Source organism: Streptomyces viridochromogenes, from assembly GCF_001270495.1.
Classification (GTDB): domain Bacteria; phylum Actinomycetota; class Actinomycetes; order Streptomycetales; family Streptomycetaceae; genus Streptomyces; species Streptomyces viridochromogenes_A.
On the sequence record NZ_LGUR01000162.1, the window covers coordinates 1 to 57,671 of the forward strand.

A 57,671-nucleotide genomic window follows, 5' to 3' on the forward strand; every position below is an offset into this window, starting at 1 on the left:
GGCGTCCGGCGTGATCTTGTTGTCCGTACGGACGACGGAGACGTCACCCTTGCCGCTCTCCGCGTCGACCTTCCAGCCCTGCCCGGAGATCCAGTTGAGCAGCGCCACGTCCTGGGTGTTGCCGAGCTGCGGCGTGGCGATCTTCTTGCCCTTGACGTCCTTCAGGGACTTGATCTTCTCGGGGTTGACGACCAGCTTCACGCCACCCGAGGCCGACCCGGAGATGATCCGCAGGTTCTTGCCGTCCGCCTTGGTGTAGCCGTTGATGGCGGGGGAGGGGCCGATCCAGCCGATGTCGATGGACTCGGAGTTCAGCGCCTCGATCTCCGACGGACCCGCGTTGAACGTCGACGCCTTGATCGTGGTCCCGCCGAGCTCCTTCTGGAGCAGGCCCTCCTGGACGCCCACCAGGGCGGTGGCGTGCGTGAGGTTGGGGAAGTAGCCGATCTTCACTTCGTCGACGGAGAGCTTCTTGGCGTCCGCCGCGACCTCGGCCTGCTTGCCGTCGTCGGTGGACTCGGCGCCGTAGCCGCAGGCGGTCAGCAGCAGGGGGAGCGCCGCTATGACGGCGAGGGTGCGCAGGGCGGAGAGCGGTCTTGCGGCAGACACGGAGGTGTCCTCTCAGGGATGAGTGATCAGGAACGTACGGTGCGAGGCTCGCGGCCTCTGGATGCGCACCGGCACACCGCTCGCCCGCCGTCCCGACGGGGACGGCAGGGAGTACTGGGCTGGCAGGTGTGTGCGTGCGTGTGCGGTGCGGGCGGGTACCGCGGTGGCTCAGACAGGCCGACAGATGGCGCTGGACGTACGTCCGAAGTCGATGTGGCGACGCGAGGTCAGCAGAGGCAGCAACTGGTCTGTGTGGTTACGCGTGCTCATGGCGACCCCACCCCCACAGATTCCTAGTTTTCCTACCTGGTTGATGGGGATCGTGGCAGAAGCGGGCGCCGACCCCAAGGGGTTGTTCACATGATGGACGCGACTATCTCGCCTTTTGAGAATTGCGAACTCAAGGCGGACAGAAGCGCACGCGCGACCGCATCGTTCTGGCGGAAAGCGGGCGCATTGGTGCGAGGGCGGGCGAACGCGGCGACGGCCCGGCTGTTGGTGGGCGCGCCGAGGGCGATACGGCGGGGATGCGTGCCGTCCAGGGAGGGGTCCACGACGTGGCCGTCCGTGGGGGAGACGGCGAGCAGACCGGAGCGGTGGGTGTGGGTGGGGTCGCTGATGATCTCCTCGGTGAGGGCGCCGGCCCGGTGCAGATCGCGCAGGAGGGGGTCCTCGGTGCGGTCGAGGGAGGGGCCGGGCAGATACGCCTCGATCAGGGCGGTGGCGTGGACGGTGTGGCCGGGGACGGTGGGGCTGGTCGCCGTGAAGGTGCCGGTACCTTCGTCGGTGCCGATCCGGATGTCCGCGCCGAGGAAGCGGACGAACCCGGCCCGGGACAGGGCCAGCAGCTGGCGCAGCCGGAAGCCGGGCGGCCCGGACGCCAGGAAGCTGAAGAAGCCCTGCCACCAGCCGTCGAGCTGCTCGGCGACGGACCGTGCGGTCAGCCGTCCGGCGGCCACCAGACGGGGCAGCTGTCCGTAGAGGGAGAGCAGGGCGAGGAACGCCCCGAGGTCGGCGCTGAACTCCGGGTCCTCGCGGCGCGTGACGTCCCGGTCGATGTGGTCGCGCAGATGGTCCTGGAAGGCGTCCGGGGTGGGGAAGGCGAGGCCGTCCAAGGGGCGGTCCAGGGCCTCGAAGTCCAGCCGGTCCGCCGGGTCCGGTACGGCCGTGGCGACGAGGGCGGTCATCTCGTCGCCGTACCAGTCCAGGCGGTCGTACTGCGCGACGAAGTCCGGCCAGGGGAGGGCGGTGCGCTCGGGGTGGGCGTGGAAGAGCTCGTGATAGTGGCCGAAGCCGATCTCCTTGGCCATCAACGGCCATACCTCGCGCCGCAGATCCAGCGGACGCTCCTCGGCGAGCAGCGCCTCGACCGCACCGGGGCCGAAGTACCGCGGCAACGGCGGTCGCGGGCCCCGGAGCTGGTAGCGGGTCTTGGAGTGGTACGGCACTCCCCGCCGTGACCCGACGTGCAGGACGGGCTCGCGGCCGGACGGGAGGTAGGTGAGGGTGCCGTCCGGCTCGGTGCGAAAGGCGCCGCCGCGGCCCTCGGTGAGCAGGGACATCAGATCGATGAAGGCGAGCCCGAAACCGCGCAGGAGGACGTGTTCGCCGGGCCGCAGCGCGGACAGGTCGGCGTCGGCGGAGAACTCCGGCGGGAGGTGGAAGCGTCCGTGGCGGCGGGCGAAGGCGGCGTGGTCGCGGTGCGTGGTGGCGGGGGTGGAGCCGATGTGGCCCTGGGCGAGGACCACCAGGTCGGCGGTGAGCGGGGTCGCGCGGTCGGCCAGGTGCACGTGCTGCGGACCGTCCGGGGGGCCGGTGACGGCGGTCGCGGTGGTGCGGTGCCATTCGACCGTGACCGTGGGCGGCAGCTCGGCCAGCGCCCTGCGGAACACCCAGTCCAGGTAGGCGCTCTGGGCGCGGCGGGTGGCGAAGTCGCTCCCGGCCAGCGAGCGCAGCTCGGCGAGCACCTCCGGGTCGGCCGGTTCGGCGTACGGGGCGTGGCGCGGGCCCGTGCCGGAGAACTGGGCGGCCCACTCGGCGAGCGAGGGGCCCGGCCGTACCGGACCCTCGATGGTGGACGACTCGTCGGTGAACATCGTGACGTCCTCGGCCATGCTGTTCATCCGCAGCAGACCGGACTGCTCGTGCCGCCACACCCGTCCAGGCCCCGGCGGGTGCGGATCCACCAGGTGGATGCGCAACTCCCGCTTCCCGTCCCACAGTTCGGGCGCGTTGGCCGCGATCCGCTCCAGCAGCCCCGTGGCCCGCGGTCCCGCGCCGACGACGGCCAGGACGGCCGGGGCGGAGCTGCCGCTCACCGGTCACCGCCGATCGCCGGGCGGGCGTCGGCGGCCGTCGCCGCGCTCAGCCGGAGGCGTACGGCGGTCAGGTGCCCGCGCAGCCGCTGGAGCGGAGTGGGCGGCAGCGTGCGGGAGTCGCCGCGGGCGTAGTACCGCTCGACGTAGAACTGGCCCGCGCTGAGCACCGTCGTCACCGCGATGTACCACAGCGTGGCGACCATCAGCAGCGGGATGACCTGGTAGGTCTGGTTGTAGACCAGCTGCACCGAGTACAGCAGGTCGTGCACGGCCAGCACGCTGACGATGCTGGTGCCCTTCAGGGTGCCGATCAGCATGTTCCCGGCGGTCGGCACGATGGAGCGCATCGCCTGCGGGAAGACGATCCGGCGCAGGGCGCGGCGTCTGCTCAGACCGAGTGCCTGGGCGGCCTCGGTCTGTCCGGCGTCCACGGAGAGGATGCCGCCGCGCACGACCTCGGCGGCGTAGGCGGTCTCGTGCAGGGTCAGGCCGATGACGGCGGTGAGGGTCGGGCCGAACAGGTTGACCGTCTTGACGGTGACGAACTCCGGGCCGAACGGGATCCCGAGGCCGAGCGTCGGGTACAGCGCGCCGATGTTGAACCAGAACAGCAGCTGCACCAGCAGCGGCGTGGACCGGAAGATCCACACATAGCCCCAACTCAGCGTGCGCAGCACGGGGTTGGCGGAGAGCCGCATCACCGCGAGCACGGTGCCGAGCAGAAAGCCGAGCACCATCACCACCGCGGTCAGCCACAGGGAGAGCAGCAGTCCGTCGAGCACGGCGGAGGTGGTGAAGTACCGGCCCACCACGTCCCATTGGAAGGCTTCGTTGCGGACCACCGAGTTGAGCACCATCGCGAAGAACAGCAGGGCGACGGCGGCGGTCAGCCACCGTCCGGCGTGCCGGCGGGGCACGATCCGTGGCGGGTCGACGCCGACCAGCGGGGGACTCTTCGTTGCGGGATCGGACGTGAGATCGGGCGAGGTGACCATGGGGAGGCTCTCCGGGGAGGGAACGCGGGCGTGGGTGACCCCGGTGGCACTCGGTGCGGCCGGGGTTCGGCGTCGTCACGCTCGCCGCGTCCCTCAACGCGGCCGGAGGGGCTGCCGCACAACGCGGAGCCGATCCGACGTCGATCGTATGTGCCCATGCCGTTGATGTGTCAACAGCGTGCCGGCAGCTGGCTGTCCGGGCGTTCCGGCATCCGGGAGCTGCTTGACGGGGAGCACGATGTCCTGCTCAATTGGTCGCATGACTGCCCAGCAGCGCTTGGTCACGCGCGATCACATCGACTTCGGTCGGGTGTGGTCCGCGGCGTGTTGCGCCTGACTCGGCAGCGGGCCCTCTGACCGGCCCTTCCCTCCCTCGGTGACCCCGTCGCGGGCCGAGCTCCCTCTTCGCGCGCTGCCGCACCACCGCGTTCCGTCCTCACCGACGCCCGGCGTCGTCACGCCCGTACCGAAACCGTCAGCTGTCGACTGACGGCTCGTCACCCATGCCTGCGCGCAAGGCGGTTCCGTCATGCGTTGCTGCCCGCGCGCGGCATTCCCGAAAGGTCATGCCCATGCCCGTGGAGTTCCTCGGCATCGCCGCCACCAACGACGGCTCCGAAACCACGCCGCGCTCCGGCGCCGCGTTCGACAAGGAGTACACACTCCGGCTCGCCCGGGCGCACGAGGACCACGGCTGGGACCGGGTGCTGTTCGCCTACGGCGACCTGCTGGGCGACGCCGTCGACTTCGGCCGGCACGTGATCCCGATCGTCCGTGAGGAGGTCGCAAAGCGCGACGCCGAGCGGGCGGCGCGCGGCACCCGGGAGCAGGCCCTCGCGGCGGTGAACGTATGACCTCCGCACCGGAGTTGACGGCCATTCAGGTACCCGTCTCCGACCCCAGGGTCGAGCCCCTGCTGCGCGAACTCGGCGACGAGTACTCCACGCGCTACGGCAAGGACGCGCACGCGGAGATCTCCCGCTACCCGGACGAGGAGTTCACCGAGCCGTACGGCGGTCTGCTCCTGCTGCTGCTGGACCGCGGCGAGTCCGTCGCGGGCGGCGCCTTCCGCCGGTACGACGCGACCACGGCCGAGCTGAAAAGGATCTGGACCCACTCCGCGCACCGCAGACGCGGCCTCGCCCGGCGCGTCATCGCCGAACTGGAGCGCGCGGCGGGCGCCCGCGGCTACCGGCGGATCTATCTGACCACCGGGCCCCGCCAGCCCGAGGCCCGCGGCCTGTATCTGGCCACCGGCTACACACCGCTCTTCGACACCGCGGCCGACCCGGAAACCATCGGCCCACTGCCGTTCGAGAAGCACCTCACGGTCCGGGACCGCGCCGTCCGGGAACGCACGGGAAAGGCCCCCGACCAGTGAACATCCGCACGCTCGGAACCCGCCTGCGCGGCGCCGCCGCCCTGGCCCTGCTGCCCCTGCTCGCGCTGACCGCCTGCGGCTCCGGCTCCGGTGACACCGGCGGCGCGGCGGCGGTGGGTGCCCAGGCATCTCCCGCGCCGACCGACGACCCGGTCGCCGCCGTACACGAGGTGGACTCCGTCGCCGCCCTGCTGCCCGCCGACGTACGCAAGGCGGGCACGCTGCGGGTCGGCAGTTCGATCGGGTTCCCGCCCGGCGCGTACTACCCGAACGGCACCGACAAGGCACCCGTCGGCCAGGACATCGACCTCGCCGACGCCGTGGCCAAGGTGCTCGGCGTGAAACTGGAACGCCAGGACGCCTCCTTCGAGACGATCCTGCCCGCCCTCGGCAGCGGCAAGTACGACTTCGGCACCGGCAACTTCGGCGTCACCAGCGAGCGCCTGAAGACCATCGACTTCGTCACCTACATCAACGACGGCCAGGGCTTCGCGGTGAAGAAGGGCAACACCGCCCTCAAAGCGAAGGTCACCGACCTCACCGAGTTGTGCGGGCTGACCATCGGCGCCGGCGCCGGCACCACCTTCGAGGCGACCCTCACCGCACAGAAGGGCGTCTGCGCCGAGGCGGGCAAGAAGCCGTACGACGTGAAGGTCTACTCGGAGAACGCGGCGACGCTCACCGCGCTCCAGCAGGGCCGGATCGACGTGATCATGTCGACCATCAACGGCCTGCGCTACCAGGCGTCCCAGCCCGCGTCAGGGACCACCTTCCTCGGCGAGTTCCACCGACTCGACGTCGGTTTCGCCTTCAAGAAGGGCTCCCCGCTCACCAAGGCATTCCAGGCCGCCGTCGACGAGCTGATCAAGGACGGCACCTACGCCCGGATCCTCGCCAAGTGGGGCACCGCCGCCTCCGCGATCGACGCGTCGCGGATCAACCCGGCCGAGCGCAGGTGACCCATGAGCAGCGACACCAGGTCCATGAGCGGCGACACCCTCCAGGAACCGGCCACGAAGCCTGCCGACGACCCCGCCGAGCTGAAGGTCGTCCCCACCCGCCACTACGCCCGCTGGGCCGCGGGCGTCGCCGTGATCGTGCTGGTCGCCCAGTTCGCCCACGGCCTGGCCACCAACCCCGTCTGGGAATGGAACGTCTTCCGGGACTACGTCTTCTCCGAGACGATCGTCCAGGCAGTGTGGGTGACCCTCCAGCTCACCGCCTACGCCACCGTCCTCGGCTTCCTCCTCGGCACCGTGCTGGCCTTCATGCGCATGTCGCGCAGCCCGGTGCTCTCGACCGTCGCCTGGGCCTATGTCTGGATCTTCCGGTCGATCCCGATGATCGTGCAGCTGGTGTTCTGGTTCAACCTCAGCGCCCTGTACAAGGAGTTGGGTGTCGGCATCCCCTTCGGCCCGGTGTTCTGGTCCGTCGACAGCAACAGCCTCATCGGCACCATCGGTGCCGCCATCATCGGACTGACGCTGCATCAGGCCGCCTACGCCGCCGAGATCGTGCGCGGCGGCGTCCTCTCCGTGGACCACGGGCAGTTGGAGGCGGCCGCGGCGCTGGGCATCCCCCGGCTGCGGCAGATCCGCCGGATCGTGCTGCCGCAGGCCATGCGCGCCATCCTGCCCACGGCCGGCAACGAGATCATCGGCCTGCTCAAGGGCACCTCCGTGGTCTACGTGATGTCCATCGGCGAGCTGTTCTACCAGGTACAGGTGATCTACGGCCGCAACGGCCGGGTGATCCCGCTGCTGCTGGTCGCCACCGCCTGGTACGTCGTCCTCACGTCCCTCCTCTCGGTCGCCCAGTACTACGTGGAGCGCCGCTACGCGCGCGGCGCCGACCGCACCCCGCCGCCCACCCCGCTCCAGCGCGTCCGGCAGCGGTTCGTGACGAAGGAGAACTCATGAGTGCCGTCATGGTCGACGTCCACGGCGTCCACAAGAGCTTCGGTCCGCTGGAGGTGCTGCGCGGTGTCGACCTGAGCGTCCGCGCCGGCGAGGTCACCGTGATCCTCGGCCCGTCCGGCTCCGGGAAGTCCACGCTGCTGCGCACCATCAACCACCTGGAGAAGGTCAACCGCGGCTGGGTCAGCATCGACGGCGAGCTCATCGGCTACCGCCGCTCGGGGAACAAGCTGCACGAGCTGAAGGAGAAGGACGTTCTCAAGCAGCGGACCAACATCGGGTTCGTCTTCCAGAACTTCAACCTCTTCCCGCATCTGACCGTGCTGGAAAACCTCGTCGAGGCTCCTGTCTCCGCCCTGCGCCGCCCCCGCAAGGAGGCGGAGGACACCGCCCGCCGGCTTCTCGAACTGGTCGGCCTCGCCGACAAGGCCGACGCCTACCCGCGCCAGCTCTCCGGCGGCCAGCAGCAGCGCGTGGCCATCGCCCGCGCGCTCGCCCTCGAACCGAAGGTGCTGCTCTTCGACGAGCCCACCTCGGCCCTCGACCCGGAACTCGTCGGCGAAGTCCTCGACGTCATCAAGGACCTGGCCAGTACGGGCACCACCATGATCGTCGTGACCCACGAGATCGGCTTCGCCCGCGAGGTCGCCGACACCGTGGTGTTCATGGACGGCGGAGTCGTCGTGGAGCAGGGCCCGCCCGCGGCAGTCCTGGACCACCCGCGCCAGGAACGAACCCGCGCCTTCCTCTCCAAGGTCCTCTGACCCGCCCTCACCACCTCTGCTCCCAAGCCCCTGTTCCGCACGCAAGGAGGACGACCGTGTCCACCAGCCTCGCCCGCCGCCGTCCCGCCGCAGCCGCGCTCGGACTCGCATCCGCCCTCGTCCTCGCCGCCTGCGCCAACCCCACCGACGGCGGCACCACCGAGGTCGCGGCCACGTCGGGCGGCACGACGAAGATCAACATCAGCCCCGACCAGGACCGCGTCACCACCGACAAGGTCGACTCCATAGCCGCCGAGGTGCCGGAGGCGATCCGCAGGAGAGGCACCCTGGAACTCGTCGCCTCCTCCGGCTCCGCCGCGCCGCTGACCTTCTACGCCACCGACAACAAGACCGTCATCGGCGTCGAACCCGACCTCGCCTACCTGGTCGCGGACGTCCTCGGGCTCAAGCCGGACATCAACACGGTGTCCTGGGAGAACATCTTCGTCGGCCTCGACAGCGGCAAGTACGACGCCGGCCTCAGCAACATCACCGTCACCGAGGAGCGCAAGGAGAAGTACGACTTCGCCACCTACCGCGAGGACAACCTGGGCTTCGAGGCCAAGAAGGGCAGCGGCCTGAAGGTCACCGGGCCGAAGGACGTGGCGGGCAGGACCGTGGCCGTGGGCAGCGGCACCAACCAGGAGAAGCTGCTGATCGAGTGGAGCAAGGAGAACGAGAAGGCCGGCCGCAAGCCGGTGGACATCAAGTACTACCAGAACGACAGCGACACCTACCTCGCTCTCCAGTCCGGCCGTATCGACCTCTACCTCGGCCCCAACCCGACCGCCGCCTACCACGCGGCCACCACCGGCAAGACCGAGGTCGTCGGCACCTACTCCGGCGCCGGCGCCACCCTCCAGGGCCTCATCGCGGCCACCACCAAGAAGGACAGCGGCCTGGTCAAGCCGCTGGCCGACGCCCTCGACCACGTCATCGACAACGGGACGTACGCGAAGGTACTCAAGCGCTGGGGCCTGTCCGGCGAGGCCGTGACCGAGTCGGAGATCAACCCGCCCGGCCTGCCCAGGACCAACAAGTAGCGGCGCCCCCTCAAGGGGCCTCGTAAGCACGGGCGTTGCGCACGAACAGCTCGTGCAGATCGCGGACCGCCCGGGGGACCGAGCCGGAGTGCCGGCGCTGGAGCACCAGCAGCACATCGGTCTCGTCCCCCGCGAGCGGCCGTACGGTGATCGCGCCCCGCCGTTCCAGAGGGTCACCGAGGACACTGAAGTCGGGCAGCACCGTCGCCCCCAGGCCCTCGGCGACCATCAGCTTGCCCATCTCGGCGCCGTCGGTGGAGTACGAGAACGACGGCGTACGGCCGTCGAGCAGCCGGTGCAGGAAGCGGTGCATGACATAGCCGGACCGCATCACCACCAGCGGCTCGGCCAGGAGGCTCTCCGCGTCCACCGCCTCCAGCGCCGCCAGCGGACTGTCCGGACGCACACACACCACCGGCCGGCCGCGCAGCAGCTCGGTGGTCTCGAAGCCGGGCGGCAGGTCGTCGCCCCCGAGGTAGTTCACCAGCCCCAGGTCGAACGCCCCCTCCAGCAGCCCGCGCTGGATCTCGGCCTGCTGCGCCCCGGCCAACTCGACCTGGGTGAGCGGGTGCGAGGCCCGGAACTCCCGCACCGTCGGGATGACCAGCGGGACAGTGGCCGTGTTGACCGTGCCGAGCCGGACCATGCGGCTGATGCGGTGCTGGTCCCCGGCCGCCCCGCGCAGCCGGTCGACCGCGTCCAGCACACTCATGATGTGCGGCAGCAGCTCCCGCCCCTCGTCGCTGATCTTCGCCCCGGACCGCTTGCGCTCCAGCAGGTCCACGCCGAGTTCCCGCTCCAGATTGCGCACCGTCTCGCTGAGCGCCGGCTGGGACAGATGGAGTTCCTCGGCGGCGCGCCGCAGCGACCCCAGGCGTGTGACGGCGGCGATGTATTCCAGCTGTTCGATACGCACGACAGGTGCGTGCCGCCGGCCGCGCGCCGCGTTCAAGGGAAATCCTGTCACAACCTCGTGAATACCGACTCTCAGCATGTGGAATCACGTCCGGGCATTCTTGACCGGCCGGACTCCCCGCTGCTTTGATCGATGGCATGAAGCGACCGGATCTCACGCAGCGACGCCACGTCGACCTCGCGCGTGTCTCCAGCTCCTGCTGTCGCTGTCGGGTCTGAGCGCACGAGCTCGGCCTCCGAGGGAAACCCTCGCACTCACGCCGCTCTCTCTTCGCGCATTTCACCGCCGGCCGAATTCCGTCGTGATTTCGGCCCGTGGTTTCGGCTCGTGATTTCCGCTTTCCCAGGGACGGCGTTCCCGCACGCCTGAATCCCGGTCACCGAACACGTTTCCCTGTCACGCACGCGCCCCGTTTCGCGTGCGCAGTCATGCCAGGAGTTCCCATGCCCGTACCGCCCGGATCCGACCCCGTCCGCTTCGCCTACTGGGTGCCGAACGTCAGCGGCGGCCTGGTCACCAGCACCATCGAGCAGCGCACCGACTGGGGCTACGACTACAACCGCGAACTGGCCGTCCTCGCCGAGAGCAACGGCTTCGACTACGCCCTCAGCCAGGTCCGCTACATGGCCAGCTACGGCGCCGAGTTCCAGCACGAGTCGACCAGCTTCAGCCTCGCCCTGCTCCTCGCCACCCAGCGGCTCAAGGTCATCGCCGCCGTCCATCCGGGCCTGTGGCACCCCGGCGTCCTCGCCAAGCTCGGCGCCACCGCCGACCACCTCTCGAACGGCCGCTTCGCCGTCAACGTCGTCAGCGGCTGGTTCAAAGGAGAGTTCACCGCCCTCGGCGAGCCGTGGCTGGAGCACGACGAGCGCTACCGCCGCTCGGAGGAGTTCATCACCGCCCTGCGCAAGATCTGGACCGAGGACCACACCGAACTCGCCGGTGACTTCTACCGGTTGCGTGACTTCTCCCTCAAGCCCAAGCCGCTCAACACCGTCGAGCGCCCGCACCCGGAGATCTTCCAGGGCGGCAACTCCACCGCCGCCCGCGCCATGGCCGGCCGGGTCTCCGACTGGTACTTCAGCAACGGCAAGGACTTCGACGGCGTCACCGAGCAGATCAACGACGTCCGCGCCGCCGCCGCCCAAGTGGGCCGTACGGCACCGAAGTTCGGCCTCAACGGCTTCCTCATCGCCCGCGACACCGAGGCCGAGGCCCGCGACACACTGCGCGAGATCGTCTCCAAGGCCAACACCGAGGCCGTCCACGGCTTCCGCGACGCCGTCCAGCAGGCCGGTCCGTCCACCGCCGACGGCAAGGGCATGTGGCAGGACTCCGGCTTCGAGGACCTCGTCCAGTACAACGACGGCTTCCGCACGGGCCTGATCGGCACGCCCGAGCAGATCGCCGAGCGGATCGTCGCCTACAAGCGGCTCGGCGTCGACCTCTTCCTCCTCGGCTTCCTGCACTACCTGGAGGAGGTCGAGTACTTCGGCAAGCGGGTGCTGCCCCTCGTACGCGAACTGGAGGCCCAGGAGGCCGAGTCGGAGCCCGTCGCCGCCGCCCACGCCTGACCGCCACCCACACCCACAGCTGACAAGGGGATCCCCATGAGCACCGCCGCACCGGCCGACTTCAAGACCGCCCCCGCCCCGAAGGACGCCGAGGGCTGGCTCGCCCGCGCCGCCGAGGTCGCCGCCGTCCTCGCCACCGACGCCGCCGCCCGCGACAAGGCGGCCGCCACCCCGTACGCCGAGGTCCAACTGCTGAAGGACTCCGGCCTCGTCACCCTCCTCGGCCCCGTCGAGCACGGCGGCGCGGGCCAGGACTGGCCCACCGCCTACCGCGTGGTCCGCGAGGTCGCCAAGGCCGACGGCTCCATCGGCCAGCTGCTCGGCTACCACTACCTGTGGAACTGGGCCGCCCGACTGGTCGGCACCCGCGAACAGTGGGAGCAGGTCGAGGCCGAGGCCGCCCGCAACCGGTGGTTCTTCGGCGGCGCGGTCAACCCGCGGGACGAGGACGTGGTGGTGAGGGACGAGGGCGACACCCTCACCTTCACCGGCCGCAAGACCTTCTCCACCGGCAGCAAGGTCTCCGACGTCACCGTGCTCGAAGGCGTCCTGGAGGGCACCGACGACCACGTCTTCGCCATCGTCCCGTCCGACAGCGAGGGCCTGACCTTCCACGACGACTGGGACAACATCGGCCAGCGCCTGACCGAGAGCGGCGGCGTCACCCTCGACGCCGTACGCGTGCCCTGGTCGGCCGCGGCGGGATACGTGGACAAGCAGTTCCGGCCGCGCATCTACAACACCCTCAATGTGCCGACCATCCAGCTCGTCTTCGTCAACTTCTACCTCGGCATCGCCGCCGGCGGCCTGGAGACCGCCGCCACCTACACCCGGACCAAGTCCCGTGCCTGGCTGCACGGCGGTCACGAGCACGCCGTCGACGAGCCGTACGTCATCGACACCTATGGCGACCTCACCGCCAAGCTGTGGGCCGCCGAGGCACTCGCCGACGCCGTGGCCGCCGAGGGCCAGAAGCTGCACGACGACCCGGACGCGGTCACCGAGCAGGCCCGCGGCGAGTTCGAGGTGCGGGTGGCCGCGGTGAAGGCCCGCGCCACCGACGTGGCCCTGGAGGTCACCAACCGGATCTTCGAGGTGACCGGCGCCCGCGCCACCGCCTCCACCGAGGGCCTCGACCGCTTCTGGCGCAACGTCCGCACCCACACCCTCCACGACCCGGTCGCCTACAAGCGCCGCGAGGTCGGCCGCCACGTCCTCACCGGCGAACTGCCGCAGCCCACCTGGTACTCCTGAAAGGTCGGTCCTCCCATGGCCACCATCCTCTCCGTCTCCGGCAGCCCCTCCGCCGGCTCCCGCACCGCGCGGCTGCTGCGCCACCTGGACGACCGGCTCGCGGCCCAGGGCCACGAGGTGATCCCGCTCGACGTCCGCACCCTCCCGCCCGAGGCCCTGCTGCACGCCGACTTCCGGCACCCGGCGATCGTCGAGGCCACCGCCCTGGTCGAGCGCGCGGACGGCATCGTCATCGGCACCCCCGTCTACAAGGCCGCCTACTCCGGCCTGCTGAAGTCGCTGCTCGACCTGCTCCCGCAGTACGCCCTCGCGGGCAAGACCGTCCTCCCGCTGGCCACCGGCGGCACCACCGCCCACGTCCTGGCCATCGACTACGCCCTGCGCCCCGTCCTCAACTCCATGGGTCCCGCCCACATCACCCCGGGCTGGTTCACCCTCGACAAGGACATCGCCGTGGGCGACGACGGCACCCTGACCGTCGCGCCCGGCACCGCCGAGGCCCTGGCCCAGGTCACCGACCAGTTCTCGCTCGCCCTCGGTGGCCGCCCGACCCTGCTGGCGGCCACCGGATGACCGCCGCGCACGTCCTCGCCGGCGACGCCGAGGCCCTCGGCGTCGCCGCCGAACTGGCCGCGGACTTCCGCAAGGACGCCGCCGAGCGGGACGCCCGGCGCCGGCTGCCGCACGCGGAGCTGGAGCGGCTGTCCGCCTCCGGGCTCCTCGGGGTGACGGTGCCCGCGCGGTTCGGCGGCGCGGACGTCCGCACGGAGACACTCGCCGAGATCTTCCGGCTGCTGGCCTCGGCCGACGCCAGCCTCGCCCAGATCCCGCAGAGCCACTTCGTGTACGTCAACGTGCTGCGCCGGCAGGGGACGCGGGAGCAGCAGGAGTTCTTCTTCGGTGAGGTCCTGGCGGGGAAGCGGTTCGGCAACGCCCAGTCGGAGGCGGGCACGAGCCATGTGCAGGACATCCGGACGCGGCTCAGGCGGCGCCCGGACGGGTCGTACGCTCTCGACGGCGTCAAGCACTACTCCACCGGCGCCCTGTTCGCCGACTGGATCCCCGTCCTCGCCCGCGCCGACGACGACAACCTGCACGTGGCGTACGTACCGCGGGACGCGCCCGGTCTCACGGTCGTGGACGACTGGGACGGCATGGGGCAGCGCACCACCGCCAGCGGAACCGTCCGCCTGGAGTCGGTACCCGTGCCCGCCGACCGGGTGGTGCCGCACCACCTCACCTTCCAGGGGCCCCAACTCCACGGCGCCGTCGCCCAGTTGCTGCACGCCGCCATCGACGCGGGGATCGCCTCCGGCGCCCTGGCCGAGGCGGTGGAGTTCGTCCGCACCAAGAGCCGTCCCTGGTTCGAGAGCGTCGACGACGGACACGCAGCCGCCGCCGAGGACCCCCTGCTGATCCAGCGGTTCGGCGAACTGGCGATCCGGGTCCGGGCCGCCGACGCGCTGCTCGCCACCGCGGCGCGCTCCGTGGACGCGGCCCGCGCCGAGCTGACCGACGACTCGGCCGCCGAGTCCTCGATCGCGGTGGCCGCCGCCAAGGTGACCGCGGCGGAGGCGGCCGTGGAGGTCGGCAGTGCCCTCTTCGAGGTGGCCGGCACCCGGTCGGCGCTCGACTCCCTGGGCCTGCACCGCCACTGGCGCGACGCCCGCACCCACACCCTGCACGACCCGACGCGCTGGAAGGTCCAGCACATCGGCCGCCACGTGCTGAACGGCACCAGGCCGCCCCGGCACGGACTGCTGTGAAGCCCCGTCCGACGCCCCCCGTTTCTGATCGGAGACCGACGTGTCCCTCACGTTCCACTGGTTCCTGCCCACCAACGGCGACAGCCGCCACGTCGTCGGCGGCGGACACGGCACCCCCGCCACCGTGTCCGGCCGTGACCGGCCACCGACGGTCGCCTACCTCAGCCAGATCGCCCGCGCGGCCGAGGATCTGGGGTTCGTCGGCGCGCTCACCCCGACCGGCGCCTGGTGCGAGGACGCCTGGCTGACGACCGCGATGGTCAGCCAGAACACCGAGCGGCTGAAGTTCCTGGTCGCCTTCCGGCCCGGCTTCGTCTCGCCCACCCTCGCCGCGCAGATGGCGTCCACCTTCCAGCGCCAGAGCGGCGGACGGCTCCTGCTGAACGTGGTGACGGGCGGGGAGAGCCACGAGCAGCGCGCCTACGGCGACTTCCTCGACAAGGACGACCGGTATCGCCGTACCGGTGAATTCCTGCAGATCGTACGGGGGTTGTGGGAGGGCAAGACCGTCGACCTGGTCGGCGAGCACCTCCAGGTCGAGGACGCGAAGCTGGCCCGCGTGCCCGACCCGGTCCCGGAGGTGTACTTCGGCGGCTCGTCACCCATCGCCGGGGAGATCGCCGCCCGGCACGTCGACGTCTATCTCACATGGGGCGAGCCGCCGGCCGCCGTCGCCGAGAAGATCGCCTGGATCCGGGCGCTGGCGGAGAAGGAGGGCCGGAGCGTCCGTTTCGGCATCCGTCTGCACGTCATCACCCGGGACACGAGTGAGGAGGCTTGGGCGGAGGCCCGGCGGCTGCTGGCCGGCTTCGACACGGAGACCGTACGGGCCGTGCAGGCCGGGCTCGCGCGCAGCGAGTCCGAGGGGCAGCAGCGCATGCTCGCCCTGCACGGCGGCAGCAGCGACGAGCTGGAGATCCACCCGAACCTGTGGGCCGGCATCGGCCTCGTCCGCGGTGGCGCGGGCACGGCGCTGGTCGGCAGTCACGAAGAGGTCGCCGAGCGGATCGCCGAGTACCACCGGCTGGGCATCGACGAGTTCGTGCTGTCGGGCTACCCGCACCTGGAGGAGGCGTACTGGTTCGGTGAGGGCGTGCTGCCGCGGCTGGAGGCGCAAGGGCTGTGGAACCACCCGTTCCGCAGCGCGGCGGCCGCACGGTCCGAGGCTCAGGTGCCCTTCGTGGAGCGGGAATCGGCCAAGGCGACGCATATTCCCTAGATTTCCTATCGATTTACTAGGGAAGTGTTGACCCCTCTCGGTCGGGCGAGTGAGGATGACGCTGACCGGGTCGGCCGGGCAGCCCGGGACAGCGTTTCTCTTCTGCCGTGAAGGAAGTCCGCCATGACAAGCGCACCACCGGCCGACGAGGCGGCCGAAGCCGGAGCCCGGCCGGTCGACTGGCCGCACACGGCCCGTGAGCTGGCCGACGACCTCGCCACCGACGCGGTCGAGCGCGAGCAGGCGGGCAAGCCGCCTCTCGACGAGGTCGCGCGGCTGCGCGAGTCGGGGCTGCTCACCCTCCTCGTACCGGCCGCACTCGGCGGAGGGGGCGCGGACTGGCGCACCGCCTACACGGTCGTGCGAACAGTCGCCGCGGCCGACGGGGCCATCGGCCATCTGCTCGGCAGCCACTACTTCCTGTCCCACAGCGTCCGGTTCTTCGCCGGCCCCGACCGCGCCGCACGCGTCGAGCGGGCGTCCGCGGCGGGGGAGTGGTACTGGGGAGGCGGCATCGCCTCGCAGGAACCGCCGCTCATGCTGACCCCCACGACGGACGGCTTCCTGCTGGACGGCCACCAGAGGTACGGCTCCGGAGTCGGGGTCGCCGACCGGCTGGTGGTCCGCGCCGCCGTGCCCGGCACCGGCGAGCCCCTCGCCGTCCTCGTCGACACCGCCCACCCGGGCCTGGTGAGCGGCAACGGCGGCGACACCTTCGGCCAGCGGCTGGCGGCCGCCGGCGGCGTGGGGTTCGACTCCGTGCCGGTCGCGGCCGACGACGTGCTCGGCTCGCTGTCCGCGGACGACGGTGCCCTGGCACCCTTCACCGGGCTCGCCGTGCCGACCGCCAGGCTGGTCTCCGCCCACTGCTGTCTCGGCGCGGCCGAGGGGCTGCTCGGCGAGGTCCGCGAGCACGGCCGGGCGGCGCAGTCCGCCTGGCAGCCGTTCTCGCCCCAGCCCTGGCCGGGCAGCCCGCCGCAGGATCCGTACGTTCTGACGGCGTACGGCGAACTCGCCGTGGCCGCGCGCGCCGCGTCCGCGCTCGCCGACCAGGCGGTGGCGGCCCTGACGCGCGGCCTCGGACGGGGCGAGGACCTGGACGACGAGGAGTGCGCGGAGATCGCCGTCCTCGCGAGCGCGGCCGAGGCGGCCGCCTCCCGGGCCGCGCAGGAGATCAGCACGCATGCCCTGGACGCCGTAGGCGTGCCCGCGGCCTTCGCGCGACACGGCCTGGACCGCTTCTGGCGCGACACCCGCACGCACACCCTGCGCGAGCCGGTCGCCCACCGACTGCGCGAGGTCGGGGACTACTTCCTCAACGGCGCGCACCCCCCGTTCAGCCTCCCCGCCTGACCGAGGGGCGGGCGGGCGCGGAACGGGCACGGCGGTGATGGATAATCTCAGCATGCGGATTTCGGCGAGGGCGGACTATGCGGTGCGAGCGGCTTTGGAGCTGGCCGCGGCAGGGGAGGACACCTCGCTCAAGGCCGAAGCGATCGCCGAGGCGCAGGGCATTCCGCACAAGTTCCTGGAGGGCATCCTCGGCGACCTGCGCCGGGGCGGCCTCGTGGTCAGTCAGCGCGGCGGCAAGGGCGGTTACCGACTCGCCCGCCCGGCCGACTCGATCCCCATCGCGGACGTGATCCGGGTGGCGGACGGCCCCCTGGTCTCGGTGCGCGGCGTACGCCCGCCCGACCTCTCCTACATCGGTCCCGCTCAGTCCCTGCTGCCCCTGTGGATCGCCGTACGCGCCAACGTCCGCAAGATCCTCGGCGAGGTCACCCTGGCCCATGTCGCGGCGGCCAAACTGCCCGACGACGTCCTGAGCCTCGCGGACGACCCCGAGGCGTGGACCAATCCCTGACCGGCGTCTCGCTGCTCGTCGTCCTCTTGACGTGGCTCGCATGTGGCCCGACACTCCACTCAGGGAATCCTAGTGAATTGGTAGGGAACCATGGGTCGCATCGCGCTGGACCTCGGCAGTGACGTGGTCCGCGTCGCCGTCCGGCCGCTGCCCCTGCTGACGTCCCGCCGCCACATCGACCTCGTGCGTGTGTGCAGTGCGGCAAGTTACCCGCACGGCGTGGGCGGCAGGTCCGCCCGCGCCTGAATCTCCCCCTCACCCCCCCGCTCACCTGCCGCATCCCGGCCGCGCCGAAGCCGCCGCGCGCCCTCGCCGTCGTATGCCCATGACCGAGCACCCCCAGGGAGACGCATGTCCGCCCCAGCCCCGTCCGCCGTGCCGTCCTTCCGGAGCAGGATCGGCTGTGACCCGCGCAGCGGCTACTACGCCGCGCCCCGCCGCTACCGACTCCACCTGTCGCTCTCGTGCCCCCACTGTCTGCGGATCGCCGTCACGCACAGCCTGCTCGGCCTCGGCGACATCCTCCCGGTGACGCTGCTGCCCGCGGTCCCGGACGCCCCGGACGGTGGGCATCCGGAGCTGCGCCCGCTGTACGAGGCCAGTTCGCACCAGCACCCCGGACCGGCGGTCGCGCCGGTGCTCAGTGACGCCTGGACCGGAACGATCGTCAGCACGCACGCCCCCGACATCCTGCGGGACCTGGCCCGCCGGTTCGGCGGCCGCGGCCCGGATCTCTTCCCGCGCGGCGCCGAGGCTGCCGTCGAAGGCATCGGCCGACTCTGCGAGCGGGACATCACCGAGGCCGCGCAACGCGCCGGCCGGCCGGACGGCGACCCTGCGGCACGTGAGAGCGCCCTCGCCACCCTGACGCACGCGCTGGACGCCCTGGAGCTGCGGCTGGCCGCCCAGGAGTACGTGCTGGGCGCCGAACCGACCCTCGCGGACGTCGAGTTGTGGGTGGCGCTGGTGCAACTGGACACCGTGCACCGCCATCACCTGGACGCCGCCGCGGTCACCCGCGTCACCGACCATCCGCAGGTGTGGGCCTACGCACGACGCCTCGCGGCGCACCCCGCCTTCGGCGCCCACCTCGACCTGGACGGCATCGCCCGCAGGCACCACGCCCACTGCCGGGGCGAGGAGGCGGCGGGCGCCGCGGTACAGATCGTGGACTGGGCGGCGTACGCACGCGACGTCAGTCGGCCGGCCTCTCCCACACCGACACGTGCTTGCCGCTCTCGCTCGTGAACGGCTCGCGTGTCCAGTCCTCCCAGCGGTCACGCAGCCGTAGGCCGGCGAGCCGGGCCATCAGGTCCAGTTCGGCCGGCCAGACGTACCGGAACGGGATGGACCAGTGCTCGGCGCGTCCGTCGGTGATGGTGACGTAGTTGGAGCTCATCGCCTGGGTGGCGATGTCGTAGGTGTCGAACGCCCAGCGTGTGTCGCTGATGTGGAACGGTACGGCGCTCTGCCCGGGCGGCAGCCGACGCAGGTCGGGCACGCCCACCTCGACGACGAAGCAGCCGCCCGGCCGCAGATGGGATGCGGCGTTGCGGAAACAGTCCACCTGGGCGTCCTGGGTCGTCAGATTGCCGATCGTGTTGAAGACGAGGTAGGCGACCGCGAACTCGCCCGCCACCCGCGTCGTCGCGAAGTCCCCGACCGTCACCTCGACGGCGTCGCCGCCGGGCTTGGCGCGCAGTCGGTCCACCATGGCCCGGGACATGTCGATCCCGTGCACCGGGACCCCGCACGCGGCCAGCGGCAACGCGATCCGGCCGGTCCCGACACCGAGTTCGAGCGCCGGGCCGTCGCCGGCGAGTTCGGCCAGTACGTCCACCGCGGGACCCACCACATCGGCACGGAACATGTCCGCCGCCGACTCGTCGTAGCCGGCCGCGATGCTCTCTCCGAAGTAGCCGTCGTCATCGATCACGCCACGACGGTACTGCCGGCCGCCATACCTGAGCACGCCGTTTTCACGGCAGTGCCGGCGATCGGGGTGCTGGCACCACCGTGACCGGGGGGCTGGGACGACTGCCTTCGCCGGCTGCGCCGCCTAGCTTCGTGCCTGAGGGAATCGAGGAGTTCCAAGGCCGTCCTAGGAGACGTCATGAGTGCATTGAGCAGGAGGAACGTGTTGCGCGGGGGCCTGGCCGCCACGACGGCGGGGGTCGTGGTGCCCGGGCTGGGCACGGGCGTGGTCGCGGCGGCGGACGCGACGTCCTGCCCGCCGGCGCCCGGCCCGGCCATGGTCGGGCGCGGCGATCCGCGGTACCGGTCCCTGGCGTCCCGGGGCTACAACCGCCGGTTCGTGGGCGAGCCGGAGCACGTCTGGGTGGTCGGCACCACCGCGCACGTCGTACGGGCCGTGCAGCAGGCGGTGGACAGCGGCCGGCGGATCACGGTCCGCAGCGGCGGCCACGGCTTCGAGAACTTCGCCGCCGACCCGGCCGTGGAGGTGGTCGTCGACATGTCCGCCATGACGGGCGTCTCGTACGACCCGGGCCGCCGCGCCTTCGCCGTCGAGGCCGGTGCCCTGCTGGGCGACGTGTACCGGAGGCTGTACCTCGGCTGGGGCGTGACGGTCCCGGCCGGCTGGTGTGCCGACGTCGGCGTCGGCGGCCATGTCCTGGGCGGAGGCTATGGTCCGCTGTCCCGCCTGATGGGCCTGTCCGTGGACCATCTGTACGCCGTCGAAGTCGTCGTCGTGGACCGGGCGGGGAAGGCCCGCAGTGTGGTTGCCACACGTGAACTCGCCGATCCCAACCGGGACTTGTGGTGGGCCCACACAGGCGGCGGAGGCGGCAGCTTCGGCATCGTCACCCGCTACTGGTTCCGGACGCCCGGCGCCGACGGCGACGACCCGTCCGGCCTGCTGCCCGCCCCGCCGTCCGGAGTGCTGAGCTTCTCGGTCTCCTGGGACTGGCAGCAGCTCGACAGGACGTCCTTCGCCCGGCTGGTCCGCAACCACGGGGCGTGGGCCGAACGGCACAGCGCCCCCGACTCCCCGTACCTCGCCCTCTACAGCGAACTCGCGCTCACCCGCCGCCCGTCCGGGACGGTCCTCATGATCGGCCAGGTGGCGGCGGACTCCGGCGCCGAACGGATGCTGGACGAGCACATCGCCGCGATCAACCGGGGTGTGCCGGTCCAGCCGGTCCGCAGCGTGCGGAACCAGTCCTGGCTGGCCGCGGCCCTGGCCGGCTCACCGGGCGACCCCGGGCCCGTCTACCGGCTGAAGGTCAAGTCGGGCTATCTGCGCCGACGTTTCACCGACCGGCAGATCGACGCCCTGCACCACCACCTGACCCGGCCCGACTACGACCACCCCGGCGGCAGCCTCAGCCTCTACACCCACGGCGGCAAGGTCAACACCGTGGCGGCGGACGCGACCGCGACCCCCCACCGCGACGCGAGCATCAAGATGTTCTACGTCAACGGATGGGAGGACCCCCGGGACGACGCCCGGCACATCGGCTGGCTGCGTGAGCTGTACGAGGACCTGTACGCCGACACCGGCGGCGCCCCCGCTGCCGCCGACGGCGCCTTCATCAACTACCCGGACACGGATCTCGCCGACCCCGCCCGGAACACCGGCGCGCCCTGGCAGACCCTGTACTTCGGCGACAACTACCGCAGGCTCCAACGCATCAAGGCGAAGTGGGACCCTCGCCACGTCTTCCACCACGCCCTTTCGGTACGAGCGGCCTGAACCGCGGCAGGGCGTCACACCGGCCCGGCCTTCCGCGGCCGGATCGGCCACGACGCACGGAGCGGGCACGACGCTGGCTGGACGGGCGTGTGTACCTGATCCAGGATCAGATCACTGCGGTGGACGTCGAGTTGCGGGTCACCCTGGTCCAACTCGACACCGTCCACCGGCACCACCTGGAAGCCGCCGGAGCGGGCCGTCCGGATCCTGGACCGGGCGGGAACACTCGCGGAGGTCAGGGTGTTGTGGCTCAGTACGAGATGTGTGAGGCGCCGCAGCGCGCGAGGCGATGAAGGAGGGGGCGGACGTGACGCACGTGTTCCACGACGCCCACCTGTACTCCCGGCCCCACATCGACCTCCAGCGCGTGGCCGGCGCGCTCTGTCGCTCCTGACTCTCCCGCTCCCTCTCCCTCGGCTTCGGTCGTGCTCGCCCCACCGCCGCGCCCACCCCTGAACGAGGGCCGGCGATCTCGTACGGACTTCCAGGAAGGCACAGACGCGTGTCATCAACTCCCGCTTCCTCCCTGCACCTCGCCGTCGCCCTGGACGGCACCGGCTGGCATCCCGCCTCCTGGCGCGAGCCGGTGTCCCGGCCCCGGGATCTGTTCACCGCCGCGTACTGGGCCGACCTGGTCACCGAGGCCGAACGCGGACTGCTCGACTTCGTGACCATCGAGGACGGCCTCGGCCCGCAGTCCTCCCACTTCCTGGACCCGGACGAGCGCACCGACCAGATACGCGGCCGCCTCGACGCCGTCCTCATCGCCTCCCGTGTCGCCCCGTTGACCCGCCACATAGGTCTGGTGCCGACGGTGGTGTCCACCCACACGGAGCCGTTCCACATATCCAAGGCGATCGCCACCCTCGACTACGTCAGCCAGGGGCGCGCCGGCCTGCGGATCCAGATCACCGCCCGCCCGAACGAGGCCGCGCACTTCGGGCGCCGCACCATCCCGCGCATCGACGCCTACGACAGCCCGGCCGCCCACGAGGTGGTGACCGACCTCTTCGACGAGGCCGCCGACCACGTGGAGGTGGTGCGCCGCCTCTGGGACAGCTGGGAGGACGACGCCGAGATCCGGGACGCCGCCACCGGCCGCTTCATCGACCGCGACAAGCTGCACTACATCGACTTCGAGGGCAGGCACTTCAGCGTCAAGGGCCCCTCCATCACGCCCCGTCCGCCGCAGGGTCAGCCGATCGTCAGCGCCCTCGCCCACGACACCGTTCCGTACCGGCTCGTGGCCCGCGCAGCCGACATCGGCTACGTCACCCCGCATGACGTCGACGAGGCACGTGCCGTCGTCGCCCGGATCCGCGCCGAGCAGAACGCGGCCGGGAGGGCCGCCGAGCCCCTGCACGTCTTCGGTGATCTGCTGGTCTTCCTCGACGAAGACCCAGCCGCCGCGACGGCACGCCGGGAACGGCTCGACGCGCTCGCGGGACAGCCGTACCCCAGTGACGCCCTGGTCTTCACCGGCACACCCGCCCAACTCGCCGATCTTCTCCAGGAGTTGCACAGCGGCGGACTGACCGGCTTCCGGCTGCGCCCCGCCGTCGTCGGCCACGATCTCCCGGCGATCACCCGACAGCTGGTCCCCGAACTCCAGCGCCGCGGCGCCTTCCGCCGGGCCTACGAGGCCGACACCCTGCGCGGACTGCTCGGTCTGGCCCGCCCCGCCAACCGCTACGCCGCAACCGCAACCGCAACCGCCAGCGCCTGAGCCGGAAGGACCGCACCGACATGAGCAAGCCGCTGAAGCAGATCCATCTGGCCGCGCACTTCCCGGGCGTCAACAACACCACCGTGTGGAGCGACCCGAAGGCCGGCAGCCACATCGAGTTCAGCTCCTTCGTCCACTTCGCCCGGACCGCCGAACGCGCCAAGTTCGACTTCCTGTTCCTCGCCGAAGGACTGAGGCTCCGCGAACAGGGCGGGCAGATCTACGACCTCGACGTCGTCGGCCGCCCCGACACCTTCACCGTCCTCGCCGCGCTCGCCGCCGTCACCGAGCACCTCGGCCTGACCGGCACCATCAACTCCACCTTCAACGAGCCCTACGAGGTCGCCCGCCAGTTCGCCAGCCTGGACCACCTCTCCGGCGGCCGCTCCGCCTGGAACGTCGTCACCTCCTGGGACGCCTTCACCGGCGAGAACTTCCGCCGCGGCGGCTTCCTGCCGCAGGAGGAGCGCTACTCCCGCGCCAAGGAGTTCCTGGCCACGGCGAACGAACTCTTCGACTCCTGGCACGGCGACGAGATCCTCGCCGACCAGGAGACCGGCACGTTCCTGCGGGACGCCAAGGCCGGTGCCTTCGTGCACAGCGGGCAGCACTTCGACATCCACGGCCGGTTCAACGTCCCGCGCTCACCCCAGGGCCGTCCCGTCGTCTTCCAGGCCGGCGACTCCGACGAGGGCCGTGAGTTCGCCGCCGCGTCCGCCGACGCGATCTTCAGCCGGTACGCGGCCCTGGAGCCGGGGCAGTCCTTCTACCGGGACGTCAAGAACCGCCTCGCCACATACGGCCGCCGACCCGACCAGTTGCTCATCCTGCCCGCCGCGAGCTTCGTCCTCGGCGACACCGACGCCGAGGCGGAGGAACTGGCCAAGGAAGTGCGCCGCGCGCAGGTCAGCGGTGCCACCGCCATCAAGCACCTGGAGTTCGTCTGGAACCGGGACCTGTCCGCGTACGACCCCGAGGGCCCGCTGCCCGACGTCGACCCGGTGGTGAGCGAGGAGCACATCTCCCGTGGCCGAGCCCAGGTGCGCATGTACCGCGACCCGCTGGCCACCGCCCGCGAGTGGCGCGAGCTCGCGGCCGCCAACAAGTGGTCCATCCGCGACCTCGTGATCGAGACCGGCAACCGCCAGAACTTCATCGGCTCCCCGGCGACCGTCGCGAGGACCATCAACGACTTCGTGCAGGCCGACGCGAGCGACGGCTTCATCCTCGTCCCGCACATCACCCCCGGCGGCCTCGACGTCTTCGCCGACAAGGTCGTCCCGCTGCTCCAGGAACAGGGCGTCTTCCGCACCGAGTACGAGGGCTCGACCCTCCGCGACCACCTGGGCCTGGCGCACCCCGACCAGATCGGCGACGACCGGCGGGCGGCGTCGTGACGGTGGCCGGGACTGACGTCTCCCTCCCCCGAAGGAGACGTCAGTCCCGGCCGCTTCCCCCCGGCGCCGGACAGTGGACTGTCGCATCCGTGCGCGTCAGCGGATCCGTGCCGTCACCAGCACATGACCGCCGTCTCCCCCGAACCCCAGTTGGCGTAAAGACGCACACGGACGAAATAGCGGCGGCCCTTGACGAGGCGGGCCTTGACGGTGGCGTTGTGCGGGGTGCCGCCGTCGTCCTGGGCGGTGACGTAGCGGGGCTCGCCGTCCCGCTCCTCGAAGACCACGACGACCGCGTCGCTGTCACCGAAGGTGCCCACCGTGTACTCGCGGGTCTCCGGCGGCTCGACGACGAAGTCGGCCTGCTCCGCCGGCCCGAGCCGCAGCGGTACCGAACGGAACGGCACCAGCTCCCGCGGCCCCGGCGACCCGGCCGGCGGATACCAGCGGCGGACGAACTCCTTGTCGGCCTTGGACAGCACGCCGGGCGGGTTGAGGCCCGCGCGGAACTGCTCCGGCTCCAGGATCAGCCCGGCCGAGAAGGGATACTCCATGATCGAGTGCGGATCCCAGACGGAGCCGTTGACCTCGTCCGGGTCGAGCTTGCGCAGGATGTTGAAGAACGTCCTGTCCCGGCTCCAGTAGTTCGGCGGGCCCGCCAGATCGGTGTACACGGCCTCGTCGTCCCAGTGGATGCCGGCGAACGGGCTCTGGTGCTCGTGCAGCATGCCGAGCGCGTGCCCGATCTCGTGCAGGGCCGTGCCGCGCTCCCCGGGCGCGGTCAGGTCCCAGCCGAAGTTCATGGTGCGTTCGTTCAGACCGACCTGGAGCGCGTCCTTGCCCACGGTCGACCAGGAGCCGTCACCGAGCTGGAACCCGATGCGCAGCTCCGCCTCCGACCGGTCGCCCACCTCCACGCACGACAGCCCGATACCGAGGCCCTGCCACTCCTGGAAGCACTCGCGCACGACGTCGCGCTGCTCCTTGCCGCCGACCCACGGGACGTGCTGGGTCCGGCCGGTTTCCGGATCGGGGATCACGGATCCGTCGGAGTCCCGGTCGAAGAAGTAGTAGTGCAGCACGGTGCCGTTGACCCACATCCGGCTTCCGCCGATGAGCGCACTGAGCCGCTCTGCGGCCAGTCCCGGTGCGAAGACGGGGACCGACTGCCGCGCGAGGGAGCAGTAGCGTGCGGTCATGCGACCAGGCTGCCGTCGGCACGCCGCGGGCGCCTGAGTCGAGGGCTACTCAAGTACCCGTGTATCAGGAGTGAGTCATCGCGCTCCTATTGCCGTGACGACTTTCGAACGGGGCGCGAAGACCCTGGACACCCCCTGGCCGTTCATCGGCCGGGAGGACGAACTCGAACTGGTCCGCGGGTCCTTGAGCGCCGCTCGGAACGGCATCGTGATCACGGGCCCCGCGGGCTGCGGCAAGACCCGGCTCGTCACCGAGGCCGTCCGCGGCAGCGACCGCGTCCGGGTGGCCGGCACGCCGGAGACCCGCCGGATCCGCTTCGCCGCGTTCGCGCACCTCGTGCCCGAGTCGGCCTCCCTGCACGGCGCCTTCCAGCACCTGTCCGGCGTACGGCTGCTCCTGGTCGACGACGCGCATCTCCTCGACGACGCCTCCGCCGCCCTCGTCCACCAACTGGCCGTGCACGGACGCACCCGGCTCCTGGTCGTCACGACCGACGGCGCCCCGGTCCCGGGCGCGATCTCCCGGCTGTGGACCGGCGAACTCCTGCCCCGCCTCACCCTGGAGCCGCTGCCCCGCGAGGAGACCGGCCGGCTGCTGGCGGGCGGAAGGGACGGCGACGGCCCGGAGCCGCTCACCGTGAACCGGCTGCACCGCCTGTGCCGGGGAGACCTGCGGCTGCTGCGCGACCTGGTCGTCGGGGCGCGCGAGCGCGGGCTGCTCAGCCGCGTCCCGGACTCGGACGCGTGGGCGTGGCGCGGCCCGGTGCCGGTCACCCCGGCGGTACGCGAGCGCACCGCACACGTCCTCGGCCGCACCTGCCCCGACGAGCGCGAGAGCCTCGAACGCCTCGCGTTCGCCGAGCCCTTGCCGCTGGACCTGGCCGCGTTCCCCCTCCGTGCCCTGGAACAGCTGGAGGCCGACTCCCTGGTCCACGTCGACGACCGGGGCGCCGTCCGCCTCGCCCACCCCCTGCACGGCCCGGTGCTGCGGGCCGCGGCCGGCCGGCTGCGGGCGAGGCGGCTGTCGCGTACGCCGGACCAGTGCGGCCCCGCCCTCGACGCCGAGCGGGCCGAGCTGATCCGCCGCATCGAGGAGGCGGACGTACGGGACATGCCCACGCCCGTGGGGGAGTGGCTGGTCGCGGAGGGCGCGCCGGTACCGGCCGGGTACGCGGCCGTACGCGCCCGGTTCGCGCGCCTGCGCGGGGAGCTGCGGGAGGCGGCGGCATGGGCGCGCGAGGGACTGCGGGACAGCGGCGACGATCCGTCCTGCCGTCTCGAACTCGCTCTCGCCGCAGCGCAGTCGGGCGATGCTCCGGCCGCGCACAAGATCTCGGGTGGCCGCTCCCACGGGGGTGGGGCGGTCACCCGGCCGACAGCGGTCCGCGGCGCCGCCGACGGGGCGGTGGAGGCGATCACCGGCGACGCGTACGACGCCGTCCGCCTCGGTGCCCCCGAGCGTGCCGCGGGCCGCCTGACCGGTGTCTTCGCCGCCCATGCCGCCGCGCTCGACCGCGGCGACGGCCCCGCCCTGGACCGGGTGGCCGAAGAGCTGGAGGAGCGCGGCTTCCTGCTGTTCGCGGCCGAGGCGCACGCCCAGGCCGTACGCGCCCACCGCGACCCGAGGGCCGCGCGCACCGCACGCACGCGTGCCGTCGCCCTGGCCCGGCGCTGCCAGGGCGCCCGCACTCCGGCGCTCTCCGGCCTCGTCCTGGGCGAACTGACCGCCCGGCAGCGGCAGATCGTCAACCTGGCCGCCGCCGGACTGAGCAACCGCCAGATCGCCGAGAAGCTCACCCTGTCCGTCCGTACCGTCGGCAACCACCTCTACAGCGCCTATGCCCGCCTCGGCGCCGGTGACCGGGGCGCACTGCCGTGGCTGGTGGAGCTGCCGGACGCGCGGTCGGCGTGAGCCGCGCGGAACGACCGGTGCGGTCCGTGGCCGACGCCGCGCCGCCGGGATTCAGGAGCAGCAGCCTGAGCCGCCGGTGGGGGGTTGTGCGCCGTGGAGGTCGTCATCGTGGCCGGCGGCGATGCGTGCCCATTGCGCGGTCGGCCGCCCGGACTCGCGGAACTGCTCGCCGCGCGCCGCGTACGGCTGCGGCCATCCGGGCGGCGAGTCCTCCCAGGTCTCCTGCCGTCCGTGGACCGTCATGTCGAGGATGCCGTAGGACGCAGCCATGGGTTCGACACCGCGGCCGGTGGTCCAGTACGTCTCGAAGACGCGGTCCCCGTCACGGAGGTAGCACGCCTTCATGCCGAAGTGCCGCCCGGCGACGAGCCGTTCGTGCGACTCGGCGGGAACGGAGTACCAGGGCATGTCCCAGCCCATGAAGCGTCGGTACCGGTCGGACTCCTCGTAGGGGCCCTGGCAGAAGACGGCGAAGGTCACGTCACGCTGGTGCAGATAGGCCAGTTCGCGGACCTGGCCGGTGAAGAAGGTGCAGCCCTCGCACTGGTCGGCGGCGGTATGGCCGTCGTGCCACATGTGATACGACACGAACAGCTGGGTGCGGCCCTCGAAAACGTCGATCAGGGGGACGTGCCCCTTGCCTCCGACGAGCGGAGCGGACGGGTCCGCCTCGGTCATGGGCAACCGTCGCCGGGCGGCGGCGATCGCGTCGCCTTCTCGGGTGTGCGCCTTCTCGCGGGCGCGCAGGGTGTCGATGGCAGCCAGCCACTCCTCGCGGGAGACGACCGGTGGCTTGTTCACATCAGTCATGCGGGTACTGACCCGACAGCCCGCACGAACTCATCGGCCGAGCACGGCCGGACCTCCGGTCGCCGAGCGCCCCTACGCCGCACCGAACGCCGAGAACGCCCACCCCGTCGCCTGGTGCAGCGCGTCGCCCGGCAGGACCGCCCGGGCGTCGCGCAGTGCCTCCGCCAGCGAGAGTCCTTCGCTGAGCCCCTTGTGCAGGGCGAGCATCAGCGGCACCACCGCGGCGTCGTTGACCGGCGCGGTGCACGCCACCACACCCGCCGTGCCCAGCGGCAGCAGCGCGGTGACCAGGCCGAGCAGTTCGTCGGCGCCCACCGACGCGAACCGGGCCGTGTCGCAGCAGGAGAGGATGATCCGGTACGGGCTGCGGTCCAGGCGCTCGAAGTCGTGCACGACGATCGGCCCGTCGGCCATCCGCAGCGACGAGAACAGCGGGCTGTCCGCGCGGAACGTACCGTGGGCGGCGATATGGGCCAGCGCGGCGCCGTCGAGCTCCTCCAATACGCGCGGCACGCGCGCGTCGGCGTGCTCCAGGACGACGGCACCGCCGTACCGGCCGGCCAGATGCGGCACCTCCGCACCGCCGGTCGCCAGACCCGGCCCGCGCACCAGCACCTGGCGGCCACCCGGCGGCGGCTCGGTCTCCCGGGCGCGCAGCCAGCTGCTCGCCGACGGCGACACGCTGAGCACCCGCTCGCGCAGCGACGGCAGCAGCGCCCACGGCACGCGGTGCAGCCGGGACGGCGGTACGACGACCACGGGCCCGTCGCCCAGATGCGCCGCCGCCGGACCGAGCAGCAGCTCCTCCAGACGCCGCCCCGCCGCTTCGACGACCGGCAGCCGTCCTTCCGCCCCGGGGTGGGCCAGCCGCCGCAGCCCTGCCTGGACATGCTCGGCCTCGGTCTCCGCGTCGGCCAGCAGCCCGCCCTCGTACCGGCGCACCCGCCCCTGCCCGCACAGCAGCACCTGCACCCGCCCGTCCAGCACGGCGAGTTCCACCAGACGTACGTCGTCCTCGCCGAGCCGTTCCAGCAGCCGGCCCGGGTCGAAGCGGAAGCCGTCGCCGGGTGTGTCGCCGCGCAGGTGCAGGGTGCGGGCGCGTATCTCCCGTTCCAGGCGCCGCTGTTCGCGCTCCAGCGCCGGAACCGGACGGGCCTCGCCGCGGGCCTCCTCGGCGCGCGCCGCGATCTCCCGGAACGCCGTCAGGACACTCTGGAGCTCCGGATCGGCCGGTGGCCGGGTCGGCGGCGTGGACAGCGCGGTGGCCCGCCAGCGCTCGCTCCACACCAACAGCCGGCGCGGACCGCCGGAGTCGAGGCTCGCCTGCTGGGCCAGCGCGGCGAGCTCGGCGCCCTGCGCGGTGGCGCGGGCCCTGAGCTCCGAGGCGCCCAGCGTCATCCGGTGCGCGTCGAGCACGTCCAGGCCGCGCCGGCAGGCCTCCACCACGCCGCGCCCCGACCCGGCGGCCCGGGCCCGCAGCGCCTGCGCCGCCCAGCCCGTCATCCGCGCCAGCGGCGGACCGCTGTGCCGGCTGCGGGCGGCGACGCCCAGATGCCGCTCGGCGTCGGCCCGCCAGCCCAGACCGAGCGCGATCCGGCCCGCGAGCAGCGAGGCCTCCGGCGCGGCCGGCGCGCCGAAGGACGCCAGCCGCTCGGCGACCGCCGCCGTGTCGGCCACCAGCCGCCCCGAACTGCGCCCGGCGGCGACCCGCGCCTCGATCAGCACCAGCCGGGCATGCGTCTCCCACCAGCTGCGCCGCTGCCCGGCGAACAGCCGTACGGCCATGTCGGCGCGCGCGATCGCGGTGTGCGCCTCGCCCGCCAGCCGGGCGGCACGCGCGGCGGCCAGCAGCAGCTCGGCCTTGCGGGTGGACTGGCCGCCGATGCCGTCGAGCACGCCGATCGCCGCGTCGGCCTCGCCCAGCGCCTCCGGGGCCAACCCGGCGGCCATCAGCACCTCGCAGCGGCGGATGTTCAGCATGAACGTCGGGGTGCCGAGCTTGGCGTACCGCTCCTCGGCCTCGTCGAGCAGCCGCAGCGCGGCCGGGATGTCGCCCGACCGGAACGCCGCGAGCCCCCGGCTCTCCACCGCGTCGGCCTTGTCGTGCTCCTGGCCCGTCGTGTCCCACAGTGCCTCGGCCGCGGTGAAGTCGGCGTCCGCCCGGTCCACCGCGCCGAGCGCCAGATGCACGGTGGCGCGCAGGGTCAGCGCCCGAGCGGTCCAGATGACGTCGTCCACCTGCCGCAGCACGGGGATCGCCCGGCGCACGTCCTCCAGCGCCTCCCGGTGCTGGCCGAGGACCCAGCGGGCGTAGGCCCGGCGGTACAGCACGCGCGCGCGAGTATGTCCGCTGCCCCGCTCGATCCCGCGCTCCAGCGCGGCCAACCCCTGCTGGGTGCGGCCCGCGTGCACCAACGCGACGCCGAGCGCGGCCAGGACGTCCGCCTCCCGGTCGGCCGACTCCGCGCGCGCCGCGAGATCCCGGGCACGCCGCAGGTGGTGGAGGGCGATGCGCATATCGCCCCAGTCCCGCTGCCAGATGCCGATCACCTGGTGGGCGACGGAGGCGTGCAACGGCGACGGATCGGCGTCGAGCACCCCTTCCGCCCTCGCCAGCGCGTCGTTCGGGGCGGCGAACACCATCGGCAGCAGTTCGAGAACCGAGTCGCTTCCCGCTGTCACTCCAGGGATGGTAGTTGCCCCGGAACCATGCCACACCCGTTTGGCGCTGTATCAATCAGCGACCGCCCGGCTCTGACTGACGAACGTCGCCTCAGGGGGAGGACCCGCCATGGCACCACAGCGATTCCACGAGCAGTTCGAGCAGATCCAGCGTTCCATGCCCGACGTCCCCCTCGCGATGGGACCGGACGACTCCGCCGAGTTCATCTACGAGAAGGGGTACGTGCTGGTCCGCGACGGCGAGGACGCCCGCGTCGTCGAGGACACCGTGCGCGCGCACTTCACCGCCGACCCCGACCTGGTCCAGGACAACGTGCGCCGCGCGAGCCCGCGGACCAACCGCTCGGGCATCACCCGTATCCGGGTCGGCGACCCCGGCGCGGGAGACCGCAGCGGCGACCCCACCGTGGCGCACGCCCTGCGCGCCCTGCGGGAGACCGAGGGCCGGGCCGGACGACGGCTCGTCAGCCGCAACCACCTCGTGGGGATCACGGGAGACGTCAACTCCTGTCCCGGTGACGAACCCGCGCCCGCCCCGCTCGCCGACGGCACCAACCCCACGGCGGCCGAGGGCGTCCACGACCCGGACACCGCCGTCGGCGTCCTCGTCATCGACACCGGCCTCATGCACGACTACCGATCCTTCCCGCTGCTGGCCCACACCGAGGGCGACGCCCAGGTCCAGGAGTGCGACGGCCAGGGCATCCTCCAGCAGTACGTCGGCCACGGCACCTTCATCGCCGGGCTCGTCGCCGCCGTGGCGCCCAACACGGACATCACGGTCCGCAACACGCTCCACGACGCGGGCGCCATCCTGGAGTCCGAGTTCGGCGAGAAGCTCTTCGAGGCCGTCGACGCGGGCGGCTGGCCCGACATCCTCAGCCTCTCCGCCGGCACCTCCAACGGCCGCACCGACGGTCTGCTCGGCGTCGAGGCGTTCATGCTGGAACTGCGCGAGCAGCGCACCCTGCTCGTCGCGGCGGCCGGCAACAACGGCAGCGCCACCCCCTTCTGGCCCGCCGCCTACGCCGACCTGCCCGACTACCAGGACGTCGTGCTGTCGGTCGGAGCGCTGCGCGGCGACGGCGAGTTCGGCGCCTGCTTCAGCAACCACGGCGGCTGGGTGAAGGTGTACGCCCCCGGTGAGCGCCTCACCAGCGCCCTCACCGGCTTCGACACCCCCGTGCCGTACGTGTACCAGCACTCCACCTACGACGCCTGCCGGTTCGGCTTCGGCTACTCCTGCACCTGCCAGGCCCCGCGCCACACCGGCGTGTTGAGCGAGCAGGGCGTCGGCGGCGCGGGGCCCGACCAGGTGATGTTCGAGGGGTACGCGCACTGGAGCGGCACCTCGTTCGCCACGCCCCTCGTCGCCGGCATGATCGCCGCCCACATGAGCGCGCAGGCGGAGCGCGACCCCCGGGTCGCCCGGTACAAGATGCTCGCGGCGAACTCCGGGTTCGCGGAGGTGCGAGGGGCGCATGTGCCGGCCCTTCGCCCCCCGACCTGGCGCCCTGTCTCCGTCACACCCCCGGCTCCTCGGTCATGAGGGTCGGAACCGCCCCCTCCGCGGCGTACGATGACTTGCCGTACACGAGGGGTGGGGCTGTGGACCGTGCGGATGTCGGTGCGTTGGTCCAGTCCGCCGTCGACGGTGACGCGGCGGCCTGGAAGGCGCTCGTAGAGGGGCTGAGCCCGCTGCTGTGGTCCGTCGTGCGCGCACACCGGCTCTCCGACGCCGACGCCCACGAGGTGTACCAGACCGTCTGGTTCCGCTTCGCCCAGCATCTCGGGCGGATCCACCGCACGGCACGAATGCCTGAAGGTGCTCAAGAGCTCAAGGCGGCTGACCGTGACGAGCGATCCGCAGCTGCTCGACCGGGTCAGCGAGGAGCGTACGCCCGAGCAGTACGTCCTGGACTCCGAGGAGGCCGCCGCCGAGTCCGAGCGGATCCGCTGGATGTGGCAGGAGTTCGAGGAACTCGGCGACCGCTGCCGCCAGTTGCTGCGCGTGCTGATGGCCTCGCCGCCGCCCAGCTACCACGAGGTGTCCGCCGCACTGGGCATCGCCGTGGGCAGCATCGGGCCGCTGCGCCAGCGCTGTCTGCGCCGACTGCGCGCCCGACTCGACGCACGGGGAGCACTGTGAACAACGACATGCACGACGAAGTGACGGGCCGGGAGCCCTTCGATGACGACGGGGTCGACGTGGAACTGCTGGAGGAGGAACTGCGCCAGGCAGCCGCCATCCTGGACCCCGTACCGGCCCAGCTGCGGCAGACCGCCGTCGACGCCTTCGCACTGCACGATCTCGACGCCCGGATCGCCGAGTTGACCTTCGACTCGGTCGTGGACGCCATTCCGGTCAGGGGGGTGACGGACGCGCCGCGGATGCTGACCTTCCGCGCGGGCGATGTGACCGTCGACGTGGAAGTGACCGCGCAGGGTCTGATGGGGCAGGTGCTGCCGCCGCACAAGGCGTGGATCGAGGTGCTGGGCGGCCCGCAGTCGGCCGTGCCGGTCGTCGCCGACGACATGGGCCGCTTCACCAGCGACGCACCGCCGAGCGGCCCCTTCGCCCTGCGGCTGCGGACCGGCGGCGAGGTCGTGGTCACGGAGTGGCTGCGCGCCTGAGACCTCGGGTCAGGAGGAGACGGCGTCGACCAGCGCCGCCAACGCCCGCACGAGCCGGGTGAGTCCGGAACCGACCGGACCACCCGGCTCCGCCATGTACGTGTCCCGGCGGATCTCGACCATCAGGGCGCTGACACGCGGATCGCCCCCGTAGAACTCCAGCGGGACGTACGTACCGCTGAACGGGCTGTCGAGCGCCGTCTCCCCGCACGGCGCGAACGCCTCCCGGGCCGCGGCGAGCAGCGCGGGCGGCGTGTGGAAGGAATCGGTGCCCAGGCAGACGGCCGGTCGCGGGCCGCCGCCGTGCAGTTCGTAGGGAAGCGGAGCGGTCGGGTAGGAGTGGACGTCGATGATCACGGCCCGGCCGGTGACGGCGAGGCGATCGGCCACGGCGTCCGTCATGGCCCTCGCGTACGGCCGGAAGTACCGCTCGACGAGCGGCTCGGCGTCGGTATCGGCAGGCCGCAACGGCTCCTTGTGCGTGGTCCGCGTGTACACGGCGCCCATCCCCACGGCCAGCATCTCCTCCCGCTCGTCCGGGAACCGCTCCGGGTCGACGACCAGCCGCGAGAGCCGGTTGACGAACCGCCACGGGGTGACCCGCGACGCCTTGGCCGCCTCCGCTGCGAGCTCAGCGGTGTGCGCGTCGACGATGTGGTCCAGCTCCCGCTCCAGCGCGGAGTCGTCCAGCACGATCCCCGCGCGCACCTCGGGCGGTATCTCCCGCGCCGAGTGCGGCACATGAAGGATCACCGGCGATTCCGCGGCCCCGGGGAGCAACTCGAACGACGGTACGGCGGAGGTCATGACGGCTGCTCCCGGGGCGTTGTCAGTGGCGTGGTGCACCATCACAGCATGACCATCGGCGACCAGCGGCCGGCCGACCCGGCCGCGCCGTGCCTAGGTGACGACGACGTCGACATCGCGACCCGGGACTGGTGACACAGGTGACCGTGCATGGGCTCTCCCGTACCGAAGCCCGCCGCATCGCCGTGCGCGCCCAGCTGCTGGACGGATCCCGGCCCAGTGGGCTGCTGGACGTGGTACGACGACTGACCCTGCTGCAGATCGACCCGACCGCCGCCATCGCGCCCAACGCCGACCTCGTGGCGTGGAGCCGGCTCGGGTCCTCGGGTTACGCACGGGCCGATCTGAGCGCCGCGTTGGCGGACCGGAGCCTGCTGGAGTTGCAGGCGATGATCCGGCCCGGTGAGGATCTCGCGCTGTACCGCGCCGAGATGGCCCAGTGGCCGGAGCGGGGGACGCCGTCCTCCTGGCGTGAGTATCACCGCACATGGGTGGGGGCCAACGACTCCTGCCGCCGGGACATACTCGACCGGCTCGGCGCCGCGGGGCCGCTGCCCTCCCGCGAGCTGCCCGACACCTGCGCACTGCCGTGGAAGTCGAGCGGGTGGAGCAACGACCGCAATGTCACCAAGCTCCTGGAGCTCATGGTGCAGCGCGGCGAGGTCGCCGTGGCGGGACGCAGCGGCGGTGACCGGCTGTGGGACCTGGCCGAGCGGGTCTACCCCGCCGCGCCCGCGGTCCCCGTCGAGGAGGCGCTGCGCATCCGGGACGAGCGGCGGTTGCGGGCGTTGGGCATCGCCCGTGCGCGGGGCCCGGAGTGCCAGGTCGAGCCGGCGGACGTGGGGGAGGCCGGTGAGCCGGCCGTCGTCGAGGGCGTGCGGGGCGAGTGGCGTGTGGATCCGGCCCAGTTGGGGCTGGCCTTCGAGGGACGGGCGGCGCTGCTGTCACCCTTCGACCGGCTCGTGCACGACCGCAAGCGCACCGTCGAGCTGTTCGCGTACGAGTACCAGCTGGAGATGTACAAGCCCGCGGCCAAGCGCCGCTGGGGGTACTTCGCGCTCCCGATCCTGTACGGCGACCGGCTCGTCGGAAAACTCGACGCCACCGCCGACCGCAAGGGCGGGCTGCTGCGTGTCGACACGATCCACCAGGACGTGCCGTTCACCGAGCCCATGAGCGCGGAGATCCGCCGGGAGACAGCAGACCTGGCCCGCTGGCTCGAGCTGGAACTCGTGCTGCCTTCCTAGGACCTGCACCACCGACCACCTGCCGTGGTACTCGGTTCGTGCCGGGCGTCCGCTCCCGGCGACCGCGCACCCGGATCCGCCGGACAACATGGCTCTGCCCCGGCAGGCGGTACGCCGACCGGGGCAGAGACACTTCAGCGGGCCTGTCGGGCCCCTGGCGTCAGCTCAGGGACGCGAGCGCCTCGTTCCAGGTGGCCGACGGGCGCATGACCGCGGCGGCCTTGGCCGGGTCGGGCTGGTAGTAGCCGCCGATCTCGGCCGGCTTGCCCTGGACGGCGTTCAGCTCGTCGACGATCTTCTGCTCGTTGGCGGTGAGCGCCTCGGCGAGCGGGGCGAAGGCCTTGGCCAGGTCCGCGTCGTCGGTCTGCTTGGCCAGCTCCTGCGCCCAGTACAGGGAGAGGAAGAAGTGGCTGCCGCGGTTGTCGATACCGCCGACGCGACGGGTCGGGGACTTGTCCTCGTTGAGGAAGGTCGCCGTGGCGCGGTCGAGGGTGTCGGCGAGGACCTTGGCCTTCGGGTTGTTGGTGACCGTCGCGTACTGCTCCAGGGACGGCACCAGCGCGAAGAACTCACCGAGGGAGTCCCAGCGCAGGTAGTCCTCCTTGACCAGCTGCTGGACGTGCTTCGGGGCGGAGCCGCCGGCGCCCGTCTCGAACAGGCCGCCGCCCGCCATCAGCGGGACGACCGACAGCATCTTGGCGCTGGTGCCCAGCTCCAGGATGGGGAAGAGGTCCGTGAGGTAGTCACGCAGGACGTTGCCCGTCACCGAGATCGTGTTCTCACCGCGGCGGATGCGCTCCACCGACAGCTTCGTCGCCTCGACCGGGGCGAGGACACGGATGTCCAGGCCCTCGGTGTCGTGCTCCGGCAGGTACGCGTTGACCTTGGCGATCAGGTTGGCGTCGTGCGCGCGGGTCTCGTCCAGCCAGAACACCGCCGGGTCGCCGGTGGCGCGGGCGCGGGTGACGGCCAGCTTCACCCAGTCCTTGATCGGCGCGTCCTTGGTCTGGCAGGCGCGGAAGATGTCGCCCTCGGCGACCGGCTGCTCGATGACCACGTTGCCGGCCTGGTCGACCAGGCGGACCGTGCCGGCGGCCTTGATCTCGAAGGTCTTGTCGTGGGAGCCGTACTCCTCGGCCTTCTGCGCCATGAGACCGACGTTCGGGACCGAGCCCATGGTCGACGGGTCGTAGGCGCCGTTGGCACGGCAGTCGTCGACGACGACCTGGTACACGCCGGCGTAGCTGGAGTCCGGCAGCACCGCGAGGGTGTCGGCCTCCTGGCCGTCCGGGCCCCACATGTGGCCGGAGGTGCGGATCATGGCCGGCATCGAGGCGTCGACGATCACGTCGGACGGCACGTGCAGGTTGGTGATGCCCTTGTCGGAGTCGACCATGGCCAGCTCCGGGCCATCGGCGAGCTCGGCGTCGAAGGATGCCTTGATCTCGGCGCCGTTCGGCAGCGCGTCCAGGCCCTTGAAGATGCCGCCCAGACCGTCGTTCGGGGACAGGCCGGCGCCGGCGAGGACCTCGCCGTACTTCGCGAACGTCTTCGGGAAGAAGGCGCGCACCACGTGGCCGAAGACGATCGGGTCGGAGACCTTCATCATCGTCGCCTTGAGGTGCACGGAGAACAGCACGCCCTCGGCCTTGGCCCTGGCGACCTGCGCGGTCAGGAACTCGCGCAGCGCGGCGACGCGCATCACGGAGGCGTCGACGACCTCGCCGGCGAGGACGGGTACGGACTCGCGCAGGACGGTGGTGGTGCCGTCCGCGGCGACGTGCTCGATCCTCAGCGCGCCGGCCTCGGAGATCACGACGGACTTCTCGGTGGAGCGGAAGTCGTTCTCGCCCATGGTCGCCACGTTCGTCTTGGACTCGGAGGTCCAGGCGCCCATGCGGTGCGGGTGGGTCTTGGCGTAGTTCTTGACCGAGGCGGGGGCGCGCCGGTCGGAGTTGCCCTCACGCAGGACCGGGTTCACCGCGGAACCCTTGATCTTGTCGTAGCGGGCCTGGATCTCCCGCTCCTCGTCGGTCTTCGGGTCGTCCGGGTAGTTCGGCAGCGCGTAGCCCTGGCCCTGGAGCTCGGCGATCGCGGCCTTGAGCTGCGGGATCGACGCCGAGATGTTCGGCAGCTTGATGATGTTGGCCGCGGGCGTCTTCGCGAGCTCACCGAGCTCGGTGAGGGCGTCCGGGATGCGCTGGTCCTCGGTCAGGTACTCCGGGAACACCGCGATGATGCGGCCGGCCAGCGAGATGTCCCGCGTCTCCACGGCGACACCCGCCTGCGAGGCGTACGCCTGGACCACCGGCAGGAAGGAATACGTTGCCAGGGCCGGGGCCTCGTCAGTGTGCGTATAGATGATGGTCGAGTCAGTCACCGGGTGCTCCGCTCCACGTCTGCAACATTGCTCGACATCAAGATATCTCGTGATCGACCTCGGCTCGACAGGGGTCCGCACACCGTCGGTGCGGGATGTGTGCCGGGATCGCGGATCCGCGCAAACGGATGTACCGCTTCAGTGCAACCTGATCGCCTGATCCCACAGTCATGTAGGGAGATCACCAGTCATACAGGGAGATCACCGATCCGGCGGCCGGCCCTGACCACCCGGCCGCCCCAGCGAAAGCGGACCATGAGATATCGCAGCAGAGTGACGGCCCCCGCGGCCGCCCTGATCGGCACGGCGGCGGCCCTGACCGCGGCCCCCTCCGCCCTCGCGGCACCGACGCACACGGGGACGTCGGCCGCCAGGACCTCCGGCACCCCGGGTCCCGAGACCCTCGGCGACCCCGTCTTCCCCGACCTCGGCAACGACGGCTACCGGGTCGCGGCCTACCACCTCGACTTCTCCTACGACGCCACGACCCGGCTGGTCGACGCCACCGCCACCCTGAAGATCCGCACCACCCAGGCCCTGACCCGCTTCTCCCTCGACGCCCTCGGCCTCGACATCCGCGCCGTCCGCGTCGGCGGCCGCACGGCCACCTACGAGCAGGTGGCCGAGAAGCTGCGCATCACGCCCGCACGGACCCTCCCGGCCAAGTCCTCGGTCACCGTCTGCGTCGAGTACTCGGCGGATCCTGGCCGTGATCTGCCCCACACCGGATGGGTCGCCACGCCGGACGGGTTCGCGGCGTTCCCCCAGCCGAACTCGGCCCACACCGTCTTCCCCTGCAACGACCACCCCTCCGACAAGGCGGACTTCTCCTTCCGCCTCACCGTCCCCGGCGGAGTGCGGGGCGTGGCGACCGGCCTGCTCGTGCGCACCGAGAGCCTGTCGGGCGGCCGTACGGCGTACACGTACCGCTCCCGCGAGCCCATCGCCACGGAGCTGGTGCAGATCACCGTCGGCGACTACGTGGTGAAGGAACGGCAGGGCCCGCACGGTCTCCCGCTGCGCGACGTCGTCCCGACGGCACGCGCCGCGGCGCTGGAACCGGCGCTCGCGCTGACGCCGGGCCTGGTGACATGGCTGGAGGCGCGGCTCGGCGCGTACCCCTTCGAGACGTACGGACTGCTGCCCTGCAACACCGACGTCCCGGAGCCGTTCGCCTTCATCGGTCTGGAGACCCAGACCCTCACCATCTACCGGCCGAACTATCTGCTCCAGGAGGAGAAGAAGATCGGCTCGCACATGATGCACGAGCTGGTCCACTCCTACTTCGGCAACAGCGTCAGCCCCGCCACCTGGGCCGACCTGTGGCTGAACGAGGGGCACGCCGACTTCTACGGACTGCTCTACCGCTACGAGCGTGGCTGGCCGGACTCCCTGGGCATGACCACCCTGGAAGCCCGGATGAAGAACACCTACGCGCAGGGCGACCAGTGGCGCCACAACTGGGGGCCGGTCGCGGCGCCGAACGCGGTGAACCTGTTCGAGAGCCAGCGCTATCTGGGCGGCGTCCTGGTCCTGTACGCGCTGCGGAACCTTGTCGGCGAGCAGGCCTTCAACGCCCTTGAGCGCGCCTTCCTCGCCCGGTACCGCAACGCCTCGGCGTCGACGGAGGACTACATCGCCGTCGCCTCGGAGGTCTCGGGCCGGGATCTGTCAGGGTTCCTGCGGGACTGGCTGTACGGCACGAAGACGCCGCGGATGCCCGGGCATCCGGACTGGACGGTCACCCCGGTGAACCCGTCGCTCGCCGCGCCGCACAGCCGCAAGGGCGGCCACCACCACGAGAACTCGGCCACCCTCTAGGCATGTTGGGGTAGGTCAGTCGAGGCGGACGGGGGCCACCACCTCGTCCGCCTCGTCGGGGACGCGCTGCTGCGGTATGGCCACCGTCCCCTGCTGGATCGCCACGGTGCGCGTCGGCGCGGGGATGCGGATGCCCTCCTTGCGGTACCGCCGGTGCAGGCGCTTGATGAACTCGTGCTTGATCCGGTACTGGTCGCTGAACTCGCCGACGCCCAGGATCACGGTGAAGCCGATCCGGGAGTCGCCGAAGGTGTGGAAGCGGATGATCGGCTCGTGGTCCGGTACGGCCCCCTCGACCTCGGCCATCACCTCGCCGATGACGTCGTTCGTCACCCGCTCGACGTGGTCCAGGTCGCTGTCGTAGGCCACGCCGACCTGGACCAGGATCGTCAACTGCTCCTCGGGGCGCATGTAGTTGGTCATGTTCGTCTTCGCGAGCTCCCCGTTGGGGATCACGACCAGGTTGTTGGACAGATTGCGGACCGTCGTCTGGCGCCAGTTGATGTCCTCGACGTAGCCCTCCTCGCCGCTGCTCAGCCGGATGTAGTCGCCGGGCTGGACGGTCTTGGAGGCGAGGATGTGGATGCCCGCGAAGAGATTGGCGAGCGTGTCCTGAAGGGCGAGCGCCACCGCCAGACCACCGACGCCCAGGGCAGTCAGCAGCGGCGCTATCGAGATGCCCAGGGTCTGCAGAACCACCAGGAAGCCGATGGCCAGGATCAGGATCCGGGTGATGTTGACGAAGATCGTGGCCGACCCGGCGACACCGGGCCGGGACTGGGTGACCGTCCGCATCAGTCCGGCGATCCCGCGGGCCACCGCCAGCGTCACGACGAAGATGAGCAGCACGGTCAGGGTCTGGTTGACGTTGTGCTGGACCGTCCGGGTCAGCGGCAGCGCCGCGCCTGCGGAGGCAGCGCCGGCGAGGAAGGCCGCCCACGGCACCACGGTCCGCAGGGTGTCCACGATGAGGTCGTCGCCGCTCCAGCGGGTGCGGTCGGCGTGCTTGCCCAGCCAGCGCAGCAGCATCCGCAGCAGGAAGGCGGCGAGCAGCCCCGCGGCCACCGCGATTCCGGCGATGACCAGGTCGTCCACGGTGAGCGCCCGGTTCACCGGTCACCTCCGGGGAGAAACGCTGCGGCGAACCCCTGAGGGCTTGTCCCAGCCGACGGCCGGATGTGAAGTCTCGTCACGTTGTCACCTGCTCGATTCCGCGATGTGCCGTCGCGCCGGCCACCCCATCCCCCGAGACCGGCGCGAGGGCTCATCCTGCCGTATCGGGTACATGTGTTCGTGCCGGGATCGTCGGCGGGACGGCCGCATCGGTCGCTTTCGGGCATTCTCCCCCGGACTCCCGCCACTGCCGAGGGCTCAACGGTCGCCGACCGGGGCTCGCTTGACGCTCGGGCGGCGCGCGAGGGTCGCTTCACGCTGTGCGCGCCCCGGGAGGAGGCGTGGGGCGGCGAGTGGCGAACCGTGTCAGACGTCCCTGAACGAGCCGTGTCGCCCGGCACCGGACGCGAAGCGGGTCGCGCCCTCCAGGCTCTCCGCCAGCACGCCCGTGCCGTACAGGAGTTCACCCCGCATCGCGCCCGCCTCGTCCAGCCCCTCCTGGTCGAGCACCGAGGCCCGGTCGGCGCGCAGACACGCCTGCGGGAACCGTGCGATCGTGGCGGCCAGCTCCTCCGCCTCGGCGCGGGCGCGCCCGGTCGGTACGACGCGGTTGGCGAGCCCCATGTCGTGGGCCTCGCTCGCCGGTACCGGACGGCCGGTGAGGATCATGTCCATCGCGCGGCTCGTGCCGATCAGCCGGGGCAGCCGGACCGTGCCCCCATCGATCAGCGGCACGCCCCACCGGCGGCAGAACACCCCGAAGACGGCGTCCTCCTCGGCGACCCGCAGATCGCACCACAACGCCAGCTCCAGGCCCCCGGCCACGGCGTGCCCGGCGACCGCGGCGATCACCGGCTTCGACAGCCGCAGCCGGCTCGGCCCCATGGGACCGTCCCCGTCCTCGGTGACGTGGTTGCCCCGCTCCGTTCCCAGCGCCTTGAGGTCGGCGCCCGCGCAGAAGGTGCCGCCCTCACCCCACAGCACCGCCACCCGCGCCCCGTCGTCGGCGTCGAACTCCCGGAAGGCGGCGGCGAGTTCGGCCGCGGTGGGGCCGTCGACCGCGTTGCGGGCCTCGGGTCGGGAGAGGATGACGGTACTGATGTGTCCCTGGCGCTCGACGCGGACCGGCATGGCGGGGCCTCTTTCGATGGTCGGACCCCGCACGTTACTGAGCGGTCACATGACCCACCACCGGAACCGACCGGTCAGATGACCCACTACCGGAACCGACCGTCAGATCACCTTCCACCGCACCAGCGCACCCAGCGTCAACGCCCCCGGCAGCAGCGGCAGCCACACCGTGATGATCCGGTACGCCAGCACCACCGCCGTCGCCACCGCCACCGGGCCGCCCGCCGCCACCAGCGCCACGATCAGCGCCGCCTCCACCGAGCCGAGCCCTCCCGGGGTGGGCACCAGGGCGACGGCGACGGTCGCCGCGAGGTACGCGAGCGCCATGTGGGCCGGCGGCACCGGCAGCCCCAGGGCGAGCCCGACCAGGACCAGCCCGGCCGCCTGGAGCACGGGAAAGGCCAGCGAACCGCCCCACAGGGCCAGTGCCCGGGACGGACGGGTGTGCACCGAGCGCGCCTCGTCCAGGGCGGTACGCAGGAAGGAGAACACGGCGGTGCGCAGCCGCCGTACGAGTGCGAATACGGCCACCACCGCGACCGCCGCCGCACCGATGGCCAGCAGCAGCGGGCCCCAGGCCCCGTCCGGCAGGAGCGGCCCGAGGCGCAGCGCGTGCGGGAAGGCGATCAGCAGCGCGGCCAGCAGGCCGACCCGTGCCACGCTCTCCGCGAGCAGATACAGCGCCAGCGCGGCCGAGGAACGGGCGAGTGGCAGCCCGCACACCGTCATGAAGCGCAGGTTGACCGCGCTCGCGCCCAGCCCGGTCGGCAGCAGGTGGTTGGCCGAGCCCGCCGCGAACTGGGTGACGAGCAGCCGGAGTCTGGGCAGCCGGTCGACCACGGCTCCCTGCCGGGTCACCGCCGCCGCGACCCAGGTCAGGCAGGTGGCGCCGGCCGCGGCGAGCAGCCACGGCCACTTGGCCGACGCCATATGGCCGATGCCCTCGGCGAGCACGGACCGGTGCCGCACCGCGACCACGACGACGAGGACGAGCGGAAGCAGGCACAGTATCTGGCGGAGCGGGAGACGCCTGAGAAGGCGTCCCGCGGGGAGTCGAACGGCTGTCACATTCGGAGAGGCTCTCCACGCCGCGCCAACGCCGGGTTGCGGCAGTGGAGACGGCGGCTTACGGACCGGCTGCGGATGACAGTTGACCTCAAGGTCGCTTGAGGTTCTACGGTCCACTCCATGAGCATGGAGACCACAGCCTGGACACAGTTGTACAGCGTCATGAACGCCGAGCGGGAGCGCCGCCCGTTCGCCCGCGCCACGCTGCGCCGCATCGGCGCGTTCGCCCGCCCGCACCGCCGTAGGATCGCGCTCTTCGTCGTGCTCGGGATGATGACGGCGCTGCTCGCCGTCGCGACCCCCGTACTGGCCGGAAAGGTCGTCGACGCGATCGTGACGCGCGGCGACGAGGGCAGGGTCGTCCGTCTCGCCCTGCTGATCGCCCTGATCGCGGTGGCGGAGGCGGTCCTCGGGATCATCGCGAGACGCCTGTCGGCCACCCTCGGCGAGGGCCTCATCCTCGATCTGCGGACGGCTGTGTTCGATCATGTGCAGCGCATGCCGGTCGCGTTCTTCACACGCACTCGTACGGGAGCGCTCGTCTCCCGTCTCAACAACGACGTGATCGGCGCGCAGCGCGCCTTCAGCAACACCCTGTCCGGGGTGGTCAGCAACCTCGTCACGCTGCTGCTCACCGTCGCCGTCATGCTCACCCTGTCCTGGCAGATCACCCTGCTCGCCCTCGTCCTGCTCCCGGTGTTCGTGATCCCGGCCCGGCGCATGGGCCACCGCATGGCCCGGATGCAGCGGGAGGCGGCCACGCTCAACGCGGCGATGGGCACCCGTATGACCGAGCGGTTCTCGGCCCCCGGCGCCACCCTGGTCAAGCTCTTCGGGCGCCCGGAGGAGGAGTCGGAGGAGTTCGCGAGCCGGGCCAGGCGGGTGGCGGAGATCGGCGTACGGACGGCCACCGCCCAGTCCGTGTTCATCACCGCGCTCACCCTGGTGTCCGCCCTGGCCCTCGCCCTGGTCTACGGCCTCGGCGGCTGGTTCGCCCTGCGCGGCACACTGGAGCCGGGCGCCGTCGTCGCGCTCGCCCTGCTCCTGACCCGCATGTACGCGCCGCTCACCGCGCTCGCCGGCGCCCGCGTCGAGGTCATGAGCGCCCTCGTCAGCTTCGAGCGGGTCTTCGAGGTGCTCGACCTCAAGCCGCTGATCGAGGAGAAGCCGGACGCGAGGAAGGTCCCCGACGGCCCGGTGTCGGTGGAGTTCGACAACGTCCGCTTCGGCTACCCCTCCGCCGACAAGGTCTCCCTCGCCTCCCTGGAGGAAGTGGCGTCCCTCGACACCCGCGGTGGCGCCGAGGTGCTGCACGGCATCTCCTTCCGCGCCGAACCCGGTCAGACGGTCGCCCTGGTCGGCTCGTCCGGCGCGGGCAAGTCGACCATCGCGCAACTGCTGCCACGGCTGTACGACGTCGACGAGGGCGCCGTACGCGTGGCCGGAGCCGACGTCCGTGACCTGAGCGCCGAGTCCCTGCGCGCCACCCTCGGCATGGTCACCCAGGACGGCCACCTCTTCCACGACACCGTCCGCGCCAACCTGCTGCTGGCCCGCCCCACCGCCACCGACCCCGAACTCTGGGACGCCCTGCGCCGCTCCCGCCTCGACGATCTCGTACGGTCCCTGCCCGACGGCCTCGACACCGTGGTCGGCGAGCGCGGCTACCGGCTCTCCGGCGGCGAACGCCAGCGGATGACCATCGCCCGGTTGCTGCTGGCCCGTCAGCGCGTGGTCATCCTCGACGAGGCCACCGCCCACCTCGACAACACCTCCGAGGCCGCCGTGCAGGAGGCGCTCACCGAGGCGCTGGAAGGCAGGACCGCGGTCGTGATCGCCCACCGCCTGTCCACCGTGCGGGCGGCCGACCAGATCCTGGTGGTCGAGGCCGGCCGGATCGTCGAACGCGGCACGCACGACGCGTTGCTGGCGGCCGGGGGACGTTACGCGGAGCTGTACCGGACGCAGTTCGAGCAGGGGCCCGGCGGGATGGCGGAGGTCGCGGCGGAGGTCCCGGCCGACGTCTCGGCGGCGGGGGAGGCCGCGTAGCGGTTGCCCGTGGCAGGCAGCGGACGGCGCACGGCCGGGATTCGGCCAACGTCGACGGCAGGATCCGTCAGGAACACACAAACCTCGACAGCATCATTGCTTCGACCGTGTTCACAACCTAGTGTGCGTTCGGTTTCTCAACAGCACCGCACAGGATCTGACGCTCCCTCAAGCCGCACAGCGCACTGTCGTCCCGAGGAAGGCCACGGTCATGCCGCACTCTCCCGAGTCTCCTGCCACGCCCCACCCGCAGGGTGTGCCCGTCAGCCGGCGCCGCCTCCTGGAGGGAGGAGCGGCCGTCCTCGGCGCGCTCGCCCTGTCCGGATCGTCCGCGGCCACGGTGCACGCGGCCGACGGAGCCGGGGCGGCGGCCGCCACCCCGGAGTGGAACGGGCACATCGACGTCTTCCAGATCGGGACCCAGCCGCCCCACACCACACTCATGCCCTACGCGGACGTCAGACAGGCCCTGGACGGGGACCGGACGCGCTCGCCGTACAGACTCGACCTCGACGGCAAGTGGAAGTTCGCCTACGCGGACCGGCCCGACGACCGGGACACCGACTTCTACCGCACCGACGTCGACGACAGCGACTGGGACAGCATCCCCGTCCCCTCCGCCTGGCAGATGCACGGCCACGACCGCCCGATCTTCGTCAACATCACCTACCCGTGGTGGGGGCCCAACGGACTCGGCGAGGAGGCACAGCCCCCGGCGGCGCCGACGCGCTTCAACCCGGTGGGGCAGTACCGGCGGACCTTCACCGTGCCGCGCGGCTGGGCGGGACGGCGGACCTTCCTGCACTTCGAGGGAGTCAAGTCCGCGCACTACGTGTGGATCAACGGGGAGTTGGTGGGGTACGCCGAGGACTCCTTCACGCCCGCCGAGTACGACATCACCGAGCACCTCAAGCCGGGCACCAACCAGATCGCCGTGGAGGTGTACCGCTTCTCCGACGGGGACTGGCTCGAAGACCAGGACATGATCCGGCTGAGCGGCATCTTCCGCTCGGTCTACCTCTACTCCACGCCCGAAGTCCATCTGCGCGACTTCAAGCTGGACACCCCGCTGAGCGACGACTACACGGCCGCCGAGCTGTCCGTCACCGCCCACGTGCGCTCGTACGGCGGCCGGAACGAGGGCGGCTACTCCGTCGAGACGCAGTTGTACGACCCCCGCGGCCACGCCGTCTGGTCCCGCCCGCTCCAGCGGGCCGTCGACCTCGCGTCCGCCCCCGCCGGTGACGACGTGACCGTCCGCGCGAGCAGAGCCGTACCCGAGCCCGAGCTGTGGTCCGCCGAACACCCGAACCTCTACACGGCCGTTCTGCGCCTGCGCGACCCGGCCGGCAAGGTGATCGAGACGCTCTCGCACCGCGTGGGCCTGCGCGAGTTCGCGCTCAAGGACGGCCTGATGCGGATCAACGGGCAGCCCGTCTCCTTCCGCGGCACCAACCGCCACGAGATGCACCCCGACAGCGGCATGACGCTCACCCGGGCGCACATGGCCAAGGACATCGAGATCATCAAGCGGATGAACATGAACAGTGTCCGCACCTCGCACTACCCCAACAACCCGCTGTGGTACGAACTCGCGGACGAGTACGGCCTCTACCTCGTCGACGAGACCAACCTGGAGACCCACGGCATCCGCGGCGAGTACCCCGGCAACCACGCCGACTGGACCAGGGCATGCGTGGCCCGCGCCCAGAACATGGTCCACCGCGACAAGAACCACGCCTCGGTCGTCATCTGGTCACTCGGCAACGAGGCCGGCGGCGGCAGCACCTTCGTCGCCATGCACGACTGGATCAAGTCGTACGACCCGACGCGCGTCATCCAGTACGAGGGCGACGACCGCCCGACGATCAGCGACATCCGCTCGGAGATGTACGACAGCCCGTCCCGCGTCGAGCAGCGCGCCAAGGACACGGCCGACACCCGGCCGTACGTCATGATCGAGTACGCCCACGCGATGGGGAACTCGAACGGCAACTTCAAGAAGTACTGGGACATCGTCCGCCGCTACGACGTCCTCCAGGGCGGCTGGATCTGGGACTTCGTCGACCAGTCCCTGAGCTGGCCCGTCCCCGCGCGCAAGATCCTCACCGAGTCCGGGCCCGGCGGCCTGCGCGGCGAGGTCCTCACCGCGAGCGGCACCTTCGACCGTGCCAAGGGGGTCTCCGGCGCCACCGTCTTCGCCCGCGACGAGCGTCTCGACATCACGGGCTCGCTCACCCTGGAGGCCTGGGTCACCCCGCACCACACCGGCTACCACCAGCCGATCATCGCCAAGGGCGACACCCAGTACGCCCTCAAGCAGTCGGACCGCACCCTGGAGTTCTTCATCTACGGCGGCGGCCAGTGGATCACCGCGAACTGGGCCCTCCCGGACGACTGGACCGGCCGCGAGCACCACATCGCCGGTGTCTTCGACGCCGACGCCGGCACCCTGACCCTCCACGTCGACGGCGCGGTGAGGGCCACCCGGACCACCACGCGGCGACCCGCCACGAACACCGCACCGCTCGCGCTCGCCACCGACGTGGACAACCCCACCCGCGAGTTCAGCGGCACGATCCGCCGGGCCCGCGTGTACGCCCGGGCGCTGAGCGCGGCCGAACTCGGCTCCGACAGCCGCGGCCCCGGCGACGACGGCGTACGGTTCTGGTTCGACGCCGCCACCGTCGAACTCACCGAGAAGCGGCCCCGTGAGAAGACCTTCTTCCCCTACGGCGGCGACTGGGGCGACAACCCCAACGACGGGACCTCCAACGCGGACGGCATCATCACCGCCGACCGCCGGCTCACCGGCAAGGCGGCCGAGGTCAAGCAGATCTACCAGGCCGTGGGCATCGCACCGGCCTCCGGCGCCGCACTGGCTCCCGGCACGCCGATCACCCTCACCAACGAGTACCTGTTCACCAACCTCCGTGAGTTCGACGGCCGTTGGGCCCTGGTCGCCGACGGCGAGGTGATCCGGCGCGGCCGGCTGAGTCGCACCCAGCTGGACGTCGCCCCGCTCAGCAGCAAGGACATCACGGTCCCCGTGAGCCTGCCGGAGGACCCGGCGCCCGGCACCGAGTACTTCCTCCAACTGTCCTTCACCACCAGGGAATCCGCCCCCTGGGCGAAGGCCGGCTTCGAGGTGGCCAAGCAGCAACTGCCCATTGACGTGGACGTTCCGGCCGTGACCCCAGTACGCCTGGCGGCCGTACCGGCCCTGCGCCACGAGGAGCGGGGCACGGCCGTCACCGTCAAGGGCAACGGCTTCTCCGTCACCGTCGACAAGAGCACCGGCGTCATCACGTCGTACGAGGCCCGGGGCACCCGGCTCATCACCTCCGGACCGGTGCCGAACTTCTGGCGGGCGCCCACGGAGAACGACCTCGGCAACGGCCAGCACACCCGCAACCAGACCTGGCGTGACGCGGGCGACCGGCGCAAGGTGACGGACGTGACCGTGCGCGCCCTCCGCGACAGGGCCGTCGAGATCAAGGTCAGCGGGACCCTGCCGACGACGGCCGAGTCGACGTACAGCACCACCTACACGGTGTTCGGCAACGGCGAGATCAAGGTCGACAACACCCTGCACCCGGGTGCCGCGTCCCTGCCGTACATCCCGGAGATCGGCACGATGCTCTTCCTGCCGGGCCGCTTCGAGCGCCTGCGCTACTACGGCCGAGGGCCCGAGGAGAACTACTTCGACCGCAAGGACGGCACCGACGTGGGCGTCTACTCCGGCACCGTCTCCGGCCAGTGGACCCCCTACATCCGCCCCCAGGAGAACGGCAACAAGACCGACATCCGCTGGATCGCCCTCACCGACCGCACCGGCGCCGGCCTCCTCGTCTCCGGCGAGCCCCTCCTGGAGGTCAACGCCTCGCACTTCACCCCGGAGGACCTGTCCTCCGGAGTCCGCCACGACTACCAGCTCGCCCCGCGCGACGAGGTCGTCCTCCGCGTCAACCACCGGCAGATGGGCCTGGGCGGCGACAACAGCTGGGGCGCCCACACCCACGACGAGTACAAGCTGTTCGCCAGCCGCGACTACTCCTACACCTACCGGCTGCGCCCGCTGACCGACGTCGACGAGGCGATGCGAGCGTCGCGCAGGCCGACCGCCGTGGAGTGACCCGACGTGACCGGGGTCTCGGTGTGCTGCCGGGACCCCGTTGCGTACTCCGGACGCGCCCGCGCACACAGAGCCCTTGACCTGGCGACCAGGCAGGGAGCCGACCACTCGGAGCGCTCAATGCTGCGCGGTATGTTCAAGTCGAAGATCATGCGTTTGGGTGTTTTCGCAGGTCAGGCCAATCCTCACCGGGTTCGGGTCAGTAAATGGTCAGCATCGGGCCGGAGGGTTCTGGCTTGCAGCGGCTCCGGACCGGTGGATGGTGAGATGGCGAGATGAGGTCGACGGTGATGTCCGTCGTCAGGTGAAGCTCCTTGCGCCTCACCGAGGCGGGTATTTCCGTTGCCATTGGGGATGTGCGCTCGGTCGGTCTTCCAGTTGCTGGTCTCGTCGTAGGAGACGGCCCACGCCCCGGAGGACAGCGGGGCGTCCAAGAGGTGTCCGTCCAACGGCCCTCACTGTTCCGCGTCTCGCCCGCGACGGTGTGCCGGGTGATTCAAAGGCTCGGCCCTCTACTGGCCATCGAGCCGGCCCGGGCCGTGCACAGCTCGGTCGAACGGTTACGGATCGTGGACGGCACCCTCATCCTGGTGCTGACCGCACCATGGGTGCCTCCTCCCGCAACTACCGGTTCTCGGTGAACGTGCGGGTTGTCGTGGACGCGGAGACCCGTCGTGTGGTGGCGACGGCGCGTCCGGTGCCGGGCACCGCGGACGCCGAAGCGTGGCGGGACTCGGGCCTGTCCGCGCACCGCGATGGGGCGACGGTGCTCGGTGACGGCGCCTGCAAAGAATGGGCGGTCAGCGCCGCGACCGGCCCCCGCTGGTCGGGGCTGGTCGCCCAGACGCAGCCGGCCGATGGAGCAAAACCCGGCGAGCCGCTGACGGTGCGCCAGGATCCGCTCGGGGCGTCGCTGAGCCTGCGGTCGGCTGAACAGGTTCTCCGGGGCGACAGGTCAGGAGGCCCGCGATCCGGTCCAGCCGATGCACGACCCGCGGCGCACCTCGTGAGGCAGAGTCCGGGGCAAGGGAGTACGTCCGTCACGCGGCGGAGTCATGCGCGCTGTTCGGCGAACCGGACCCGCCGGACAAGGACCTCCCGCGACTCGGTCCACACACCGACCAGGCGCCCGGTGAACCCGCCCGCCACTTCGGTGGAGAGATAGCGTCCGTCCAGGCGGACGAGAGCATCGGCGCCGCTTCCGTCACCGATGCCCAGTTCGATGTCGTCCGGCCCGCTCCAGGTCGGCTCCGTGGACCGGATGCGGAGGGTGACAGGGGCGTCGGGCAGCGGGCGGGAGCCGAGAACTGTCTGGATCTGTCCGATACGTGCGATGGCCGTGACTTCGCCGTCGGCGACGCGCAGCCCGTACCAATGAGCACCATCAAGCCGTAGCGCGACGGTGAAGGCACCCTCCCCCGGATCGACGAGGAAGTCGGCCTCCCAGTGGTCTCCGCCGACCCGGGTGAACAGGCCCGAGGGCTCACCGTTCTCGCTCGGTGCGTGACCCACGACCATCCCGTCCGGCGCGCGGCGGACGAAGCGGTCGGGACGCTCGCCGGGCGAGACCCACCTGAGATGCAGTTGGGGCGCGGAGAAGTCGTCCTCGAAGTCCCGCTGCCCGGTGGGGACGCGCACGCTCGCCGACGCGAAGTGCGGCCAGTCGTCCACCCAGGAGACGTCGGCGAGAAACGTCTCACGCCCGTTCACATGGAACCGGGGACTACGGCCTCGGGGCCGTGTGCCGAGATACACCGCCGCCCACGTCCCGTCGGGGCGCTCGACGAGATCGGCATGACCGACGTTCTGGACGGCATGCGCCGTGCTGCGGTGGGTGAGGACCGGATTGTGCGCGGCAGTCTCGAACGGCCCTCGTGGGCTGCGGGAGCGCGCGACCGACACCACGTGGCCCCGGTCGGTGCCGCCTTCGGCGATCACCAGGTACCACCAGCCGTCGCGCCGGTACAGATGCGGTCCTTCGGAATGGGCGAGGCCGGTACCGTGCCAGATCCACCGCGGCTGCTCGAGGGCCACACCCCGCTCCAGATCGACCGCGACCTGCCTGATGCCGATCTCGGTCTCCGACCACGAGCAGTAGGTGACCAGGCACGTTCCCTCGTCGTCCCAGACCAGGTCCGGGTCGATGCCGTCGAGTTCGGTCAGGCACACCGGCGCGGACCACGGCCCGGCCGGGTCGCTCGCGTGGCAGATCTGATGACCCCCGCGAGCGTCGTCGATGTTTGTGGTGATCAGCCAGAATCGGCCCTCGTGGTGGCGCAGGGTCGGGGCGTAGACGCCGCGGCTCGACGGCGACCGGCCGGCGGGGAACTGATCCTCCCGCGTCAGGGCGTTGCCGATCTGACGCCAGGACACCAGGTCCCGGGAATGCCAGATCGGGATGCCGGGACTGTACTCGAACGATGAATTCGCCAGAAAGAAGTCCCCTCCGACCCGGCACACCGATGGATCGGGGTACATCCCCGACAAGATCGGGGTGGTCGCAGCATCTGCGCTGCTGCCGTCCTCAGGCAGTATCGAACTCATTCGAAACGCTTTCCTCAGCTCAACCCGGGAAGATCAGCACCCGGTCGGACACATTCTTCAACGTCGGCCGCGATCAGGCCTGACTTCCGCCCGGCCGATGTGCCGGCCCGGCGGGCCGGGTCGTAGGCGCGGAGGAAACCGCACATGCCCAGCGTCTGTGAGGAAGGCTGGGCGATACGCGAGATCTCCGCGCTGAACAAGTGGTCGAAGCGGCCCTGCCGCAGTGCGCCGATCTGCCGTAGTGCCGTGTGTGCGGCGGACAGCGCACCGTCGTTGACCGTCTTCTCCCAGGTGTCCAGAAGGGGTTGGACGAGCCGCACCGCTGCCGCGCAGAAGTCCTCGTACGCCGAGCGGTTTCCTCGCCGCCACTGCCGCTTCAGTTCGGTGAAGCCGGCGATGGCCAGATCCCTGCGAGCCTGCGCGCGCTCGTGGCCGGGGCTGCCGTCGGCGTCGAGGAGTGAGGCCGCGTCCGGGTAGGTCTCGGGGGAGAGGTACTCGGGCGGGAACGTCATGACCGCGTCGCCCGCCTCGGGGAGGCCGCTGTTCTGCATGACGACGATCACGCGCAGGTCCCCGTCGTTGATGGCTCGGTGAATCGTGCCGGGGGCGAACCAGACGACGTCTCCGGGATGCAGCTCGGTCGTCGTGAGCCCCTTGTAGTTGAGGGTCTCCAGGCGGCCACGGCCGCTGACGACGACGTAGCACTCCGCGCAGGTGAGGTGCATGTGCGGCGAGCCGCCGTGTGCGCCGTCCGCCGTGGGCCAGGGGTACACCGCGAGCTGGCTGAGCCCCACGGCTCCGGGGAAGTCGGGGAGGGAGGTCACAGCGCGAACTCCTGTGCGATCGGTTCGAGTTCACCGCGGTCCACCACGCGGTCGAGGAATACGAAGCGGTGGCTCAGGCGCAGCGTCTCACCGGGTTCCAGCTTGATCTCCGTGTCGAAGGCGGGCGAGGGGTTGAGGCAGGCGAAGGCGCTACTGCGGGCGAACCACGTCAGCGGGGTGGAGGCGCTGGTGGTGCCGGCGTAGGCGAGCACCGTGGCGCCGCCGTCGATCTCGTCGTGCTCACCGGCGATGGCCGCCCAGGCGCCCCGGGTACCCATGACGGCGTCGCCCTCGTGGCCCCCGTCGGCGATGACGTCCGCACCGGTCCAGGCCCGGGGCCCGCGCCAGAACAGTCCCGTATAGCCGGCGTTGGGGCGGCCGTGCGTGGAGGGGCTGCCCATCTCCAGTGGTTCGCGGTGCACGTTGGTCAGGGCGGTGGTGAAGTCCAGCGCCCAGACACCGCCGGCGGTGTCGGCGCTGTGGAAGCGGAGCGTGCGGGTCTCGTCGATCCACACCTCGTCCCGGGAGGAGATCCAGTCCAGGCCCTGGACGACGGACACCTCGCTGCCGCCGAGGTCCTGCGGCTCGAAGGCGCGGTGCACCTGCCGACCGTGGTTCTTGCGCCACACGTAGCCGTGGCCGGGCGCGCCCTGTTGGAAGGTCGGGCCGCCCCAGAAGTTGTCGCCGGACAGATGCGACCAGGTCATCTGCAGGCCCTTGTGCCAGCGGTGGTCCCAGGGCCGGTAGACGCCCACGGGCGCGCCGGAGAGGGTTCTCAGCGGATAGAGGTATGGCTTGGGGGACTCTTCGAGGGGGGTGTCCGGCCGGTAGACGTACGTGGCGAGGTCCGTACCCGCGGCCGAGACCACGAACTGGTTTCCGGCGGCGTCGTGGTCGATGCGGAAGTGAGTGTCAGACACCGGTCTTCTCCTTGGCGGCGTTGTCCCGGGCGGCGCCGGGGCGACCGCTCATGGAGTGGTAGATGGGGCTGGCCGGGCTGATCATGTCCGGGGTGACGGGGCGCCCGGTCCGCGCCGACTCGTACAGGGCGGCGATGAAGGCCAGGGCGCGGCGGCCGTCGTCGCCACTGGCCTCGGGGCGTTCCCCGGCGCGCAGCGACCGCAGCAGCACGCGCAGTTGCGCGGCGTGCGAACTGGCTTCGTCGTCGAGCGGCGCTCCGAGCTCCACGGCCGTGGCGCCGGCCCGGTGGGGCGCGGGGGTCCACGTCCAGTGGGAGTTGTCGTAGCCGTAGAGGTGGGACAACTCGACGGTGGCCTCGGGGAAGTCGAAGCGCAGGTAGCTGGTCTCGCGGGGGGAGAGGAGGCTGTTCACCATGGACACCATGGCGCCGCCGGCGAAGCGGACCATCGCCATGGAGACATCCTCGGTCTCCACGTCGCGGGCCAACGTGCCCATGGCGGCGCGGACTTCGGTCCACTCGCCCATCAGGGACAGCATGAGGTCCATCTGGTGGATGCCATGTCCCATGGTGGGGCCGCCGCCCTCGGTCTCCCACTTGCCGCGCCAGGGAACCTCGAAGTAGGCGTCGTCCCGGTACCACAGGGTGTGGCAGACGCCGACCAGGGGAGCGCCGAGGCGGCCGGTGCGGATGTGCTCCCGCAAGGCCCGGGCGGCGGACCCGAACCGGTGCTGGAACACATAGGAGACGTACGGGCCGCCCTCGCGCTCGTGGGCGGCGACGGCGTCGTACTCGGCCACCGAGAGGGTGGGAGGCTTCTCGCACCACACCCACGCGCCGGCGTCCAGACAGGCGGTGATGGCCTCGCCGTGGGCGATCGGGGGCGTGCAGACGATGACCAGGTCCGGGCGCTGCTCCTGGAGCATCCGGTCGAGGCCGTCGTAGGCGGCGGGAATGCCCCAGCGGGCGGCGAAGGCCTCGGCGCGCTGCAGGTCGACGTCGACGACGGCGATGACGGTGGCCTCGCCGTCCTGGGCCTGGACAGCGGGCATGTGGCAGCCGTCGGCGATGTTTCCGGCGCCGACGATCGCCACCCGCGCGGGCTGGCTGTACTGGGTCATGTGGCTCTTTCGTGGAAGCTCGGGCGCTGCCTGGGCGCGGCACTGGGGGTCGTCGAACTGCTGACGCAGGAGGTCGGTTCGAGCTGCTCGGCCCAGGGCGTGCACGCATGGCCGTGCGGTCGAGGGGAACGGCTCTAGCGGACGAACTCGGCTCTCTCGCCGATGTGGACGCGGCGGCAGACTGAACGTAGTGAACGGTCACCTTTACGGTCAAGAGTTGCGCAGTGATCGTTCACTTTTTCGCGTGACGTCCCGGCGGGGACACCGGAGGGACTCAGCGAGGGGCCGGGCCGCTCGACCCGCGCGGCACGAGGTGGAACAGATCCGTGACCTCGGCCTCCGGCTCGGGCTCGCCACGTAGAAGAGCGAGCAGCGACAGCATCGACTGGCGGCCGACCTCTTCCTTGTTGATGTGCACCGTCGAGATGCTCGGCGAGAAGTACCGGGTGAACTCCTCGTCGTCCCAGCCGAAGACGCTCATCTCGTCGGGCACCCGCGTACCGCGGTCCTGGAAACCGCGGAGTACCCCCAGGGCGACGTAGTCGTTGGCGGCCAGCACGGCCGTCACGCCGGAATCTGCGGGCAGGTCCCGCGCGGCCTCGTAGCCGGAGCGCACGGACCAGTCGCCGTCGACGACGCCATAGGACGTAAGGCCCAGGCGCTCGACCGCCTCCACATAGACCGCCCGCCGGTTGCGCGCCGAGGCCCAGTCCTGCGAGCCGGCGACGTGGAGGAACCGGCGGTGTCCCTGGTCGGCGAGGTGGCGCAGGATCTCCTCGGCGGGCCGTCCGTCGGCCAGCCGTCCCCGGGACTGGAGGTTGTCGTCGTACTCGCCCAGCACCACCACGGGCCGCTGCCCGGCGCCCTGGCCGCCGGCGAGGTCCCCGAGCGGCACCAGGGACAGCACCCCGTCCGCCTGCCGGGTCTCCAACAGGGACAGCACGCTGCTGGCGCGCCGCGACTCGCCGCCCTCCAGCCCGACGACGTCGGTCATGTACCCGGCCTCGTGCGCCGCGGCCGAGGCGCCCCTCAGCAGAGGGATCGGGACGAAGCCGCTCAACTCGGGCAGTACGATGGTGATCCGTTGGGACCGCTGCGTGCGCATCGACCGCGCCATGAGGTTGGGCCGGTAGTCCAGCTCGGCGACGGCCCGCTCGATCCTCGCTCGCGTCGCCGGCTTCATGCCGCTGTCGTTCTTCAGGAACCGGGACACGGTCTGGTGCGACACGCCGGCCCGCTTGGCGACCTCCCATATGGTCGGCCGCTTCCTCTCCGGGCCGGCGGCATTCCCGGCGGGCCGACCGGCCTTCCGTACCGGCAGAGGACGCCCCGCCTGCTCGCACAGAAACTCCAGCAGCTCCGCGCCGGATGCCTCCGCGGGCAGCCCGTAGGAACCGGCGAAGGCCGCGACCCGCGGTGCGAGCTCGTCGACGCGCACCAGGCCACGGGCGGCGGCTTCGGCGACGAACGTGCCCGTACGGGCCGCGTCGGCACGGTCTTCCAGCAGGTCGACGACGGTGCGCGGCACGGTGGTGACGGGCAGCCCGTCGACGACGGTGATGTCCTCGGCGTCCGTGCGCCTCCGGTGCAGCACGACGGTCTCGTCACGAGTGGTACGGCGTGAGGGGACCGTCAGCTCCACAAGGTCGGTGGGCCGGCCGCCCAGGCCGTGCACCGCACACGCGGAGGTGTGGGAGACGACGCCCGACCCGGGGCCGTCGGTGCGGCGGTCCCGCGCCGGGGTCCCGGGGTCCAGCCGCAGCCACGCGACCTTGATCCTGAGGTGTTCCGGCTGGGGAGAGGCGGCCAGGCGGTACACCCCGTGGCCCACACTCTCCAGCGCCCCGGACCGCTCCAGCCGCAGGAGCTGGACGCCCTGCACGCCGTCCAGCTTCGCCTGGGCGGTGGTCACCAGGCCCCACTGGCCGGCGGCCCTGGCGTCCAGAGCCCGCAACACGTCGGCCTGAGTCATGCAGCAATCATTACACGGGCACCCTGCGCCGCCCCCTCCCCCGTGTGGACGGCCTTTCCGGCCTCGCGGGAGAAGGGACGGCGGGGGCGGCTACTTCGGCTGGAACTCCCAGACCGTGTTCGCGTCCTGTGTTCCCGTGTTCCACTTCGCCTCACCCGCGGAGTTCCCGTACAGGTAGGCCCTTCCCGTGTGGGTGTTCCGGACGCGGAGCCCGCCTGTCGCGACCCCTTCCAGGTTCCAGAGCGAGGCGTCCGAAACAGTGCCGGTGTTCCATATGACGTTGTTGGCGCCGGCGCTGGTCTCCAGATAGAAGCGTCCCGTCCGCGCGTTCTTGACGGTCCAGGATCCGGACGAGTCCTTGGCGACGATCCAGTCCTGGTCGTCGTAGGCGGTCGCGGCCGAGAGGATGACCGCACCGTTCGCATCGGTGTCGAGGTACTTGCCCGAGGACGTGTTCCTCAGCTTGTACCGCGCGCCGCTGACAAGGTAGGAGACCCGCACGCATTCCTCGGCCGCCAGGGTGATTTCGGTGTTCCCGGACACGGTGCTGTACGCCTTGGTGCCGGACTTCACCCAGTTGTCGTTCGCGTCGTACTGTCCGGTTTCGACGGACCGTACGACCCCGATGGTTCCCGGCAGGGTAAACGTGGCCTGGGTCGTGGTGGCGAAAGCGAACTCGGCCGCACCGCGCCTGACGCCGAATGCCTGCGCACCGCTCGATGTCGCAAACGTGATGTTGACGCCGCCCACGGGCTTGATGGCAGTGGTGCTGGCGGTCGCGCCCCGGTTGAAGGTTTGCAGGTTGGTTCCGCCGCGTTCCACCGGAGTTCTGCTGGCGAGGTCTCG

The 57,671-nt window shown here is 71.3% G+C and carries 44 protein-coding genes and 4 pseudogenes (1 of these 48 running past the window's edge); 29 read left to right on the forward strand and 19 right to left on the reverse strand.

Annotated elements, in window-relative coordinates; translation table 11 throughout:
- The 3 genes from ADK36_RS16495 to ADK36_RS16505 all read right to left on the reverse strand — a co-directional run.
- Positions 1 to 609, reverse strand: a 609-nt coding sequence (locus ADK36_RS16495; RefSeq protein ID WP_159391165.1) for an ABC transporter substrate-binding protein, incomplete at its 3' end; no start/stop codon positions are given.
- Positions 610 to 965: 356 nt separating this feature from the next.
- A complete protein-coding gene (locus tag ADK36_RS16500) occupies positions 966 to 2,927 on the reverse strand; it encodes an FAD/NAD(P)-binding protein (protein WP_053198064.1) in 1,962 nt (653 codons plus the stop codon).
- Positions 2,924 to 3,922 carry an amino acid ABC transporter permease gene (locus ADK36_RS16505; RefSeq protein ID WP_048580018.1) on the reverse strand — a complete coding sequence of 333 codons (999 nt, stop codon included), beginning with the start codon at positions 3,920 to 3,922 and terminating at the stop codon, positions 2,924 to 2,926. Before ADK36_RS16505 ends, ADK36_RS16500 begins: the two co-directional genes overlap by 4 nt.
- A gap of 572 nt (positions 3,923 to 4,494) precedes the next feature.
- On the opposite strand from ADK36_RS16505, the pseudogene ADK36_RS50220 reads away from it, so the two are divergent.
- The 6 genes and pseudogenes from ADK36_RS50220 to ADK36_RS16535 all read left to right on the forward strand — a co-directional run.
- Positions 4,495 to 4,644: pseudogene (locus tag ADK36_RS50220) on the forward strand (LLM class flavin-dependent oxidoreductase); the annotation flags it as partial.
- 128 nt (positions 4,645 to 4,772) lie between these two features.
- Positions 4,773 to 5,303 carry a GNAT family N-acetyltransferase gene (locus ADK36_RS16515; RefSeq protein WP_048580020.1) on the forward strand — a complete coding sequence of 177 codons (531 nt, stop codon included), beginning with the start codon at positions 4,773 to 4,775 and terminating at the stop codon, positions 5,301 to 5,303.
- Entirely contained in the window at positions 5,300 to 6,262 is a 963-nt protein-coding gene (locus tag ADK36_RS16520; RefSeq protein ID WP_053198067.1) for an ABC transporter substrate-binding protein, read from the forward strand. The genes ADK36_RS16515 and ADK36_RS16520 overlap by 4 nt, the downstream gene beginning before the upstream one ends.
- 24 nt (positions 6,263 to 6,286) lie before the next feature.
- Positions 6,287 to 7,222 carry an amino acid ABC transporter permease gene (locus ADK36_RS16525; protein ID WP_053198115.1) on the forward strand — a complete coding sequence of 312 codons (936 nt, stop codon included), beginning with the start codon at positions 6,287 to 6,289 and terminating at the stop codon, positions 7,220 to 7,222.
- Positions 7,219 to 7,983: an amino acid ABC transporter ATP-binding protein gene (locus tag ADK36_RS16530; protein ID WP_048580022.1), complete on the forward strand. Its 765-nt coding sequence runs from the start codon at positions 7,219 to 7,221 to the stop codon at positions 7,981 to 7,983. The genes ADK36_RS16525 and ADK36_RS16530 overlap by 4 nt, the downstream gene beginning before the upstream one ends.
- Before the next feature lie 56 nt (positions 7,984 to 8,039).
- Entirely contained in the window at positions 8,040 to 9,026 is a 987-nt protein-coding gene (locus ADK36_RS16535; RefSeq protein ID WP_048580023.1) for an ABC transporter substrate-binding protein, read from the forward strand.
- 10 nt (positions 9,027 to 9,036) lie between these two features.
- On the opposite strand, the gene ADK36_RS16540 is transcribed toward ADK36_RS16535, so the two are convergent.
- On the reverse strand, positions 9,037 to 9,942 hold the full coding sequence (locus ADK36_RS16540; protein WP_048580127.1) for a LysR family transcriptional regulator: 906 nt from the start codon (positions 9,940 to 9,942) through the stop codon (positions 9,037 to 9,039).
- A gap of 137 nt (positions 9,943 to 10,079) precedes the next feature.
- Here ADK36_RS16540 and ADK36_RS51445 point away from each other — a divergent pair, with 137 nt between their 5' ends.
- From ADK36_RS51445 to ADK36_RS16580, 10 genes are all read left to right on the forward strand, one after another.
- A complete protein-coding gene (locus ADK36_RS51445; protein WP_361305046.1) occupies positions 10,080 to 10,160 on the forward strand; it encodes a putative leader peptide in 81 nt (26 codons plus the stop codon).
- Between the two features lie 225 nt (positions 10,161 to 10,385).
- Positions 10,386 to 11,516: a dimethylsulfone monooxygenase SfnG gene (sfnG, locus tag ADK36_RS16545; RefSeq protein ID WP_048580024.1), complete on the forward strand. Its 1,131-nt coding sequence runs from the start codon at positions 10,386 to 10,388 to the stop codon at positions 11,514 to 11,516.
- 36 nt (positions 11,517 to 11,552) lie between these two features.
- Positions 11,553 to 12,770: an acyl-CoA dehydrogenase family protein gene (locus ADK36_RS16550; protein ID WP_048580025.1), complete on the forward strand. Its 1,218-nt coding sequence runs from the start codon at positions 11,553 to 11,555 to the stop codon at positions 12,768 to 12,770.
- A gap of 15 nt (positions 12,771 to 12,785) precedes the next feature.
- Positions 12,786 to 13,343, forward strand: a complete 558-nt coding sequence (gene ssuE / locus ADK36_RS16555; protein WP_048580026.1) for an NADPH-dependent FMN reductase — start codon at positions 12,786 to 12,788, stop codon at positions 13,341 to 13,343.
- The gene (locus ADK36_RS16560) at positions 13,340 to 14,536 is read left to right on the forward strand and encodes an SfnB family sulfur acquisition oxidoreductase (RefSeq protein ID WP_048580027.1); all 1,197 of its coding nucleotides are present in this window, start codon (positions 13,340 to 13,342) and stop codon (positions 14,534 to 14,536) included. Before ssuE ends, ADK36_RS16560 begins: the two co-directional genes overlap by 4 nt.
- Positions 14,537 to 14,576: 40 nt before the next feature.
- On the forward strand, positions 14,577 to 15,755 hold the full coding sequence (locus tag ADK36_RS16565) for an LLM class flavin-dependent oxidoreductase (RefSeq protein WP_048580028.1): 1,179 nt from the start codon (positions 14,577 to 14,579) through the stop codon (positions 15,753 to 15,755).
- Positions 15,756 to 15,878: 123 nt separating this feature from the next.
- Positions 15,879 to 17,108: an acyl-CoA dehydrogenase family protein gene (locus ADK36_RS16570; protein ID WP_048580029.1), complete on the forward strand. Its 1,230-nt coding sequence runs from the start codon at positions 15,879 to 15,881 to the stop codon at positions 17,106 to 17,108.
- Between the two features lie 52 nt (positions 17,109 to 17,160).
- Positions 17,161 to 17,619 (forward strand): RrF2 family transcriptional regulator, encoded by a 459-nt coding sequence (locus ADK36_RS16575; RefSeq protein ID WP_048580030.1) that lies wholly within the window; start codon positions 17,161 to 17,163, stop codon positions 17,617 to 17,619.
- A 90-nt stretch (positions 17,620 to 17,709) separates the two neighbouring features.
- Complete coding sequence (locus tag ADK36_RS49540) at positions 17,710 to 17,865, forward strand: hypothetical protein (protein ID WP_199830194.1); 156 nt, start codon at positions 17,710 to 17,712, stop codon at positions 17,863 to 17,865.
- 105 nt (positions 17,866 to 17,970) lie between these two features.
- Positions 17,971 to 18,867, forward strand: coding sequence for a glutathione S-transferase C-terminal domain-containing protein (locus ADK36_RS16580; RefSeq protein WP_048580031.1), 897 nt, complete (start codon positions 17,971 to 17,973; stop codon positions 18,865 to 18,867).
- On the opposite strand, the gene ADK36_RS16585 is transcribed toward ADK36_RS16580, so the two are convergent.
- Positions 18,815 to 19,555, reverse strand: coding sequence for a class I SAM-dependent DNA methyltransferase (locus ADK36_RS16585; protein WP_053198069.1), 741 nt, complete (start codon positions 19,553 to 19,555; stop codon positions 18,815 to 18,817). The two genes, ADK36_RS16580 and ADK36_RS16585, sit on opposite strands and share 53 nt — an antisense overlap.
- Before the next feature lie 177 nt (positions 19,556 to 19,732).
- Here ADK36_RS16585 and ADK36_RS16590 point away from each other — a divergent pair, with 177 nt between their 5' ends.
- The 4 genes and pseudogenes from ADK36_RS16590 to ADK36_RS16600 all read left to right on the forward strand — a co-directional run.
- Complete coding sequence (locus tag ADK36_RS16590) at positions 19,733 to 21,334, forward strand: FAD-binding oxidoreductase (protein ID WP_053198071.1); 1,602 nt, start codon at positions 19,733 to 19,735, stop codon at positions 21,332 to 21,334.
- Positions 21,335 to 21,623: 289 nt separating this feature from the next.
- Positions 21,624 to 21,728 (forward strand): putative leader peptide, encoded by a 105-nt coding sequence (locus ADK36_RS51450; protein ID WP_425315284.1) that lies wholly within the window; start codon positions 21,624 to 21,626, stop codon positions 21,726 to 21,728.
- Between the two features lie 108 nt (positions 21,729 to 21,836).
- Entirely contained in the window at positions 21,837 to 23,060 is a 1,224-nt protein-coding gene (locus ADK36_RS16595; protein ID WP_053198072.1) for an LLM class flavin-dependent oxidoreductase, read from the forward strand.
- Between the two features lie 20 nt (positions 23,061 to 23,080).
- Positions 23,081 to 24,457: pseudogene (locus ADK36_RS16600) on the forward strand (NtaA/DmoA family FMN-dependent monooxygenase); the annotation flags it as partial.
- A 113-nt stretch (positions 24,458 to 24,570) separates the two neighbouring features.
- Here ADK36_RS16600 and ADK36_RS16605 read toward each other — a convergent pair.
- Positions 24,571 to 25,656 (reverse strand): M12 family metallopeptidase, encoded by a 1,086-nt coding sequence (locus ADK36_RS16605; RefSeq protein ID WP_048580035.1) that lies wholly within the window; start codon positions 25,654 to 25,656, stop codon positions 24,571 to 24,573.
- Between the two features lie 94 nt (positions 25,657 to 25,750).
- On the opposite strand from ADK36_RS16605, the gene ADK36_RS16610 reads away from it, so the two are divergent.
- Positions 25,751 to 27,568 (forward strand): LuxR C-terminal-related transcriptional regulator, encoded by a 1,818-nt coding sequence (locus ADK36_RS16610; protein WP_053198074.1) that lies wholly within the window; start codon positions 25,751 to 25,753, stop codon positions 27,566 to 27,568.
- A 51-nt stretch (positions 27,569 to 27,619) separates the two neighbouring features.
- Here the strand turns inward: ADK36_RS16610 and ADK36_RS16615 are convergent, their stop codons facing one another.
- Together ADK36_RS16615 and ADK36_RS16620 are read right to left on the reverse strand one after the other, a co-directional pair.
- On the reverse strand, positions 27,620 to 28,378 hold the full coding sequence (locus tag ADK36_RS16615; protein ID WP_048580037.1) for a DUF899 family protein: 759 nt from the start codon (positions 28,376 to 28,378) through the stop codon (positions 27,620 to 27,622).
- 72 nt (positions 28,379 to 28,450) lie between these two features.
- Positions 28,451 to 31,021 carry a CHAT domain-containing protein gene (locus ADK36_RS16620; RefSeq protein WP_048580038.1) on the reverse strand — a complete coding sequence of 857 codons (2,571 nt, stop codon included), beginning with the start codon at positions 31,019 to 31,021 and terminating at the stop codon, positions 28,451 to 28,453.
- 148 nt (positions 31,022 to 31,169) lie between these two features.
- Between ADK36_RS16620 and ADK36_RS16625 the strand changes: the two genes are divergently transcribed.
- The 3 genes and pseudogenes from ADK36_RS16625 to ADK36_RS16635 all read left to right on the forward strand — a co-directional run bounded on the left by ADK36_RS16625 (position 31,170) and on the right by ADK36_RS16635 (position 33,694).
- Positions 31,170 to 32,609 (forward strand): S8/S53 family peptidase, encoded by a 1,440-nt coding sequence (locus tag ADK36_RS16625; RefSeq protein ID WP_048580039.1) that lies wholly within the window; start codon positions 31,170 to 31,172, stop codon positions 32,607 to 32,609.
- Between the two features lie 59 nt (positions 32,610 to 32,668).
- Positions 32,669 to 33,209: pseudogene (locus ADK36_RS16630) on the forward strand (RNA polymerase sigma factor).
- A gap of 8 nt (positions 33,210 to 33,217) precedes the next feature.
- Positions 33,218 to 33,694, forward strand: a complete 477-nt coding sequence (locus ADK36_RS16635; RefSeq protein WP_048580129.1) for a hypothetical protein — start codon at positions 33,218 to 33,220, stop codon at positions 33,692 to 33,694.
- A gap of 9 nt (positions 33,695 to 33,703) precedes the next feature.
- Here the strand turns inward: ADK36_RS16635 and ADK36_RS16640 are convergent, their stop codons facing one another.
- Positions 33,704 to 34,501: an N-formylglutamate amidohydrolase gene (locus ADK36_RS16640; protein WP_048580041.1), complete on the reverse strand. Its 798-nt coding sequence runs from the start codon at positions 34,499 to 34,501 to the stop codon at positions 33,704 to 33,706.
- Positions 34,502 to 34,641: 140 nt separating this feature from the next.
- Between ADK36_RS16640 and ADK36_RS16645 the strand changes: the two genes are divergently transcribed.
- Positions 34,642 to 35,748 (forward strand): DNA glycosylase AlkZ-like family protein, encoded by a 1,107-nt coding sequence (locus ADK36_RS16645; protein ID WP_048580042.1) that lies wholly within the window; start codon positions 34,642 to 34,644, stop codon positions 35,746 to 35,748.
- 160 nt (positions 35,749 to 35,908) lie between these two features.
- On the opposite strand, the gene ADK36_RS16650 is transcribed toward ADK36_RS16645, so the two are convergent.
- Positions 35,909 to 38,128 carry an NADP-dependent isocitrate dehydrogenase gene (locus tag ADK36_RS16650; RefSeq protein WP_048580043.1) on the reverse strand — a complete coding sequence of 740 codons (2,220 nt, stop codon included), beginning with the start codon at positions 38,126 to 38,128 and terminating at the stop codon, positions 35,909 to 35,911.
- Positions 38,129 to 38,383: 255 nt separating this feature from the next.
- Here ADK36_RS16650 and ADK36_RS16655 point away from each other — a divergent pair, with 255 nt between their 5' ends.
- Entirely contained in the window at positions 38,384 to 39,949 is a 1,566-nt protein-coding gene (locus tag ADK36_RS16655) for a M1 family metallopeptidase (RefSeq protein WP_048580044.1), read from the forward strand.
- A gap of 15 nt (positions 39,950 to 39,964) precedes the next feature.
- Here ADK36_RS16655 and ADK36_RS16660 read toward each other — a convergent pair whose 3' ends face one another.
- From ADK36_RS16660 to ADK36_RS16670, 3 genes are all read right to left on the reverse strand, one after another.
- Positions 39,965 to 41,062 (reverse strand): mechanosensitive ion channel family protein, encoded by a 1,098-nt coding sequence (locus ADK36_RS16660; RefSeq protein WP_048580045.1) that lies wholly within the window; start codon positions 41,060 to 41,062, stop codon positions 39,965 to 39,967.
- A 366-nt stretch (positions 41,063 to 41,428) separates the two neighbouring features.
- Positions 41,429 to 42,193, reverse strand: a complete 765-nt coding sequence (locus tag ADK36_RS16665) for a crotonase/enoyl-CoA hydratase family protein (protein ID WP_048580046.1) — start codon at positions 42,191 to 42,193, stop codon at positions 41,429 to 41,431.
- Positions 42,194 to 42,295: 102 nt separating this feature from the next.
- Positions 42,296 to 43,261 carry a lysylphosphatidylglycerol synthase transmembrane domain-containing protein gene (locus ADK36_RS16670; protein WP_053198076.1) on the reverse strand — a complete coding sequence of 322 codons (966 nt, stop codon included), beginning with the start codon at positions 43,259 to 43,261 and terminating at the stop codon, positions 42,296 to 42,298.
- A 126-nt stretch (positions 43,262 to 43,387) separates the two neighbouring features.
- On the opposite strand from ADK36_RS16670, the gene ADK36_RS16675 reads away from it, so the two are divergent.
- The 3 genes and pseudogenes from ADK36_RS16675 to ADK36_RS50230 all read left to right on the forward strand — a co-directional run.
- Positions 43,388 to 45,310 carry an ABC transporter ATP-binding protein gene (locus ADK36_RS16675; protein ID WP_048580048.1) on the forward strand — a complete coding sequence of 641 codons (1,923 nt, stop codon included), beginning with the start codon at positions 43,388 to 43,390 and terminating at the stop codon, positions 45,308 to 45,310.
- Positions 45,311 to 45,521: 211 nt separating this feature from the next.
- Positions 45,522 to 49,445, forward strand: coding sequence for a glycoside hydrolase family 2 TIM barrel-domain containing protein (locus tag ADK36_RS16680; protein WP_048580049.1), 3,924 nt, complete (start codon positions 45,522 to 45,524; stop codon positions 49,443 to 49,445).
- A gap of 458 nt (positions 49,446 to 49,903) precedes the next feature.
- Positions 49,904 to 50,229: pseudogene (locus ADK36_RS50230) on the forward strand (IS5/IS1182 family transposase); the annotation flags it as partial.
- 269 nt (positions 50,230 to 50,498) lie between these two features.
- Here ADK36_RS50230 and ADK36_RS16685 read toward each other — a convergent pair.
- The 6 genes from ADK36_RS16685 to ADK36_RS16710 form a co-directional block, all read right to left on the reverse strand.
- Positions 50,499 to 51,989 (reverse strand): glycoside hydrolase family 43 protein, encoded by a 1,491-nt coding sequence (locus ADK36_RS16685; RefSeq protein WP_053198078.1) that lies wholly within the window; start codon positions 51,987 to 51,989, stop codon positions 50,499 to 50,501.
- Between the two features lie 14 nt (positions 51,990 to 52,003).
- Positions 52,004 to 52,813: a cupin domain-containing protein gene (locus ADK36_RS16690; protein ID WP_063784518.1), complete on the reverse strand. Its 810-nt coding sequence runs from the start codon at positions 52,811 to 52,813 to the stop codon at positions 52,004 to 52,006.
- Positions 52,810 to 53,733, reverse strand: coding sequence for a PmoA family protein (locus tag ADK36_RS16695; RefSeq protein WP_199830195.1), 924 nt, complete (start codon positions 53,731 to 53,733; stop codon positions 52,810 to 52,812). Before ADK36_RS16695 ends, ADK36_RS16690 begins: the two co-directional genes overlap by 4 nt.
- Positions 53,726 to 54,853 (reverse strand): Gfo/Idh/MocA family protein, encoded by a 1,128-nt coding sequence (locus tag ADK36_RS16700; RefSeq protein ID WP_048580051.1) that lies wholly within the window; start codon positions 54,851 to 54,853, stop codon positions 53,726 to 53,728. Before ADK36_RS16700 ends, ADK36_RS16695 begins: the two co-directional genes overlap by 8 nt.
- Before the next feature lie 274 nt (positions 54,854 to 55,127).
- Positions 55,128 to 56,825, reverse strand: coding sequence for a substrate-binding domain-containing protein (locus tag ADK36_RS47945; RefSeq protein ID WP_107086872.1), 1,698 nt, complete (start codon positions 56,823 to 56,825; stop codon positions 55,128 to 55,130).
- 90 nt (positions 56,826 to 56,915) lie between these two features.
- Positions 56,916 to 57,671, reverse strand: partial view of a DUF4978 domain-containing protein gene (locus ADK36_RS16710; protein ID WP_078942645.1) — the end only. 1,245 nt of this gene lie beyond the right edge of the window; the window shows 756 of its 2,001 coding nt (coding positions 1,246–2,001); the start codon falls outside the window, past its right edge; it ends in the stop codon at positions 56,916 to 56,918.

What these genes read in the sequence shown, in the direction of transcription:
- ADK36_RS16505 (WP_048580018.1), bottom strand. Translation starts at nt 3,922, where the DNA reads ATGGTCACCTCGCCCGATCTCACGTCCGATCCCGCAACGAAGAGTCCC.
- ADK36_RS16515 (WP_048580020.1), top strand. Translation starts at nt 4,773, where the DNA reads ATGACCTCCGCACCGGAGTTGACGGCCATTCAGGTACCCGTCTCCGAC.
- ADK36_RS16525 (WP_053198115.1), top strand. Translation starts at nt 6,287, where the DNA reads ATGAGCGGCGACACCCTCCAGGAACCGGCCACGAAGCCTGCCGACGAC.
- ADK36_RS16530 (WP_048580022.1), top strand. Translation starts at nt 7,219, where the DNA reads ATGAGTGCCGTCATGGTCGACGTCCACGGCGTCCACAAGAGCTTCGGT.
- ADK36_RS51445 (WP_361305046.1), top strand. Translation starts at nt 10,080, where the DNA reads ATGAAGCGACCGGATCTCACGCAGCGACGCCACGTCGACCTCGCGCGT.
- sfnG (WP_048580024.1), top strand. Translation starts at nt 10,386, where the DNA reads ATGCCCGTACCGCCCGGATCCGACCCCGTCCGCTTCGCCTACTGGGTG.
- ADK36_RS16550 (WP_048580025.1), top strand. Translation starts at nt 11,553, where the DNA reads ATGAGCACCGCCGCACCGGCCGACTTCAAGACCGCCCCCGCCCCGAAG.
- ssuE (WP_048580026.1), top strand. Translation starts at nt 12,786, where the DNA reads ATGGCCACCATCCTCTCCGTCTCCGGCAGCCCCTCCGCCGGCTCCCGC.
- ADK36_RS16560 (WP_048580027.1), top strand. Translation starts at nt 13,340, where the DNA reads ATGACCGCCGCGCACGTCCTCGCCGGCGACGCCGAGGCCCTCGGCGTC.
- ADK36_RS16570 (WP_048580029.1), top strand. Translation starts at nt 15,879, where the DNA reads ATGACAAGCGCACCACCGGCCGACGAGGCGGCCGAAGCCGGAGCCCGG.
- ADK36_RS16575 (WP_048580030.1), top strand. Translation starts at nt 17,161, where the DNA reads ATGCGGATTTCGGCGAGGGCGGACTATGCGGTGCGAGCGGCTTTGGAG.
- ADK36_RS49540 (WP_199830194.1), top strand. Translation starts at nt 17,710, where the DNA reads ATGGGTCGCATCGCGCTGGACCTCGGCAGTGACGTGGTCCGCGTCGCC.
- ADK36_RS16580 (WP_048580031.1), top strand. Translation starts at nt 17,971, where the DNA reads ATGTCCGCCCCAGCCCCGTCCGCCGTGCCGTCCTTCCGGAGCAGGATC.
- ADK36_RS16590 (WP_053198071.1), top strand. Translation starts at nt 19,733, where the DNA reads ATGAGTGCATTGAGCAGGAGGAACGTGTTGCGCGGGGGCCTGGCCGCC.
- ADK36_RS51450 (WP_425315284.1), top strand. Translation starts at nt 21,624, where the DNA reads ATGAAGGAGGGGGCGGACGTGACGCACGTGTTCCACGACGCCCACCTG.
- ADK36_RS16605 (WP_048580035.1), bottom strand. Translation starts at nt 25,656, where the DNA reads ATGACCGCACGCTACTGCTCCCTCGCGCGGCAGTCGGTCCCCGTCTTC.
- ADK36_RS16615 (WP_048580037.1), bottom strand. Translation starts at nt 28,378, where the DNA reads ATGACTGATGTGAACAAGCCACCGGTCGTCTCCCGCGAGGAGTGGCTG.
- ADK36_RS16620 (WP_048580038.1), bottom strand. Translation starts at nt 31,021, where the DNA reads ATGGTGTTCGCCGCCCCGAACGACGCGCTGGCGAGGGCGGAAGGGGTG.
- ADK36_RS16625 (WP_048580039.1), top strand. Translation starts at nt 31,170, where the DNA reads ATGGCACCACAGCGATTCCACGAGCAGTTCGAGCAGATCCAGCGTTCC.
- ADK36_RS16635 (WP_048580129.1), top strand. Translation starts at nt 33,218, where the DNA reads ATGCACGACGAAGTGACGGGCCGGGAGCCCTTCGATGACGACGGGGTC.
- ADK36_RS16640 (WP_048580041.1), bottom strand. Translation starts at nt 34,501, where the DNA reads ATGACCTCCGCCGTACCGTCGTTCGAGTTGCTCCCCGGGGCCGCGGAA.
- ADK36_RS16655 (WP_048580044.1), top strand. Translation starts at nt 38,384, where the DNA reads ATGAGATATCGCAGCAGAGTGACGGCCCCCGCGGCCGCCCTGATCGGC.
- ADK36_RS16665 (WP_048580046.1), bottom strand. Translation starts at nt 42,193, where the DNA reads ATGCCGGTCCGCGTCGAGCGCCAGGGACACATCAGTACCGTCATCCTC.
- ADK36_RS16675 (WP_048580048.1), top strand. Translation starts at nt 43,388, where the DNA reads ATGGAGACCACAGCCTGGACACAGTTGTACAGCGTCATGAACGCCGAG.
- ADK36_RS16680 (WP_048580049.1), top strand. Translation starts at nt 45,522, where the DNA reads ATGCCGCACTCTCCCGAGTCTCCTGCCACGCCCCACCCGCAGGGTGTG.
- ADK36_RS16685 (WP_053198078.1), bottom strand. Translation starts at nt 51,989, where the DNA reads ATGAGTTCGATACTGCCTGAGGACGGCAGCAGCGCAGATGCTGCGACC.
- ADK36_RS16700 (WP_048580051.1), bottom strand. Translation starts at nt 54,853, where the DNA reads ATGACCCAGTACAGCCAGCCCGCGCGGGTGGCGATCGTCGGCGCCGGA.
- ADK36_RS47945 (WP_107086872.1), bottom strand. Translation starts at nt 56,825, where the DNA reads ATGACTCAGGCCGACGTGTTGCGGGCTCTGGACGCCAGGGCCGCCGGC.